The following is a 57,671-nucleotide window of genomic DNA, read 5'->3' as shown; positions in this document are numbered from 1 at the left end:
CTTGAGCAGTTCGCTCCTCTCTTTGGGGTTTGCTGTCAGGACGGTGCATTTCATACTTTTGGCGTTGACTCTATTGATGGGCTTGCTGCGTGTTCGAGTGTCCTTGCTACTAAGGTTTCTGGCTTCTCATCTCTATTTGATTCTGTCCTTCGCGTCTTGATTGAGCGGGGCGAGTTTTCTCGTGCCGCTGTCATAGCGCGCCTTGCAACGTCGGACGAAGCCGCCATTGCAGTCGTTGATCATGCCGAGGACTTTGTGGGCGTGGGCGAGGTGAGCCTTGTTCGGAAAACGCTGGGGGTTGCGCTCGCGCGCTCGCTCGTACCCGAAGAACGGCTGACTTGTCTCCAGACAGTCCTTGAGGCTTTGGGAGACTCTAGGTCGAGAAGCCCCGAGGACAGGGTGCTCCCACAATCCGCGGACTACGATTGTCCTGACGCAAGCAAAGATCTTGACCTTCTCCTTGTTGGATGTCGCTCGGTCCTTGCTGGCGAGGATGTCAAAGTTGACGTGTCGGACAAAGGGCAGGCACAGGGACTTGCAATTCATCTGCAAACGGTCCAACTTATGAGAGATGGCCAGATAAGCGCTGCTCAACGTCTGGCAAGTTCCCATGTACTCTCTAGTCCCGAGGGGACGCTTGCGTCCGTACTGCTTCGTCTTGACATGAGCCTGACCAGTGCACTTCTCGGTGATGACCAGTCCTTTGAAGATGATTCGGGTGCCCAGGTACAGGAGTTTCTTGCCCGCGAGGGATTCGCGGCGATTCGCGACGAAGCCAGCCTCCTTCTTGCAATAGATGCTATTCTGCATGGTTCCTATGATCTCGCGTCAATAGATGCGCTGGTGCGGGAGTCAGAGCGCGCGGGAAATGAGCTGGTGCGCGTTGCGGCGCTTCTGGCTGGTGCAGCCGCTGAATACATGGTGGGTGACATCCGAAGCGCGGGGCTGAGAAGCGCGATTGCCTCCAGTGCGGCGGGACGTGCGGGCTTCTATCACCTTGAGGCGGAAGCGGGAATCCAGTGCCAGGCCGCAACGAGCATGGGCGTGGGGGCTGGTTCGGCGACCCCAGGCTGGGAGGCCGCATGCGGAACCCAGGACCTTTCCATCCTCGTCGACCTGGTCCGAGCAGCTGTTGATGAGGAAAACGAACGCACGCAGGGTATCCAGCGGGCGCTTGCCAATGCTACGCTTCCCGTCGACGAGCTATGGCTCCTCAGGGTGCTGGTATCGGGGGAGGGAGCCTTTCAAGAGCGCGTGAGGAGGCTCATCCCTCATGCGTGGACGGGCGCGCTTGTTCCCATTGCCTCACCGCGACGGACGCGTTGTGTTGTCAGGCACACCGGAGGCTCTTTGGGGGACGAGGGAGGAAAAGATGACAAGAAGGTGGCATCTGGAGCTCGCCTGCGGCTGAGTCTTCTTGGCGGGTTTTCTCTGCAGGTGGACGGCGAAACCATCCCCGAATGGCGTCTGGATAGGCGCTGTGCGAAGGCAATGCTGGTGTTTGTCGCGCTTCACCCCCGATTCTTGGCGAGACGCTACGAGATTATCGATCAGGTTTGGCCTGACTGCGATTACAAGGCTGGCCTCGATAGGATCTACCAGGCGACAAGCGCCTTGCGAAAAGTGGTGACGGAGGTAACGCCAGATCTCGATCCCTTTCTCTCTTTCAGGGAGGATAAGTCCGTCTCGCTTGACCCCGAGCTCTTTGAGTGCGATTTCGAGGAGTTCACCGACGCTGCAAAGGAAGCGCTGGAAAGCGAGGGCGATGATGCCCACGCCTTGGAGGCGGCCTTGAGAGCGGAGAGGCTCTATGCGGGCGATCTCTATGTACCGGCGCGAGACTTTACGGGATACGTGGTGGCTCGACGCCAGGAGCTCAGAGAGCTCTACGCCGACGCCATGGTAGCAGGGGCGGAGGCGGCGCTGAGGCTCGAGCGGTATCGAGTGTCGGCGCGGCTCGCCGACTCCGCGACTGCCGTGGATGACCTACGCGAGGATGCCGTGGAGGTTCTTATCCGAGCGCTGAGGGCCAGCGGGCGTATGTTCGAAGCGGAGCAACGCTACAAGAAATATGCCGTGCACTTTGTCGACAGGACGCATATGCCACCCTCCAAGCGCCTTCGGAAGGCAATCGGCGAGGGAAGTCGTGGAGGGGGAGACGGACCGGTGTCCGCAAAACGATGCTGAGTCTAGGGTGAGAAGAGCCTGCGGCCTCTGGTTTCGGGACGATTAACGCCGAGAATACAGTGCGCATTTAGTGAGACCGCATCCTCGGCCACCACGGTGAGTTTGCTATGGGTAAAGTGAGAAATGCATGTGTCGGCGGGTAGCCGCCGCCCATCAACCAGTATGAAGGACTGCCCATGCCTAACTTTCTCTCCAAACTTCTTTCCGCTGGAGCCGATAAGGACCTCAAGGAGTACCGGCGCATAACCGCGCACGTCAATGATCTTGAGCCGCGCTTCAGTGCCATGGATGACGAGGAGCTACGTGGCCAGACAAAGCTCTTCCGGGAGCGCATCGAGAATGGCGAGACGCTCGATGACCTTCTGCCCGAGGCGTTTGCTGCGGTAAGGGAGGCGTCCCGACGCACGACGGGTATGCGTCACTTCGATGTGCAGATTATCGGTGGCATTGCCCTGCATCGGGGCACCATCGCCGAGATGAAGACGGGCGAGGGCAAGACTCTGGTGTCTACGCTCGCTGGCTACCTCAACGCCCTTGAGGGCAAGGGCGTGCACATCGTGACCGTCAACGACTATCTGGCCAAGCGCGACAGTGATTGGATGGGCCAAATCTACCGCTTCATGGGTCTCAATGTTGGCCTGCTCCAGAACGGTATGAGACTTAACCTCAAGAAGCCTGCGTATCAGGCGGATGTCACCTATGGCACGAACTCCGAGTTTGGCTTTGACTACCTGCGCGACAACATGGTCACCCGGCCTAGCCTGCGTGTTCAGCGCGGCCACCACTATGCCATTGTCGACGAGGTCGACTCCATCCTTATCGACGAGGCGCGCACGCCCCTTATCATCTCGGGTGCAGGGACCAAGTCTGCAAGCACCTACAAGGACTTTGCCCGTGCCGTCCGTGGCCTTACGCCGGACGTCGACTTTGAGATGGACGAGGCCAAGCACACCATTGCCGCGACAGATGAGGGCCTCAAGAAGATCGAGCGCAACCTGGGCATTGATGACATCTATGCTGACCCCTCCGGCCAGCTGGTGAATCATCTCCAGCAGGCCCTCAAGGCCCAGTACATGTTCCACCGCGACCAGCAGTATGTGGTTGTCGATGGCGAGGTCAAGATCGTCGACGAATTCACGGGCCGCATCATGGAGGGAAGGCGCTACTCCGAAGGTCTCCACCAGGCCATTGAGGCCAAGGAAGGCGTCCTCGTGCGCGAGGAGAACCAGACGCTCGCCACCATCACCCTTCAGAACTACTTCCTCATGTACGACAAGCTTGCGGGCATGACAGGTACCGCCATGACCGAGGATGCGGAGTTCCGTGAGGTCTATCACGTTCCCGTGCAGGTGATTCCGCCCAACAAGCCCGTTATTCGTGTTGACCACGAGGATCTTGTCTACAAGACTGTGGCGGCAAAGTTCGACGCCGTTGCCGATGACGTTGCGAAGCGCCATGCAAAGGGGCAGCCGTGCCTTGTAGGAACGGTTTCCATCGAGAACTCCGAGCGCCTCTCGCGTATCTTGGACAAGCGTGGCATCAGGCATAACGTCCTTAACGCCAAGTACCACGAGCGCGAGGCCCAGATCGTTGCGCAGGCGGGCCGCGAGGGAGCCGTGACCATCGCAACCAACATGGCCGGACGTGGTACGGATATCCTCCTTGGCGGTAACCCCAAAGCCATGGCGGAGGACATGCTTCGCGAGCAGGGATTCTATGCGCCTGTAAAGGAGGGCGAGGAGCCCGTCGTGCCTACCGATGAGCAGCGGGCTGCCGCGCTCGAGAAGGCAAAGGCAATCTGCGAGAAGGAACGTGAGCACGTGGTCGCTGCCGGCGGTCTGGCAGTTATTGGCACCGAGCGCCACGAGAGCCGCCGCATTGACAACCAGCTGCGCGGCCGTTCTGGCCGTCAGGGAGACCCCGGCGAGACCCAGTTCTACCTCTCGCTCGAAGATGACCTCATGAGGCTTTTCGGCGGAGACCGCATGGACCGAATCGCGGCGATGATGGACAAGTACGACATGCCCGATGACATGCCCATCAAGTCCAAACTGGTGACGCGTGCCGTCGAGAGCGCCCAGCGCAAGGTCGAGGAAGTCAACTTTGCGATGCGTAAGAGCGTCCTCGACTACGATGACGTCATGAACAAGCAGCGCCAGGTCATCTACGAGGAGCGCAACAAGATCTTGGACGGCAAGGACCTCATGAGCCACGTTGAGGAGGTCACCTACGACACTGTCCAGCGCAAGGTAAACGAATACTGCTCCGAGGAAGTCGATCCGGAGGAGTGGGACTTCGCCGGTCTCGACAAGTGGATTCGCGAGCTCACAGGCCGCACGGATGGTCCCACCTTTGATTCGGATTCCGACCAGGGCGACATCACCGATGCCGTCGACGCCTTCGTGAACACCTGCTACAAGGACAAGGAGCAGCGCCTTGGCGACCAGATTATGAGCGATCTCTCCGCTCAGGTCATGCTTCGCGTCATCGACACCCGTTGGATGACATACCTGCAGGAGATGGACTACCTCAAGACGGGCATTGGCCTGCGAGGCTATGGCCAGCGCGATCCTCTCGTCGAGTACAAGAGCGAGGCCTATGCGGCCTTCACCGAGCTTGTCAACACGATGTACGAGGACTTCCTTCGCACAATCCTGCGCATCGAGATTGCGGTGCGTCCGCCTGCGCCCGCAAAGTCCCAGGGGGACGAGGAGGCGCTCTCTGACGAGCTTCGCGGCGCCCAGTATTCCGGGCCCGCAGAGGTCGACGGAGACCATGGCTCTTCCGCGCGTCGTCCCGCCGCCAGCACGTCGCACCAACGGGGAGGCGCCGGCAATGCCAACGCCAACGCAGGTGCGGGAAAGCCGCGTACGTATCGCAAGGATGAGGATCCAGATCCTTACGTTGGCGTGGGAAGGAATGACCCCTGCCCCTGCGGTAGCGGCAAGAAGTTCAAAAACTGCCACGGTAGGAACAGGTAGCCATGGCGGATATCGATAGCTCGGCGCTCGACGCCTTATCCGCTCGGCTCGACGAGGTTGAGGACTACCTTCATGTCGACGAGCTGAGGGGAACCGTTGCTCAGCTCGAGCAGGAGAGCGCCGCCCCTGGCTTCTGGGATGACGCCAACGCCGCGCGTGAAATCATGTCGCGTCTCTCCGCTGCAAAATCCGACGTTGCTGGTATAGACGCTGCGCGCGCCAAGCTCGACGACGCTCGCGCTGCGCTCGAGCTTGGCGAGGAGACCTCGGACAACGACCTTCTCGCAGAGGCGTCCTCGATCGCCGCCTCCCTCGAGCATGACCTTACCGAGCTTGAGCTCTCCAGCTGGTTTACCGACGACCTCGACCACGGTGACGCCATCGTGACGGTGACGCCTGGCCAGGGCGGGCTTGAGGCGCAGGACTGGTGCGACATGCTCTTCCGCATGTACCTGCGCTACTGTGACAGACGCGGGTGGACCGTAGACGTGAACGATGCCCCACAGGCAGAGGTCATCGGCATTGACCATGCAACCTTCACCGTGCACGGTCACAACGCATACGGCATGCTCCGTGCCGAGCAGGGCGTGCATCGCCTGGTGCGCATCTCTCCAACGGACGAGAAGAAGCGCCGTCAGACGACGTTCGCCGGTGTCGAGGTGCTCCCGGTCCTTCCGGATGACATCGAGGTCGACATCGACCCCAAGGACCTTCGCATCGACGTCTATCACGCGACGGGTCACGGCGGCCAGGGCGTCAACACCACCGACTCTGCCGTGAGGATCACGCACATTCCCACGGGTACGGTGGTTACCTGCCAGAACGAGCGCAGCCAGCTCCAGAACAAGGCGTTCGCAATGAAGATTCTGCGCAGCCGTCTGTATGAGATGGAGCTCGAGAAGCGCTCCGCCGAACTGGATGAGCTTCGCGGTCCCAAGCACGAGATTGGCTTTGGCAACCAGATCAGGAGCTACGTTCTCTACCCCTACCAGCTCGTGAAAGACCTGCGCACGGGGGTTGAGACTGGCAACGTGGACTCGGTTCTCCAGGACGGCGACCTCGACAAGTTCATCATCGCCTATCACCGGTGGGTGCTTGCCGGGAGGCCGGAGCAGTGAGAAAGATAAGCGTGCGTGAGGTGGCGCTTGACGCCATTCTCATCTTTGGCGGATCTCTGCTCTTTGCCTTTGGGCTCGACTGCTTCGAGGTTCCCAACGGCCTTGCCGCAGGAGGCATCACCGGCCTGGCCACAGTGTTTCACGCCCTTGCGCTGCAAGCGGGGGTGAACCTCCCCGTGGGCATACAGTCCATCGTCATGAACGTCCTGCTCTTTGCCTACGTCGTGCGGTCCGGCAGCAAGCGCTACGCGGCCCTCACTGCAGCAGGCATCATCGTGTCCGGTGTCCTTACCGACGCCATTGCCCCCTTCGTCCCCATTCTGGGCGAGGGAGACCTGCTGCTCTGCGCCTTGTGGGGCGGCGTTATCACGGGCGTTGGGTTGGGGATGGTCTTCCGCACGGGGGGCAACACGGGCGGAACGGACATAATCGCTCAGCTCATTGCGAGAAAGACCGGCGCATCCGTCGGCAGCATGGCAATCGTTGTCGACGGCGCCATCGTCGCGCTCTCCGCCCCGGTCTTCTCAATCGAGAACGCGCTCTATGCCGCGATCGCAATGTACATCTGCGGCCGGGTGATCGACGCGGTGGTCGATGGCCCGCGCGTCCAGCGTGCAGCCTACATCATCTCCGAGAAGCACGAGAGAATCGCCCGCCAGATCATGGTCGAGCTCGACCGCGGCTGCACGGAGTTCGAGGCACGCGGCATGTGGAGCCGCGAACTCAGACCCGTCATCTTCTGCGTGCTCTCTCGTGGAGAGCTGGCGCACCTCAAGGAGATAGTTGCCGAGACTGATCCAGACGCGATCGTGGTCATCGCCGAGGTCCACGAGGCGTACGGCGAGGGCTTCAAGAGCATCGAGAAACGCTAGACGTCTCTCTGCTCCAGCTCTTCCTCGGACATCTGCATGGCGGCGGTCCCCAAATCGACGCGGATGACGTCCGAGACACCGTTCTCCTCGAGCAGCTCGACTTGCTCGTCCGTTGCACCGGAGTCCGTGATGAGCAGGTCCACCTCGTCGGTGGAACCAAACTGGAAGCTCGAGGTCTTGCCGATCTTCGACGAGTCAGCCACGATGACGTGCACGTGCGACCGCTCGAGCATCATTGCGTTGACGGCGGGCTCTGGGGCAGTCGCGGACGTGAGGCCATAGGTGGGCGAGAGGCCCGTGATGCCAAGGAAGCACTTGGTTGCGGTGATGCGCTTTACGCATTCGAGCGCGAACTCACCGGTCATCGACGCCTTTGGTGGACGAATCTCTCCTCCCGTGAGGATGATCGAAGCATTTGGGCGCTCGGTGAGAAGCAGCGCCTTCGCGTTGTTCGTGATGACGGTCACGTCCTGTGCCGTGATGTAGGAGATGATCGAGAGCGCGGTCGAACTCGCATTAATAAAGATGCAGTCCCCGTCATCAACGTGCTTTGCCGCCTCGCGGGCGATGGCCTTGTTGGCGCGAATCTGTCTAGACCCAGACGGACGTCCAAGCGGGTTGAGCAGGGTTGCCGTGCCATACTGCCGAGAGAGGACATGCTGCTCCTCCAGGTAGTCAAGATCACGCCTGATGGTCAACGTCGAAACGCCAAAGTGGTCAGCGAGTTCAGCAACACCTACCTGTCCCTTGCTCTCGAGGAGAGCGACGATGGCATCCCTGCGTGCGGCAATATATGCCTTGCTTCTCTTCACAGTGCCTCCGCCCTCAACAATGTCTCGCTGACGGAATCAATTATACGAAGTGGAAATAGCTATTCATAGTCAATCGTACATAAAGCTTGATACTCAAAAGCCTAATTGTTTTGTTTATAGAAACAAGATGAACAGTGTTCTATCGTTCGTAAAAATAAACTATAAACACATAAAAACATAAGCATATACATAGCTATAAGATGACGCATCATTCAATTAAATCTATAAAACTGCAGCTAGAAAGCATGCATGCACAATGATTCATTTGACCGTTGGGCGAAATTGGGGAAAATTTGCGCCGAGAATATGAAAAATTGGTTGCGAGGGTGTTCATTTAGTGTCACAGTTACGAACTGTTATTGAGAGGGTGGCCGTAAATGGCTGCTCACGAATATAGGAAGGGTAGGTGGTTACATGCTCAGCGATCTTCTCGACGAGAGCCTCGTACAGCTTAACGTCGAGGCGAGCGACTGGGAGGATGCCATCCGCAAGGCAACGGCTCCGCTGGTTGCCAACGGCAAGGTGACGGAGGGCTACGTCGACGACATCATCAAGGGCGTCCACGAGCTCGGTCCGTACATCGTGATCACGGAGCACGTGGCGCTCCCGCACGCCCGTCCCGAGAGCGGAGCTCTCGAGTCTGCCGTGGGCATCGTGACGCTCAAGGATCCTGTCGAGTTTGGCAGCGAGGACAACGATCCGGTGAAGTACCTGTTCCCGCTCAGCGCGAAGGACAACGACTCTCACCTGAGCGCGCTCCAGTCGCTGGTCGAGCTTCTCTCTGATCCGGACTTCTTCACCAAGCTCGATGCCTGCAAGGATGCAAAGGAAGTCGTGGACCTCGTCCACGTCAAGGAAAGGGGTATGTAATGGACCGCAAGTATCACGCTCTGGTGTGCTGCCGCGCTGGCATGGGCTCCTCGATGATGCTCAAGATCAAGTGCGATCAGGTCATCAAGGAGGACAACCTCCCCATCGAGACCGAGCACGGCAACCTTGACTCCATCATCGGCTTCCGTGGCGACCTCGTCATCACGATGATTGACCTTACCGAGGAGCTGTCTCAGGATCCTCGTGTTCCTTCTGCGGTTGGAATCAAGAACCTCGTCGACAAGAACGAGATTCGCGAGAAGCTTCACGCGTGGCTTGACGAGCACAAGGGCGAGGAGCCCCGCAGGTAAGCAAACACCTAGCTGGGTAGGGCTGCGCACGAAACGGGCGGGGGAATCCCGCAAGTGATTCATTGGAAGGATTTCATATGCTGAACGCATTCCTCATGCAGATGAGGGACACAGCGCTGATTATGGGCATCATTGCCCTCGTCGGCCTGCTCCTGCAGAAGAAGTCGGCGGTCGACACGTTTGCCGGCACCGTCAAGACCATTATCGGCTTCATGATCTTCAACATCGGCTCCAGCGCCATGTCCGCGCAGATCACCACCTTTGGCGCCATGTTCTCCACGGCTTTTAACGTGCAGGGCGTTGTGACGCAGGTCGAGGTCGCGACCTCTCTCGCGCTTGATACCTACGGCACTGAGGTCGCTCTGGTCATGGTCTTTGGCTTCATCATGAACCTCGTGTTCGCCAAGATTACCCCCTGGAAGGCAATCTTCCTGACCGGCCAGCACTTCCTGTACTTCGCCTGCGTGCTCGCCCTGGTCTTCATCGCCCTGGGCGCTCCCATTGCCGTGACCGTCATCGCCGGCGGCGTTGTCCTCGGCTTCTGCGGTGCGGCTCTGCCGTCGCTCTGCCAGCCCTTCGTTGAGAAGCTCACCGGCTCCAACGACTTCGCAATTGGTCACTTCAACTGCATCGGCTACGCCTTCTCTGGCTACTGCGGCAAGCTCTTCGCCAAGAAGAACGAGAAGGAGATCGAGAACAACGAGGTCAAGGAGGCCAACCTCCCCGAGTTCTTCAAGCTCTTCCGCGACTTTGTCTTCTCCGTGGCCCTGTTCATGATTGTGCTGTTCTACATCGTGACCATCGCCTGCTTCGTGACCGGCCACTTTGGCGACACCCTTGCCAACGGCAAGGCATTCACCTCCTACTTTGGCAACGACATCTGGTGGATCTGGCCGTTCCTCGCCGGCCTCCAGTTCGCAGCCGGTATGTCCGTCCTGATCTACGGCGTGCGCCAGTTCATCGCCGAGATCACCGCGGCCTTCGTGGGCATCTCCGAGAAGCTCATTCCCGACGCCCGTCCTGCCGTCGACTGCCCTGCCATCTTCCCGTTCGCGCCTGACGCCGTCATCATCGGCTTCATCGGCTCGTTCCTCGGTGGCCTCGTTGCCATGGCTCTCATGGTCGCCTTCCACAGCCCGACCATCATGATTCCCGCTGCCGGCATCTGCTTCTTCTCCGGTGGCACCTGCGGCGTCTGCGGCTATGCCTATGGCGGTTGGCGTGGCGCCCTGCTCGGCTCGTTCCTCGTTGGCATCTTCCTCTGCGCCGGTCCGCTGATCCTGTATCCTGCGTTCTCCTCGCTCGGAATCGCCGGCGCATCGTTCCCCAACGTCGACTACAACATCGTCGGCTCGATTATCTACGGTATCGGCAGCCTCTTCGCCTAATCCGGACGGGAACTAGCTTTGCATTACCTACTCAGCCCTAGCGTTTGATTCCAGGGGCGCCCGCGGCACGCCACGGGCGCCCCTGCGTCAATCCGGGTGGCAGGGTTGCGCCCAGCTGCAGGCAAGGCGCGATTTGGCAGGAAGGAAAACTGTTGGGAAAGAAGAACCAGAAGCATCACGAGACCGCCCCGGGCACCACGGGCGCGACTGCAGAGACCCCGCGGCCAGATGCCGTGGAGGCACCCAAGAAGGTCGGTGGACATGCCCAGGACTCCTCTGCTGACAAGGCGAGAAGGGCGAGCGACGCGGTGCTCGGCGACATCATTGGCATGGCGAAGCCTATTGCCATCCCCGACCTGCCCGAGGACGAGGTCGAGCTCTCGGTGGGGGAGGACAGGAAGCGCCTGCTTCTCCAGGGGCTTGCCCTCCTCGTCGCGGTGCTTGCCCTGCTCTTCCTCGTTTTCTGGTGCGGCGTTGTTGCCAACTATACGGGCAACGTCTGGCTGCTTCTCCTGCTCATTGCGGCGCTCACGGCAGCGTGGTTCGTGTCTAAGCGCATGGGCAGATTCCTCGGCAAGTTTTTCATGAAGACCGGGGTCATCGACTTTGGCCACACCTACGTCTACATCTACGAGAAGTCCGATCCCAAGGAAGCGACGGTCGTCACGTACAAGGACATCAAGTCCTACAAGATCGTGCGCCAGGGCAACTCGCTGAGATTTCTCCTCTGGGGAAGCTGGGTCAAGCATCCGTCCGGATATCTCTATGTGGGCATGACGCGTCCCTTCATGGCCGATACGCTCGACGCCCTCGAGGCAGACCTCAGTACGACCATGGCGCGCCACCACGTGAAGGAAAAGAAGTAGCGCCGGAATCAATCCGGTTCCTACATATGTGAAGGGAGAAACTATGGCTACTGATAAGGAGCAGGTTGAGGAGTTCCTCGGCATCGTGAAGACGTCGCTCGACGAGTACGTCGCCGGCATCGACTTCGATGCCCTGAGCGCTGCCAAGCAGCTCATCCTTGACGCCGAGAAGCACGGCGGTCGCGTGCACGTGACGGGCATCGGCAAGCCCGGCCACGTCTCCGGCTACGCCGCCTCGCTCTTCTCGTCCACCGGCACACCCACCTACGAGCTTCACGGCACCGAATGCGTTCACGGCAGCGCCGGCCAGGTGCTTCCCGGCGACGTCGTGATCGCCATCTCTAACTCCGGCGAGACCGGCGAGCTTAAGGCCACCGTCACCTGCCTCAAGAAGAACGGCGCCAAGATTATTGCCCTCACCGGCAACCCCCAGTCCTGGCTTGCCCAGCAGGGCGACGTGGCCCTCATCGCGGGGGTCAAGCAGGAGGGCGACTCCATGAACAAGCCTCCTCGCGCCTCCATTCTGGCCGAGGTAATCGAGCTGCAGTGCCTCTCCATCCTGCTGCAGAACGAGTTTGGCCTCACGCCCGAGAAGTACGTCACCTGGCACCCAGGCGGAGCCCTCGGCGCCTCCATCCGCGCCGGCAAGTAAGCAGCTCATCCGCAAGGAAAGGCAGTTCAAAGCATGTCAACGTTCTCCGGGGTCATCGTCCCCATGGTCACGCCGTTCAGGCGCGACGAAGGCCAGACCATCAACTACGAGGCGGGCGAGCAGCTCGTCGAGAGGATCATCGCCGGCGGCGCGAGCGGCATCTTCACCTTCGGCTCCAACGGCGAGTTCCACGTGTGCACGCCCGACGAGAAGATCGAGTTCTCGCGGTTCGTGATCGAGAGGGTCGCCGGCCGCGTGCCCGTCTACGTGGGCACCGGCTCCTGCTCGACGCGCGAGGCCGTCGAGATGTCCAAGCGCGCCGAGGACGCGGGCGCCTCCGCCGTCTCGGTCATCAACCCGTACTTCATGAGGGTCTCCGACGCCGAGGTGGAGGGCTACTACGAGGCCGTCGCCGAGAGCGTCAAGATCCCCGTGCTCATGTACAACATCCCCAAGTCCACGGGCACCAACCTCTCGCCCGAGGTCGTGGCGCGCGTCGCCGAAATCGACAACGTGAAGGGCGTGAAGGACTCCTCCGGCGACATGGGCAACCTCGCCGCCTACGTCGAGGCCGCGAGGGGCAAGGACGTCGACGTCCTCGTGGGCTCCGACGGCAAGATCTCCGCGGCCCACGCGCTCGGCGCCTCCGGCGCCATCGCCGGCACCGCGAACCTCATCACCGACGTGGTCGTGTCGCTCTGGCGCGCCCTCGAGGCCGGCGACGCCGAGGCCGCGGCCGCCTACCAGGCCGACGTCGAGCCCATCCGCGACGTCCTGCACATGGGCTCCACGCCCCAGACGCTCAAGCGCGCCCTCGAGCTCGCCGGCGTGCCCGTGGGGCCGGCAAGGAGGCCGGTCGCCGAGACCACGCCCGAGGTGGACGACAGGGTCCGCGCCATGCTCGACCACTACGGAATCGCGCACGAGTAGCGCGCGGGCACAGGGAGAAAGAGGGAGAAAGATGAAGATGCAGAAGGCGGAGGCAACCCGCAGGCTCGCCGAGGTGGGCGCGTTCGCCGTCGTGAGGGTCGAGACCGTCGAGCGCGGCCTCGAGATCGCCGACGGCCTCGTCAGGGGCGGCGTCCCGGCGATGGAGATCTCCTACACCAACGCCAACGCGGGCGACGTGATCGCCGCCGTCAAGGACAGGTACGGCGACGGGATCCTCGCGGGCGCCGGCACCGTGATGGAGGCCGCCACCGCGCGCCTCGCCATCATGTTCGGCGCCGAGTTCGTCGTCGCCAACATGGAGTCCGAGGAGGTCGCGCGCGTGTGCAACCTCTACCAGGTGCCCTACGCGCCGGGCTGCACCACGATGACCGAGGCCAACAGGGGGCTCGAGATGGGCGCCGCGTTCATCAAGTGCTTCCCGATCTCCAACACCTACGGCGTCCAGCTCGTGAAGCTCTTCAAGACGCCTACGCCCTGGATGCCCCTCATGGCCTCCGGCGGCATCAACCTCGACAACCTCGCGGACTGGGTGCGCGCCGGCGTGGACACCTGCGGCATGGGGAGCCTGCTCACCAAGGGCTCCGCGGACGACATCGCCAGGAACGCCGCCGAGGTGCGCCGCATCATCGACGAGACCCGCGCCGAGATGGGCGAGTAACGCCAGCCCACATCAAAGATGCAGGCATCTGGCCGTGCGGTTCTTCGCGAGTGTGGAGTCCGCACGGCCTTTCTCGTCAACACGTGCCATAGGGGTGCGACCCGAAGTCATCACCTAACCTGCATACCTCTGCGCGTTCACGGAACCAGACGTGCGGGTGGGCGGCGAGCGCACCACATCATGGAAGACTCTGCGTAGCATCAATAGTGCCGTACTGTGCGGCTCACATGGCAATTTGAGGGAGGATCGTCATGAAGTTCTTTATCGACACGGCAGACCTGGACGAGATCAAGCAGGCGGAGAGCTGGGGAGTTCTCGCTGGTGTCACCACCAACCCCTCGCTCTATGCAAAGACGGGCGGCAAGCTTGCAGACTTCGAAGACCACATGGTCAAGATCTGCCATCTCTGCGAGGGACTGCCCGTCTCGGCGGAGTCCCAGGCAAAGACCACCGAGGGCATGATTACCGACGGCGAGCGCCTTGCTTCTCTTGCGCCCAACATCGTGGTTAAGCTCCCCATTTGTGAGGAGAGCCTTCCTGCGACCCATACGCTTGCGAAGGAGGGGATCCGCGTCAACATGACGCTTGTCTTCTCGGCACCGCAGGCACTCCTCGCCGCATCCGCTGGCGCGCGCTACATCAGCCCCTTCGTCGGCCGCTTCGATGACATTGGCGACGACGGCGTCCAGCAGCTTGCAACCGTGGTGCAGTGCGTCAAGAATTACACCTACGGCTACTGGGACGAGGAGGACGGCCCCGAGATCATTACCGCATCTGTGCGCACGCCCAACCACGTGACGCAGGCGGCGCTGCTCGGCGCCGACATCGCCACCGTTCCGTTCTCGGCGCTCAAGAAGTGCCTGCGCCACCCGCTCACCGACCAGGGTCGCGAGCGCTTCGACGCGGATTGGGCTAAGGTCACAGGGGAGCAGGCCTAGCCACGACCGTCTCGAGAGGAGACACATGAGCATTACGAGAACCCCGCACGAGGTGCGGCTCATCGCCAACTCGATGCGCCACGACATCATCACGATGGTGTCGAAGGCAAAGTCGGGCCACCCCGGCGGGTCGCTGTCATGCACTGACATCCTTGCGACGCTGTTCTTCACCGGCGTCATGAACTACGACGAGAATGACCCCGAAAGTCCCGAGAGAGACCTTCTCATCCTCTCCAAGGGCCATGCCGCTCCGGCGCTCTATGCCGCCTTCCATCAGGTTGGCTGGGTGCGCGACGACGAGCTGGGGACGCTTCGGCAGCTTGGCTCGCGCCTGCAGGGACACCCGGACAAGCACACCCTCCCCGGCGTCGAGGTCTGCTCGGGATCGCTTGGCCAGGGACTTTCGGTCTCGGCTGGCGCAGCGCTGGGCTTTCTCCACGACGCTCCCAAGGGAACCCGTCCCCGCCACGTCTTCTGCGTGTGTGGTGACGGCGAGCTTCAGGAGGGCTCCAACTGGGAGGCGCTGATGTTTGCCCCCAACCACGGGCTCTCCAACCTCACCATGTTCCTCGACCTCAACAACCTGCAGATTGACGGCGACGTGCGCAAGGTCAACTCCCTGGGCGACGTTGACGCCAAGCTCGCGGCCTTTGGCTGGCACGTGATCCACACCGACGGCCATGACATCGAGCGCCTGCACGCTGCGGCCGAAGACGCGCTTGCCTTCTCGGCGGCTCCCACGGCCATCGTGTGCGACACCGTCAAGGGCAAGGGGGTCTCGTTCATGGAGAACGAGGCGGGCTGGCACGGCAAGGCTCCCAACGAGGAGGAGACGGCCCTTGCGCTGGCCGACCTTGACGCGGAGCGCAACCAGATCGAGAAGGAGGCCTAGCCATGGGCAAGAGGGCAACACGCGAGGCCTTTGGCGAGACACTCGTCGAGCTGGCCAACGAGGGCGTGAACGTCTGCGCGGTCGACGCCGACCTCGCGGGGTCCACAACCACCAACAAGCTGCAGAAGGCTTACCCCGACCGCTTTGTGGACGTTGGCATTGCCGAGCAGGACATGATCGGCGTAGCATCGGGCCTCGCCCTTACGGGTCGCATACCGTTCACGGCATCCTTTGCCGTGTTTGGCGTTGGCCGTTGCTACGATCAAATTAGGAACACCGTGTGCGACTCTAACCTCAACGTGAAGGTGTGCCCCACGCACGCCGGCATCACGGTGGGCGAGGACGGCGCGACGCACGAGATGCTCGAGGACATTGGCATGATGCGGGCGCTCCCCAACATGCGCGTCCTGGTGCCGGCGGACTATCGCGCCGCCAAGGCCGCCATCCGCATTGCCGCCACCACCCCCGGTCCCGTCTACGTGCGCATGGGTCGTCACAAGGTGCCCGAGGTCTATGACGAATCGTTCGTCGGCGGCCTGCCGTACGCGGGCGTGCTGCGCGAGGGAACAGACGTCACCATCCTCGCCTGTGGCGTCGAGGTCGCCCAGTCGCTCGCTGCGGCTGACATCCTTGCACAGGCTGGCATTTCCGCCGAGGTCATCGACGTCTTCTCGGTAAAGCCGCTGGCAGAGGACGTGATTCTCGCCTCCGCCGAGAAGACCGGCCGCGTCGTGACGGTCGAGGAGCATATGGTATATACCGGCATGGGCTCCGCGGTGGCCGCGCTTCTCGCCGAGAAGCATCCCACGCCCATGCGCCTTGTGGGCATGAGGAGCTTTGGCACCTCTGCCCCTGGCGACGTGCTTCTCGAGTACTTTGGCCTTGACGGCGCAGGCATTGCCCGCCAGGTCGAGGAGTTTGTCCGCGCCTAGCCGCGGGATGAGCAGCGTTTCTACGGGTGCGCGCGACGGTGCAGCTGCCGTCGCGCGCACCTGCCTATTACGGGGAGCGCCATCAGGGCTGTGGCCTTCTTGTGGCTTCCATCTGCGTGTTCTCTGTTAGCGCAAAGCTGCTCACGTGCGCACGTACCGTCGCTTGGTATCATGAGCGATGTACCTGTATCTGTATCTGCATCTGCTATGCAAGAAGAAGGAGCTTTCGTGGCCAACCACTTTCGCAGCACAAAGCGACAGGGGCCGGACGGGGATGGCATGAAGCTTGTGCCTCCCAGCGAGCATATCGTGAGCAACGTCCCGGACATCGAGCCCGTCGAGAACGCCGACGAGCCGCAAACGCCTGCCGCAACCGAAAACGCACCAGAGGCGGTCCACGTCGTCACGGCATCCGATCCCGCAGACTCAACCAGCGAGCAGCAGCATCCCTACACCAGCGTTTTTGCCTCCCTTGCGGGCGATGACGCGCCTGCGGCGCCTCGTACTGGCACCCCCACCATTTCGTTCAAGAACGTGAGCCTCGTCTACCCTGCCCAGCCAAACAAGCCGGCCCTCGAGGGCGTGAGCCTGGACATCTACCCTGGCGAGTTCGTCTTTGTCGTGGGTCACTCTGGCTCGGGCAAGTCGTCGCTTTTGCGCCTCATTACGTGCGAGCGTCGTGCGACCTCCGGCCAGGTGCTCGTCGCCGGCCAGGACCTCACCAAGCTCAAGAACAAGAAGGTCCCGTACCTCCGTCGCCAGATTGGCACCGTCTACCAGGACTTCAAGCTCCTGCCCGACAAGACGGTCTATGAGAACGTCGCCTTTGCGCTTGAGTGCATCGGCAAGCCTCGCGCCGTCATCAACGTGCAGGTCCCCGAGGTGCTTCGCCTCGTTGGCCTTGCAGAGAAGCAGGACAACTACCCCGACCAGCTCTCCGGTGGCGAGCAGCAGCGCGTCTCCGTGGCGAGGGCCATGGTCAACCGCCCGCCGCTGCTCATCTGCGACGAGCCCACGGGCAACCTCGACCCGGCAATCTCGCTGGGCATCATGAAGCTGCTCGACCGCATTAACCGCGAGGGCACGACCGTGGTCATGGCAACCCACGACCGCGAGATGGTCGACTCCATGCGCAAGCGCGTCATCGCGCTGGAGGCCGGCCACGTTGTCCGCGACCAGGAGAGGGGAGGCTACGGCTACTATGGTGCCCTCTAACTTCACCTACTCGCTGCGCGAGGCAGGCCATCACTTCCGCAGGAACTGGTCGACGGTGCTTGGCGCAATTGTGACCATTTTCCTTTCGCTTTTTATCATCGGCGCATTTGTCCTTGCGTCTAACGTGCTTGGCAACATGGTTGGCAGCGTCGAGGACAAGGTGACCATCCAGGCCTTCCTCGCCGATGACGCCGACCAGGCCACCGTCGATCAACTCCAGTCCGAGATCAAGGGCTGGGACAACGTCGAGTCTGTCACGTATCACAGCAAGGACGAGAACCTCGAGCAGTACCGCACCTCGATGTCGCAGAGAAACGCCTCCGACGCCGTGGCTGCGCTTGACGGCCAGAACCCCATTCCGGCTTCGCTCGTGATCAAGCTCACCGACCCCCAGCAGGTCGAGGGCACAGCCGAGAAGCTCATCGCCGACGAGACCTTCAAGTCCGTCTGCGACACGCCCGAGAATCCGTCGAGCGATGTCCAGTACGGCCGCGATACCGTTGAGAAGCTCTTCTCGGTCACCAATATCGTGCGCGTTGCCGCCATCGTCCTTGTGGTGCTCCTGATCTTCGTGGCGTTCGTGTTCATCAACAACACCATTCGCCTCGCCATCACCGCGCGCCGCAGGGAGATTGCCATCATGCGCCTGGTGGGCGCGTCGAATGGCTTCATACGCGGGCCGTTCATCATGGAGGGCACGTTGGAGTCGCTCATCGGCGCGGGGCTTGCCATTGTCGCGCTTGCGGCCGGAATGAGCTACGTGATGCCCAGGCTCGAGAACAGCCTTAAGTTCCTCTCGTTCTACGTGTCGCCTCAGGCGCTCTGGGCCACGTATGGCGGTCTCCTGGTTCTGGGCGTCCTTATCGGCCTCTTCAGCTCTGCCATCGCCATGAGGCGCTACCTCAAGGTCTAGGCCGAGCACACAAGATTTGCTGGTAGAAGGGGCGGTGCGGCTTGTTCGCGCCGCCCCGTTTTCTCAAGGAGGACACATGGGCAGAAGGCGTCCGGGCGCTCGTCGCGGTGGTGGGCATCGGCGTGGGGGCGGGAAGGCGGCCATGCGCCGTTCGCCCACACTTGCGGGGACGCTACATGTGACGAGGCCCGGCATGGCCACGGTCGAGACGCCCGAGGGCAGCTTTCGCGTCGCCCGCCGCGGCCTGCGCGAGGCCATGAATGGCGACGAGGTGACGGTCTCGGTCTTCCCCGCCCGCGGTGGCGAGAAGGTCGCGCTGGTGCAGGGGGTAATCACCCGCGCACAGTCGACCTTCCTCGGCCGCTTTGAGCAGGCGGGCCCGCTTGGTGCCGTTGTTCCGCTCGACGCACGACTTGGCCGCGACTTCTTTGTGGTCCCCGAGGACGACTCGCCTGCACGTCTCGGCGTGGGCGAGGGCGATGTGGTGGTTGCCCGCATCGCCGAGTATCCCACCCGCAACAGTGCCGCCGTGGTTACCATCGAGCGTCGCGTTGGCTCCTCGGACGAGCTTGACCTCAACATCGAGTCCGTCATCGCCTCCTATGGGCTGGCCACGGAGTTTCCGCCTGCGGCGCTCGCGCAGGCGGAGCACATCCAGGCGGGCGTCGAAGAAGCGCTCAAGCAAGACCGTGCCCGTCGCGACCTGCGCTCCCTTCGCTGCATGACCATCGATCCCACCGACGCGCGCGACTTCGATGACGCGGTCTTTGCCCGACGTCTGCCGGGTGGCGGCTTCGAGCTGTGGGTCCACATTGCAGACGTCACGCACTACGTGGGCTGGGATAGCCCCATCGATAACGAGGCAAAGCGCCGCACCTGCTCGGCCTATCTGGCCGATCGCGTGCTGCCCATGCTCCCCGAGCGCCTTTGCAACGACGTGTGCTCCTTAAGGCCGCACGAGGACCGCCTGGCCATGAGCGTGCGCATGGAGCTTGACGCTGCGGGTAACCTCACCTCGGCCGAGGCCATGACCTCGGCAATTCGCTCGACTGCCCGCCTTGACTACGACACCGTTGACGCGCTGCTTCTCGGGTGCGTGGGGGCCGACGCGCTGCAGGACGATCCCGTGGAGGCGCACGAGCTGGAGGAGGCTCTGCGCACGCTCGACCAGATCCGAGGGCTCCGCGAGCACATACGCGAGGAGCGCGGCTCGATTGACTTTGACACCGTGGAGCCCAAGGTAACGCTCGACGAGAAGGGCCATCCTACGGGCGTGACCGTGCGTACGCGTACCCGCGCGACGGGCCTGGTGGAGGAGGCGATGCTTCTCGCCAACGAGTCCGTGGCGCGCATGCTCGCGGATCGCGAGGTTCCCTGCGCCTACCGTGTGCACGAGCGTCCGTCGCCGGATGACCTACGCGCCACGGTACGCCCCCTCATGGAACTGGGACTCATCGAGGACAATGCCCAGCGAGAGGCCCTGGTCGCCGGCGAGCCGGAGGCAATCAACGCCGTTCTTGATGCTGCCCGCGGTACCTCCGGTGAGTTTCTGGCCAGCGCGCTCTTGCTTCGCGCGCAGAAGCGGGCAGTGTATCTGCCCACAAACCAGGGACACTATGCGCTGGGTGCGCATGCGTACTGCCACTTCACCTCACCCATCAGGCGCTATCCGGACGAGCTGGTGCACCGTGCGCTCAAGGCGCTTCTCGCTGGCATGCTTGGCAGCAGGGAGCAGGAGCAGATTGCGGGACAGCTGCCGCAGCTCTGCGCCACGTGCTCGCAGATGGAGCGCGCCGCGGACGGCGCCGCCCGGGCGAGCCAGCACATCAAGATGGCCGAGCTCTACGCGGACCGCATAGGCGAGGCCTTCTCCGGTGTGGTGTGCGGCTGCGAGCGCTTTGGGCTCTTCGTCATGCTCGATGACACGTGTGCCGAGGGACTGCTGCCCGTACGCGCCCTTGGCGGCGAGTGGCTCGAGTACGACGAGGACCGCATGACCCTCACCGGCGAGGAGTCCGGCCGTGTGTGGGAGTTGGGTACGCGCGTGCGTGTAGTGGTGACCCAGACCGACATTCCTCGTGGAAGGATAGACTTCGCACTCGCGGACCCGCGTGACGCCGCGCGATAATGGGAAGACTAACGAGCAGTGCATACCGCGCATATCGCGCGTGAGTTTGGCCCCAAGAGGCCAGGGGAGAGGGACATGGACCAGGAGCAGAGCCAGAGCACGCTGACAGACAGCCTCGAGCAGGCAGAAGGGCTCATCCTGCAGGGGCAGGACGATGCGGCGCGGGAGCTTCTCGCCCGCCTTGCCGAAGACGCCGAGGAGTACGTCGACCGCAACTGTGCGGCCACCGAGAGCGATCAGTGGTTCAGTTTCCCCACGCTCTTCGACCGCCTGTGCTACCGCCGCGTCGAGCGCGACCCGCGTACCCTGCATGACGTGGGCGAACCGCTTGACCGGCTGTATGCAGACCTCGCCCTTGCGTGCGTTCGTACCGGCGACTACAACGCGGGCGTCGAGGCGCTCAAGCAGGCCGTGCGCTGGAACCCCATGAACTGTGGCTATCGCCTTGACCTGGCAGATCTCTACCGCACCAACGGCGACATGCAGGAGTACCTGGCGCTCACCTACAGCTGCTTCGAGCGCGCGAGTGAGGCGCGCCATCTTGCGCGCGCATTCCTCAACTTTGTCGGCTACTTCGAAGCGCAGGACAAGCCGCGCACCGCAGCTGCCGCGCTCCGTGCGGCTAGGCGTCTTGAGGTGAAGGACTCGGCGCTCGAGGCTGCGCTCGACCAGGCCGCCGGTACCGAGCGCGACCCGGATAGCGTGACGGACAAGGAGACCGCAGACCTTCTCGCCGAGGAGGGGCTGCCCGATGGCGCAAACGCCGAGGTCGCTATCTGCCTGCTCATGTGCGCTCAGGACGCCGCTGCCGCCGGGGAGCGCGACGTGGCTACCAATCTCACGCTGCGCGCCCGCGACCTGGTGGGCGAGCCTGCGGCAATGACGCTATTGCAGCTCATCCGGGACACCGATGCCGAGATGGCTCAGGAGGCCGCGGCGAGCGATTCCGCCGACAAGAGCTCCACTGGCGACCCAAGCGATCCGCAGGCCAACGGAGGTGCGGGCGATGCCCAAGCCAACTAAGCGCGAGAAGAAGACCATTGCGCGCAACCGCGCGGCCCGTCACGAGTACTTCGTGGACGAGACCTTCGAGGCCGGCGTTGAGCTCACCGGTACCGAGGTCAAGAGCCTGCGCGAGCGTGCGTCGCAGATCACCGACGCCTTCTGCCTTGTCCGCGGAGGAGAGGTGTGGCTGCACGGCGTGCACATCCACCCCTACTCAAACGGCGGCGTGTGGAACGTGGACCCCGACAGGAAGCGGCGGCTCCTGCTCCACCGTCACCAGATCGACTATCTTGACGGCAAGCTCCGAACCAAGGGCATGGCGCTCATCCCGCTGGAGCTCTACTTCGACGAGCACAACCGTGTGAAGCTCTGCATTGGCCTGTGCCGCGGCAAGAAGCTCTACGACAAGCGTGATGACATGGCCCGCCGTGATACCGACCGCGAAATTCAGCGCGCACTCAAGGAGAGAAGCCGCTAGGCTGCGTTGCTGGGCGATAAGATGGGAACGTCTGGTCTGCAAGGTCGAGGAGAGGAGACCCATGGACGCAAAGGCGCTGTTTAGTTTCTCGTACGGGCTCTATGTGGTGTCGGCCAACGACGGCGAGAACGTTGGCGCGTGCCTCATCAACACCGCGCTGCAGGTGACGAGCAGCCCGCTACAGGTGGCCATCACACTCAACAAGGAGAACCACACCACCAAGGTCGTGGAGGCGGCGGAGCACTTCACCCTCACGGTGGTCTCCAAGACCGCTGACATGCCGTTCATTGGGCGCTTTGGCTTCAAGAGCTCGGCGGACATCGACAAGTTCGAGGGCATTCCCACAAAGACGTCGCTGCTCTTCGACCCCTACACCACCGAGCACGCCTGCGCGATGGTCTGCTGCGCCGTGGTGAAGACCGTCGACCTGGGCACCCACGTGATGTTTGTCGGTGAGGTCTCCGACGCCGAGCGCGTCTCCGACGAGGAGCCCATGACCTACGCCTACTACCACAGCGTCCTTAAGGGTAAGACGCCGCCCAAGGCGTCCTCCTACATCGAGGGCGAGGACCCAACAAAACCCGTGGTGCCCGTCTCGGCACCCAAGCACCACTTCCGCTGCAACATCTGCGGTTACGTTTACGAGACCACCGACGAGGAGCTTCCGGCAGACTTCCGCTGCCCCATCTGCGGTGTTGGGTCCGAGAACTTCACCAAGATTGACTAGCGTTCCACCCGTGGCGCGCCACGGTTGATGTAAGCTCGTAAGTAGCATTTGTTGGCAAGGTACGCGTGCACCCAAGAGAGAGGAACAACCATGGCTGACGAGAAGAAGACCTACACCTTCCGCTGCACCGTCTGCGGTTACGAGGTCACCGTTGACACCCCCGAGCTCCCCGAGGACTACGTCTGCCCCGTGTGCGGCGTGGGTCCCGACATGTTCGAGCTCGTCGAGGAGTAGCACCCTCTCATTTCTGGGATGCTTTTCTCGCGTTGACGGGGCGGGCTGGCGCAGCGCATGCGGCCAGCTCGCCCCTTTCGTGTGGATGGCGTTCTCTTGTGGGTTCTGTCGTTGCGGTATCGCGGGGCTACAATGTCGGGGCCGTGGCGGCTTGGGGCCGACGCTGCGGCGGGCGACCGGTGGGGCGCGTGATTTGGCGGATGCCCCGCAAGACTAGGAGGCCCTGGTAGATGAAGCGTGCGCGGCAGACGTCCGAGTCCATCGAGCTGGCGGCGATTCTCGCATTCTCGGGCGGGCTCATGGACGCGTATTCGTACCTCGCGCGCGGGAAAGTGTTTGCCAACGCCCAGACAGGCAACATCCTGCTTTTTGGCGTGAACCTTGCCGACGGCGACGTCAACCGAGCCCTTCACTATGCCGTGCCCGTGATGGCGTTCGCGGTGGGCATTGCACTTGCGCACTCCATCAAGATTTTCTCGAAGGAACGTCGCCTGCACTGGCGCCAGACTGCGCTTCTCGTCGAGGCAGCTCTTCTCCTTGTGGTGGCGTTTATCCCCGATGACCTCCACCTCATTGCCAACAGCCTTACCTCCCTGGGCTGTGGAATCCAGGTCCAGGCATTTAGGAAGCTCCACGGAAACGGCTTTGCCACCACCATGTGCATTGGCAACTTGCGTAGCGGTACTCAGAAGCTCGTAGATTACGTGCACGATAAGGACCGGGCATACCTCGAGGGATGCCTGCTCTACTACGGGGTGATCCTCTGCTTTGCCGTTGGCGCCATTGCGGGGAGCCGCGTCATTGGGGTGCTTGGCCTGCACGCAATCCTCGTGAGTCCCGTGCTGCTCCTCGTGGCGTTTGTTGTGATGTTCCAGGATCGCGAAAAGCGCGCTCGCGAGCGCACCGTCGCGGCCGAGGCCGAGAGTTCCCAGCAGCGTTAGCGTTGGGCACCTGGCCTCCTCTGACGAGTCACCGCCACTAGTTATTGCGCGTTTTGGAGAGCGTATTTTCCATCAACTGGGAAAACAACCTAAGAGAAAGAAAAATCGTGCAATAATTTGGCCAGGGCGAAGGCCGGTGGAGCCCCGCGTCGGATGGTGAGACAAAGGCCCGCGTCGGATCGTCCACGTTTTGGGTAGACTATGGCATGCGGCCCGGTGCCGCAGCTCTTTGACAACGCGTATGGTGGCAGCGTCCCCATTCCATCTCTGGGGGTGACTGGTTTCGACAGGGTGCATCTGAGATGGGCAGCAGGCCGTGGTCTCCTCGCCACGTAAAACAGGGGAACCGTCAAATTGAATTGACGACAACTCTTCTTTTGAGCCTCAGCTGGCTCTCGCTGCTTAGTCTTAACTAACCAGCGCGTCAAACCGGGGGTTTCTCCCGCTCCCGGGGCGGCGTCATTCTAGGGAGACGCTCGCGCGGGTGTAGTCGGTATGCCGCGCGCTAAGACCAAACCGGCTGGGAGGCCAAGCGCGGGCTACCGGGTGCGCGGCCTCCAAGACTCAACCGGCAGCTGAGCCTGGAGACACCTGTCAGGGACGTGCTTTGGACCGGAGTTCGATTCTCCGCACCTCCACCAAAAGCGTAGGCGCCGAGCCCCACAATAGGGCTCGGCGCTTTTTGTATAGTTGGGTAGCCGCGACGTGCGCGGCAACGTGACGGTACGTATTCGGAGGCGGTCTATGGGCAGCAGCGACAAGCCCGCCCTCGTGCTCGAGGGCGGCGGTTACAGGGGCATCTTCACGGCCGGCGTTCTCGACGTCCTTCTCGAGAACGGCATCTACACCAGCTCCTTCAAGAGCGTGTGGGGCGTCTCGGCTGGCGCGCTCAACGCCGTGAGCTATCGCTCGCACCAAATTGGCCGCACCATGCGCATCATGCTTGCCTTTCGCGACGACCCCCGCATGATGTCGCTCCTCTCGCTCGTGCGTACGGGAAACCTTGCCGGAACCGACTTCATGTACGACGAGGTCCAGAACCACATTGACCCCTGTGACCTGGACGTTTTCGACAAGGACCTCACCCCCATGTACTTTGTGGCGTCCGATGTGCTGTTTGGCGCGCCGACCTATCTGCATGTGGAAGGCGAGAAGCTCGACGCCACAAAGGCCCGAGCGTCGGCGTCTTTGCCGGGCGTTTCGACGATGGTCGAGATAGAGGGGCATCGCTACCTCGACGGCGGCACTACGGACTCCATCCCCTTCGCGGTCGCGATGGGCCTTGACGGCGCGCCCGAGGTTCCAGGCGCTGAGCCCGCAGACCGCGCGCTCGTGGTGCTCACGCAGGACCGCACCTACATCAAGGACGGCGCGACCGAGCGTGCCATCCTAAGAACCCACCGCTATGACGCCTATCCCTACTACGAGAAGGCCCTGGCCACACGTGCCGACCGCTATAACGCGCAGCGAGAAGAGCTTGCGAGTCTAGAGGCCGAGGGTCGCGCCCTGGTGCTGAGGCCCCCCGAGCCCGTGACCATTCGCACCTCCGAGCATAACGGCGAGCCGCTCCTGCGCCTCTACCTGCAGGGGCGCCAGGAGGCTACGAGCCACCTCGACGAGATTCGCGCGTTCCTGTAGGGGCGCTCGTTCTGCGCTATCATTGAATTCAATGAAGACATTGACGGGAGGTTGCAGTGGCCTTGACCATGACTACTAAACTCACAAAAGGTGGCCAGACAACCATCCCGAAAGAGATTCGCGCCGCCTTGGGTATTGGCGATGAGGCACGCGTGTGGTGGCGGCTCGACGGCGATCACGCAACGCTCTCGTCTGAGCCGCCTGTGCCGAATGTGGTTTCTTCTCAGGAGGAGTTTTGGGATGGGGTCGAGCTTGCTATGTCTGACGTGGCGAGCGGGAGGACGCGCGACGCCCGTGAACTGTCTCAAGAGCTAAGAGAACGACATGAGCTCCAATAACTACAAAGTGGTGGTTGCGAATGCCTTTGCCGATGACATTGAGGAGGCGGTGACCTACTACGAGACGCAGTCAGGCAAAAAGAGTGCCGCTCGTTTTCTTGAGAAGTACGATTCTTTTCTGGAGCTGGTGTCCAGGCTGCCTGGGCACGGCCCCCTCATCGGCGATTCGGGCCTGCGATGGCGTCAGCTAGGTGTGTTTATCGTCGTGTACAAAGTCGACGAAGCCAATAACTTGGTGACCCTTCTTCGCCTCTACTACCTCTCGACAAACTGGCGTTATCGTATTTTGGGCAGTTCGGAGTAAGAGAGGTCTTTGGGATCGGATAGCCCAGGGGTTTCACTAATTGCGATGATGGCCTGGTCTGTACGCAGGTGCCCATCCAGTATGGGGCTTATGTTACAGTCTCTAGCTTTGTGTTGCCCTTCTCGCTTGTCAGAATTGTGTGGAAAAAAAGCTCGCAAAACGGGGCGCTTGCGGCTGTATACTTTTAAGGCTTTTCCACCCAGAGCCCCGTAACCTCTGTTTCGAAAAAGCACGGCGGCCTGTCCAGAGGCAGCCATCCAAGATGTGTGTAGGAGGAGTCAAGTGAAGAAGTCGACTCAGTTCGCCAAGACGGGCGAAGTCGAGCGCAAGTGGGTGCTCATCGACGCCGACGGCATGACGCTCGGTCGCCTCGCGACCCAGGCGGCCATGATTCTCCGTGGCAAGAACAAGCCCCAGTACACCCCCAATGCGGACACCGGTGACTTTGTGATTGTCATCAACGCCGACAAGGTTGTCCTTACCGGCAACAAGGCAAACACCAAGTCCTACTGGCGCTACTCCGGCTACCTCGGCGGACTCAAGGCCGAGTCCTTCAAGGAGGCCATGGCCAAGCACCCCGAGCGCGTGATCGAGCACGCCGTCAAGGGCATGCTCCCCAAGACCACCCTTGGTCGCAAGCAGGGCATGAAGCTCAAGGTCTACGCTGGCCCCGAGCACCCGCACGCCGCTCAGAACCCCGTCAAGATCGATGTGGAGGCTTAACCGATGGCTGAGAACACCGTTGTTTATACCGGCACCGGCCGTCGTAAGGAGGCTGTCGCTCGCGTCCGCCTCGTTCCCGGCACTGGCAAGATCGTCGTCAACGGCCGCGACGCTGCGCAGTACTTTGGCCGTCAGCAGCTCGTTGACAACGCCGCTGCACCCCTCCGTCTGACCGAGACCGCCGAGTCCTTCGACGTCCTTGCGCGTTGCGATGGCGGCGGCATCAATGGCCAGTCCGGCGCTCTGCGCCTTGGCATCGCCCGCGCGCTGCTCCAGGCCGGCGAGTACCGCGAGGAGCTCAAGAAGGCTGGCTTCCTCACCCGCGACTCCCGTGCCGTCGAGCGCAAGAAGTACGGCCTCAAGAAGGCCCGCAAGCGCCCGCAGTTCTCGAAGCGCTAGGCTTTCTCGCTACGTTGCCCCTTATCGGGACTCGCACATGTTGCGGGTCCCGATTTTTTTGTACGAGGTGTCCATTCCTCAAAGGAATGAGGGGCCGCCGCTGAAGTGGGAGCCCGCCACAGTGCCCCCACAGGCAACTGGTAGAATTGCGATTACTGTGGATAACCGTTATCCCGAAACAAGGAGCGAGAAATGAAGTACTTCGGAACCGACGGCTTTAGGGGTAGGGCCAACGAGGGCCTCAACGTTGATCACGCGTACAAGATCGGCCGCTTCGTGGGCTGGTACTACGGTGCGCGCCGCGGCGCCAAGGCGCGCGTGCTCATTGGCAAGGACACCCGTCGCTCGAGCTACATGTTTGAGTCTGCGCTGGTCGCCGGCCTGGTTGCGAGTGGCGCCGACGCCTACATGCTGCACGTCATCCCCACGCCGGGCGTCTCGTACGAGGTTCTCGACGGCGGCTTTGACTGCGGTGTCATGATCACCGCGAGCCACAACCCCTTCACGGACAACGGCATCAAGCTCGTGAACCGCGAGGGTTACAAGATGGACGAGGACGTCCTCGAGCAGGTCGAGGACTATATCGACGATAAGCTCGAGGTTCCTCTCGCCACCGGCGACGCCATTGGCTGCACCGTTGACTACATGCAGGGGCGCAACCGCTACATCGCGCACCTCATTTCCTCGTGCGGCTTCTCCATGCAGGGCGTCAAGGTGGGCCTGGACTGCGCAAACGGTGCTGCCTCCAGCGTTGCGCGCCCGGTCTTCGACGCTATGGGCGCCGAGACCCACGTCATCAACAATGCCCCCAACGGCTTCAACATCAACGTCGACTGCGGCTCCACCCACATCCAGCGCCTGCAGGACTTCGTCGTTCGCAACGGGCTCGACGTTGGCTTCGCGTACGATGGCGACGCCGACCGCTGCCTTGCCGTTGACGAGCGCGGCCGTCTGGTCGACGGCGACCTGATCCTCTACGTGTGCGGCACCTACATGGCAAAGCACGGTCGTCTCGCCAAGAACACCGTGGTGCCTACCGTTATGAGCAACTTCGGCTTCTTCAAGGCGCTCGACGCCGCCGGCCTTTCCTACGAGAAGACCGCGGTGGGCGACAAGAACGTGTGGGCCTGCATGATGGAGCACGGCTACACCCTGGGTGGCGAGCAGTCCGGTCACATCATCTTTGGCGACCTCGAGAAGACCGGCGACGGCATCATGACGAGCCTGCGCATCATGGAGGTTCTGCGTGCCGAGCGCGAGAAGCTCTCCGAGCTCACGCGTCCCGTCACGCTCTACCCGCAGCAGCTCGTGAACGTGCGTGTTGCCGACAAGGACGCGACCATGGCGGCGCCCGAGGTCAAGGAAGCCGTGGCCGAGGCGGAGAAGTTCCTCGAGGGCAACGGCCGCGTGCTGGTGCGTGCCTCGGGCACCGAGCCCCTGGTTCGCGTGCTTGCGGAGGCCCCGGAGGAGCGGCTGTGCCAGGAGGCAAACGCCATCGTCCTCAAGGCGCTCGAGCCGTTCAAGGAGTAGCGGTTCTCACTCAACCACGCCGTCGCGCACTGGCATGACGGCGTGGTTTCTCTTCGCCGATACCAGTTGGGCCGCGGGACTCCACCCGTGGCTGATAGACTCTATGCAACGTGCGCCGTGCCGGCGCAAATACGAAGCTAACCAAAATGTGCGTACAAGGGGGCAATCATGTGCGGAATCGTGGGATACACCGGCAAGAAGCAGGCCGCCCAGTTCCTTCTGGACGGGCTGGCGACGCTCGAGTACCGCGGCTACGACTCGGCTGGCGTCGAGGTGCTCTCGCCTGACGGCGAGCTCCACGGCGTGAAGTGCGCCGGACGCGTCTCGGTCCTTGCTGACCGCTGCAAGACCGCAAACCTTACGGGCACCACGGGCATCGCGCACACGCGCTGGGCCACGCACGGCGCCCCCACCGACAAGAACGCCCACCCGCACCTTGACTGCACGGGTCGCATCGCCATTGTCCACAACGGCATCATCGAGAACTACCGCGAGCTCCGCAGCTACCTGGCGCGCAATGGCCATACCTTTGCGTCCGACACCGACTCCGAGGTCGTGGCGCACCTCGTGGAGGACGCCTGGTCCGGTCCCTGCAAGGGCGACCTCGTCGCAGCCGTGAGCAACGCCGTGAGCCGCCTTGAGGGCTCCTGGGCGCTCGCCGTGGTATGCGCCGATGCCCCTGGCCAGCTTGTGGTTGCGCGCAATGGCTCGCCGCTCGTGGTTGCCTCCACGCCCGATGGCGCCTACGCCGCCTCCGACGTCACGCCGCTCGCAAGCGTGACCTCTCACGTCATCCAGCTCGAGAACGGCCAGGTTGCGCTCCTCGAGCAGTCCGGCAAGGTCACCGTCTACGACGCCGAGGGCACCACGGTCGAGCACCCCAGCACCTTCGACATCGACTGGGACGCTTCGGCCGCAACGCTGGGCGGCTACGCCGACTTCATGGAGAAGGAGATCGCCGAGCAGCCCGAGGCCATCGAGCGCTTGCTCAAGGGTCGCCTGGGCGAGAAGGGCATCCTTCTCGACGAGCTTCGCATGAGCGAGGAGGACCTTGCGGCCGTGGACCGCATCTTCATCATCGCCTGCGGCACCTCCTACCACGTGGGGCTCATTGCGCGAACCCTCATCCAGACCTGGGCGCATGTCCCGGTTGTGTGCGAGTACGCCTCCGAGTTCAACTACGAGCAGGACGTCCTTATCACCGAGCACACGCTCTGCATGATCATCACGCAGTCCGGCGAGACGGCCGACACCCTCACCGCGGCGCGCCGTATGAAGGGCCTGGGCTGCAAGGTCTTCGCCGTGACCAACGTGCTGGGATCCTCTGCCGCGCGTGAGTCCGACGGCGTCCTCTACGTGCAGGCCGGCCCGGAGGTCTGCGTGTGCTCGACCAAGGCCTACACGGCCCAGATGGTGGCGTGCGCGCTCTTTGCGCTGCGCCTCGCACAGGCCAACGGCCATATGGACGCCACCGAGGTGGGCGGCCACTATGCGGACCTCGCCACGCTGCCCGATCTTATCCGCACGGTTCTCTCCCGTGCCTGGCAGGACAAGCAGGCGGCGGCCGTCTTCCGCCGCGCCCACTCCGCGCTCTTCCTCGGCCGTGGCGTCAACTCCACCACCGCCTACGAGGGCGCCCTCAAGCTCAAGGAGATTAGCTACCTGCACGCCGAGGCCTACCCGGCCGGCGAGATGAAGCACGGCCCCATTGCCCTGCTCGAGCCTGGCTTCCCGGTGGTGGCGATCGTCCCCGAGGATCGCGTGCACGACAAGACCGTGTCAAACATCCAGGAGGTCATCGCCCGCGGTGCAACCTGCGTGGCCGTTGCCACCGACGGCGACGAGTCCGTTGCCTCGCTCTGCGAGCATGTGCTGTGGATTCCGCCCGTGGAGGACGAGCTTCTCGTCCCCATCGTTGCCGTCGTGCACCTGCAGGTGCTTGCGCGCTACGTTGCCCGCTCGCGCGGCTGCGACGTGGACAAGCCCAGGAACCTCGCAAAGTCTGTCACGGTGGAGTAGCACATGGCCTTGGCTGGCATTGGCGTCGACATGCTCGAGATCGCCCGCATGGAGCGTGCCATGCGTCGGAGGTCGTCGTTCCTGCGTCGTGTGTTCACCGACGAGGAGCGCGCCTACTGCGACGCCTGCGCCCGGCCTGCCGAGCACTACGCCGCCCGGTTTGCGGCGCGCGAAGCCGTGGTCAAGGCGCTGGGCACGGGTTTCTCGAACGGCGTGGGCTTCTCTGACGTCTCGGTGACCATGGACGCACAGGGGAGGCCCCGTGCGCTGCTCACCGGTCGTGCCGCCCAGATTGCCCGCGAGGGCGGTGTGCGTGAGGTGGCGCTCTCGCTCTCCCACACGCGAGAGGTGGCCGTTGCCAACGCCGTGGCCGTGACGGACGAGGTGCGTCCCCAGCCAGACGACAAGCCCGACCCAGAGCGCGAGCTTGCGGCCTCGTTTCGAGAAGCGCGTTCTGTGTTGGACGAGCTCGAGCGTGCGCAAGATGGGATAATGGCTGACGTGCCGGCAGAAAGTTCCGTCGCCGACACGCAGATGACACAAGAGGAAGGCGATGCCGGGGGAGCCACGGATGCATCTGTGCCGGTAGAGCCAGCCAAGGAGTAGAACGATATGCAGCCCGTACTCAACGTCGAAGATGTCAAACGCGTCGAGGTCGTGCTCACCCGCGCGGGCGTGAGCATCTCCGAGCTCATGCACCGCGCCGGATGTGCCGCCGCCCAGGAGGCCCTTGCCCTGGGCGACGTTCAGAATGCCGTGGTTCTCGCCGGCATGGGCAACAACGGGGGAGACGGCTGGGTTGCCGCCGAGGCCCTGCTCGCCCGCGGCGTGAACGTCAAGGTGGTCACGCCTGTCGAGCCCGACCAGCTCTCTGGGGACCTGGCGCGCCAGGTTGCGCAGCGCGCCGTGCGTGCGGGGGTCTCGACGCTGGTGGGGCCGTCTCGCGACGAGCTCGAGGGGCTTCTCTCGGCCTCCGACGTGGCGCTCGACTGCATGTTGGGCACGGGCTTCCACGGAGACGTCCGCGCGCCGTTCGACATCTGGATCGACTGCGTGAACAGCTCGGGTGTGCGCGTGGTTGCCGTGGACGTGCCCAGCGGCCTTTCGGCGCAGACGGGGCATGCTCCCGGCGCCTGCGTGGTTGCGGACCTCACGGTTACCATGCTGTGCCTGAAGCCTGGCCTTCTCGCCGACGACGGTCGCGACGTGTGCGGCTCCATTGTGGTGGCGCCGCTTGCCGAGCAGACCGAGCAGATCGTGGTCGAGGCAGATCCGGTGGCCTGGCGGGCCGACCTCGAGGACTACCTTGACGTGATGGTGCCGCCCACCACGGCGGTCGACAAGTTCTCCCGTGGCTCGGTAATGGTTGTGGGCGGGTCCTCTCGCTATGTTGGCGCCCCCATCCTGGCCGCTCGCGCCGCCGCTCGTGCGGGCGCTGGCTATGTCACGCTTGCCGTGCCGGCATGCATCGTGCCGCAGGTGCAGGCCCATGTGCTCGAGATTCCCGTGGTGGGGCTTCCCTGCGACGAGGACGGCACCATCTCTAAGGATGCCGCGCCCCTGCTCACAAAGCTGGCCGAGAAGCGCTCGGCAGTTCTCGCCGGTCCTGGCATGCGTGTATCCGGCGGCACCGTGGCCGTTGTCTCGGCACTTCTCGCCACCTCGGTCCCGCTAGTTCTCGATGCAGACGCGCTCAACTGCATTGCTCGTCTCACCTCGGGCAAACTGCAGGATTTCCCGGAGATCCTGCGCAGGAATTCGCCGCTCGTGCTTACCCCGCATCGCCGCGAGCTTGGTCGTCTGGTGGGCAGGGAGGACAACCCGCCCGCCTCTTTGGTGGACCAGCTCGAGGACGCGCGCAAGATCGCGTGGTCTGACGGCGGCTCTGAGCTGGTTGTGGTCACCAAGGGTACCGCAACCGGCTGCGTGGGCGTTGAGCAGGCAATTCTCCCCAAGCCCGGCCCTGCGGCACTTGCCACGGCGGGCTCGGGTGACGTTCTGGGCGGCATCATAGCCTCCAAGCTCGCGCAGACCTACGGGCGCGTGGACAACCTGCCCCTGCTCTGCGCCCTCTCCTGCGAGCTCCACGGCTATGCGGCCACGCTTGCCATGGAGCGCATGGGGTCGAGGGGTGTCATGGCCTCGGACATCATCGACGAGCTGGGCATTGCAGATGACGCTCTGGGGGAGCGCGTGAGCTTCCCCGATGCCGACAACGGCGACGAGAACAACTAGGGAGCGAAGGCATGGCAGTTCAGAGCCCTGCGGACAGGTGGTCATGGGTCGAGATTGACCTCTCTGCCCTCAAGCGGAATACGCGCAAGTTCAAGGCGCTTCTCGCACCTGGCGTGAAGATGATGTGCGTCGTGAAGTCAGACGCCTACGGCCATGGCGCCGAGCGCTGCGTACGTGCCATGCACTCCGCCGGAGCGGACCAGTTTGCCGTAGCCACCGTGGAAGAGGGCGTGAGACTTCGCAAGGCGGGCATCGAGTGGCCCATCCTTCTGCTCTCCGAGCCGCCCATGGAGTGCGTGCAGACGCTCGTGGACTACGACATCATGCCCTCTGTCTACACGTCCGAGTTCGCCCTCGCGCTGGGCGAGTGCGCGGCGGCATCCGGCAAGGTGGCCCGCTACCACCTGGCCGTCGATACCGGCATGACGCGCATTGGCGTGCGCCGCGAGGACGTGCTCGAGCTCAGGCGCACCATCGACTTTCACCGTGGGCTTGAGTGCGCGGGCATGTTCACGCACTTCGCGACTGCCGACGCCATCGACGACTGGGACTTTGCGCTGCAGCTCAACCGATTCAACGAGGCCGTCCAGATCGTGCGCGAGGCGGGTCTGGAGACCGGCCTTGTCCACTGTGACAACACGCCGGGCACGGTCTTGCATCCCGAGTGCCAGTACGACATGTGCCGCGTGGGCATTGGGCTCTACGGCCTGCAGCCGGCCGAGACCACGGCCCCGCGCATTCAGCTCGAGCCGGTCATGAGCGTGCGCGGCCGCGTTACCCGAGCCATCTACCCGAGCGTGGGCGACGGCGTGGGCTACGGCCTCACGTGGCGCGTTCCCAAGCAGAACATGCAGGTTGCCACCGTGCCCATCGGCTATGCCGACGGCCTTGCCCGCACGCTCTCAAACAGCATGGACGTTATCGTGAATGGCGCGCGCTGCCGTCAGGTGGGCCGCATCTGCATGGACCAGTTTATGTTTGCGGTGGACGTGAATAACGCCCGCGCGTACCGTCCCGCCAAGCCTGTCGAGATGGGCGATGTGGTCACCGTCATTGGCCGCGACGGCGACGAGGAGATTAGCGCCGACGAGATGGCCAAGCTTCGCGACACCATCAACTACGAGGTTGTGTGCGACTTTGGCATGCGTCTCGAGAAGGTCTATGTCTAGGCGTCGGCGTGAGCGCGCCAGCCTCTTGGAGGGCGATGAAGAGATGTCGGTGATGCACATCCCCGGCCACGAGCACCAGGGACCACAGGAGGTCACGCTCGAGGAGATTCGCTCCGTCATGGGCAACTGCCAGCTCTGTCCCCTTGGACAGACCCGCACCAACCTTGTGTTTGGCGTGGGAAACCCCAACGCGCGCGTGATGTTCGTGGGCGAGGGCCCAGGTCGCAACGAGGACCTGCAGGGCGAGCCCTTCGTGGGGGCCGCAGGCCACAAGCTTGATTCGCTCCTCTCGGTGGCTGGTCTCACCCGTGACCAGATCTACATTGCCAACGTGGTGAAGTGCCGTCCGCCCGGAAACCGCAACCCCAAGCCAGAGGAGATTGCTGCCTGCTCGCCCTTCCTGCGCGAGCAGATTCGCTCCGTGTGGCCGGACGTCCTTGTCTGCCTGGGGAACTTTGCTTCTCAGTTTGTGCTGCGCACCGAGGCGGGCGTCACGTCGCTGCGGGGAAAGCTCTACCAGACCGGGCACTTTGTGGTGTGCCCCACGTTTCACCCGGCGGCCTGCATCTACCACTCGGACTGGCAGCCGCTTCTCGAGAGCGACCTTGCAATGGTGGGCCAGTGGCTGCGGGACAACCCGCCCGGGCCGGGGAAGGAGTAGTCGTGGCACGAGAGGCGTCGTTTAAGACCGCGTCACAGGAGGAGACAATCGCCCTTGGGCGCGTGCTGGGCGGTGTTCTCCACGAGGGCGACGTGCTGGTGCTCACGGGAGACCTGGGTGCAGGAAAGACCCAGCTCACCAAAGGTATCGCAGCTGGCATGGGCGTGACGGCGGACGTCACAAGCCCCACCTTCACCATCGAGATGGTCTACCACGGGCGCGAGATGGACCTCGACCACTTTGACCTCTATCGGCTTGACCGTGCCGAGCAACTCGAGGACACGGGCCTCTTTGACGTGCTTGGCGCCGATGGCGTCTGCGTGATCGAGTGGGGCGAGCAGTTTGCCGATGAGATTGGCGACGCACGTGTGGACGTGTTCGTCACGCGGCTGGATGCCGAGGCGGCTCCGGGGGAGGAGCCCCCGCGCGAGGTGCGTTTTGTTGCGCACGACGCCCGCGGCGAGGAGCTGGTCGACGCATTGGTGGCGGCCGCGGCGTAGACGGGGCTGCTTCTCCGCAGAGGCACTGTTCCGCCGTTTTTGTACACATAACGGCGTTCAGGCAGTCGATTTCGTCGAATTCCTTCTCAACAGCTCCCGGCGAGAATCGCGTGTGCTCTGGGAGTGGCGCGGCGCCCGCCGACGCCCGCCTCCATCGCCCGCGCTACACTATCCCTCGTGATAATGCCACGTTGCAGGAGCCAGATGAGAATGACGAGCGAAACCAAGACGAGCGATACCAACACCAACGGCCTTGCCCTTGCCATCGATACGTCCACCGACATGCTTGCGTGTGCGGTGGTGTCCTGGGAGCCCGGCTCGACCCCGCGCGTCCTTGCCGCGCGCGACCACATGTGCCGTCGCCAGGCCAACGTCGAGCTTGTCTCAACGGCCCTTGCGGCCCTGGAGGACTGCGGCCACACTATGGCTGAGCTCGACCGCGTTCTTGTTGGTCGCGGTCCCGGCAGCTTCACGGGCGTGCGCATTGGCATCGCTACGGCCAAGGGCCTCTCGTGCGGCCTCTCCAAGCCGCTCCACGGCGTCTCCGTTCTTGACGCGACGGCGTGGGGCGCGTGGCAGGCGGGCGTGCGCGGGCTTCTCGCCGTGGCCGACGACGCGATGCGCGGGGAGGTCTACCCCGGCATCTACCAGCTGGATGACGCTGGCGCCCACCGCACCTTTGCCACCGAGACCGTCTGCAAGGCCGACGAGTGCGTGGCTGCATGGTCGGCGCGCGGGGATGCGTCCCAGCTCGTCCTTACGGGCAACGGGCTCAAGAAGTATCGTGCGCGCTTCGAGGTTGCCGGTTTCGCAAACATCTTGGACGAGGCCCTGTGGTATCCCACGGGCGAGGGCCTGGCGCTTGCCGCTGCCGCGCAGCCCCTCGACTCCGGCGACCCGGCGCTGGTGCTCCCTATCTACACGCGCCTCTCGGACGCCGAGGAGAACGAGCGCAAGCGCCTTGGGCTCAAGGCGCCCGCAAGCGTGGCGGTCACGGGCGTGGACGACGCGCTGGCCGACAGGCATCTGCAGCTGCGACCCATGTCAGTGAATGACCTGCCCGCCGTCGCTGCGCTCGAGGCCACGGCATTCTCGGGTTCCTCCCATACGCCTTGGACCGAGAAGCTCTTCTACGAGGAGCTCTCGCAGCCGGGTCGCAGCTGGTGGGTGGCGCACGACCTGGGCCGCATCACTGGCTTTGCCGGCGGCATGATGGCTGGAGACGACTTTGAGATCTGCGACGTTGCCGTGGAGGAGGGGCACCGCCGCCAGGGAGTGGCCTCTCGCCTGGTGGCGCGGCTGTGCTACGACGCGCACGTCCTCAACGCAAAGACCGCTTCGCTCGAGGTGGACGAGAAGAACGAGCCGGCGAGGGCTACCTACGACCACCTGGGCTTCGTTGAGGTCGGTCGCCGTCCGGGCTACTACGCGCCGGGCCACGATGCCCTCATTCTGCGTGCAGAACTGCCGCTCGCGGGTGATGTGGAAGCGCTGGGCAAGCGCCCCGAGCCGCACGCCTCTATCCGTCCGTGGCCCATCCTCGCCGGCCCGCGCGATGCCGCATGCAAGGAGGCGCTGGCCGCCGCCGGCGACCTGGTCCTCTCGATTGAGTCCTCATGCGACGAGACCGCGATCGCGGTGGTGGACTCCCACGGTACCGTGTGCTCGAGCGTGGTTGCCACCTCGATTGACTTCCATGCCCGCTTTGGCGGCGTCGTGCCCGAGATTGCCAGCCGCAAGCACGTCGAGGCAATCGTGGGCGTCTACGAGGAGGCCATGGCCCAGGCGGGCGCGCACTTTGGCTGCGACACCCTCACCGCGGCGGACCTCTCTGCCGTTGGCGTAACCGCTGGTCCCGGCCTTGTGGGAGCGCTCGTGGTGGGCGTCGCGTTTGCCAAGGGCCTCTGCGCTGCCACCGGCCTGCCGCTCATCGCCGTGCACCACCTTGAGGGGCACCTTCTCGCCAACCTCTTCGAGACGCCGGACCTGAAGCCGCCCTTTGTGGCGAGCCTTGTCTCTGGAGGCAACACCATGCTGGTGTACGTGCGTGGATGGGGCGACTACCAGATTCTGGGCACCACCATCGACGACGCCGTGGGCGAGGCCTTCGACAAGGTAGCCAAGGCGCTTGGCCTGGGGTACCCCGGTGGCCCGGTCATCAGTAGGCTTGCCGCAAAGGGCAACCCGCGCGCGATCCATTTCCCGCGCGCCATGATGCACAGTGGCGACTATCAGTTCTCGCTCTCCGGCCTTAAGACGGCCGTAATCACCTACATCGAGGGTGAGAACCGCGCCGGCCGGCCCATCGACCTGCCCGACCTCGCGGCCTCCTTCGAGGCGGCCGTCATCGACGTGCAGGTGGCAAAGGCCGTGACGGCAGTCGAGCAGACGGGCGTCTCGGACTTCTGCGTCGGTGGTGGCGTCGCGGCAAATCCGCAGCTACGTGAGGCGTACCACGAGGCCTTTGGCAAGCGCGGCGTGCGCGTGACCGTTCCGCCCATGCGCGCGTGCGGCGACAATGCGGCCATGATCAGCGTTGCAGCACTGAGAAGCTATCGCGCGCGCAACTTCGCGCCGCTCACGCTCGACGCGGATCCCAACGCTCCTCTCGGCACCTGGTCCACGACCGACGCGCCCGTCCCGCCCAGCTGGTGAGACAAAGGGACAGTCCCTTTGTCTCATGCGTCCCGCAAGCGGCATCAAACATCAAATTATTCGCTTTTCTCGCAGCGTTACGCATTGTTACCTCACTGTGACTATCGGAGCACGTCGCGGCCAGAAGAGTATCGTTGCCGTGTGCGCGTAACTTTCTCGCATCGGGTCGCGTGGGCGCGTCTCGCTTGCAAGGGGGAGGGGAATGGGTCCCCTCCGGTTGCGTCGCGCGAAAGGGGAACAGCGGGGATTGTCCAGGGAGGACCACCATGAAGAAGTATCCCATCCAGCACGTGTCTGGCACATTTTCTCGTCGAGACTTTCTCAGGGCCTCGGGCATCACGGCCCTCACCGTTGGAGGGATGACCGTCCTCACGGCCTGCGGTCCTGCCGCCCAGTCGAGCGATGCCTCCGCTAGCTCCTCGTCATCCACCACCTCCACCAGCAGTGACTCCTCGTCGTCCGACTCGCTCAAGCTCGGCGACGGAAAGACCCTGCGCGTGGGCATGGAGGCCGCCTACGCCCCCTACAACTGGCAGGAGTCCTCGGCGAGCGACACCACCATCCCTATCGAGAACGTCGATGGCGCCTATGCCGACGGCTATGACGTGCAGGTGGCCAAGAAGATTGCCGACGCCCTGGGCATGGAGCCCGTCGCGGTGAAGATGGAGTTTGGCAGCCTGGTTGACTCGCTGGTCAACGGCCAGATCGACATCATCTGCGCCGGCATGTCCGTCACGGACGAGCGCGCCCAGTCCGCGGACTTCTCCGACTCCTACATCGACGACGAGGTCATCATGGTCGTCAAGCAGGGCTCGCCGTATGCCAACGCCACCAAGCTCTCGGACTTCTCCGGCGCCTCGGTCCTGGGCCAGAAGGACACCTTCTACGACGACCTCATCGACCAGATCCCCAACGTCAACCACCTCACGCCGGTCGCCACGGTGCCACTGGTGGTCGACGGCCTCATGAACGGCACCTGCGACGCCATCACCTTCTCGTCCCTCTCGCTGCCGCGCCTGCTCAAGGACTACCCAACCCTCAAGAAGGTTGACCTTGCCGACGGTGAGGGCTTCACGGACGCCTCCAACCCCGACAACGCCGCCATCGCCAAGGGCCAGGACGCGGTTCTCGCCAAGATCAACGAGGTCATCGACGGCATCTCGGCGGACGAGCGCCAGAGCATGTGGGATGACTGCATGGATCGTCAGCCCGCCTAGCGGACGCCCCACACAGCAGGGAGAAGCAAGAACATGTCAGATGCACCATCAATTTCGGCGTCGACCCGGCGCGCTCGCTTTGCCGCGTGGCTGCACAGAGACCATCGCTACGTCCTTCTCGGCACCTCTGCCGTCGCGTTTGTGGGGATGTGGCTCTCCAGCCAGCCGCGCCCGGCACTGAGCTTTCTTGCGCACGCGTTCACGGCCGAGCTCGTGATGTACTACGTGCTGGCCGCGTGGCTGGTGCTCTCGGCGGTGGCGCTTGTCTTCAAGCTCACGCACTGGAATACGTATGCCCAGGTAGCGCCCTTCGTTAAGCCCGGCGTGCGCCGGACGCTGCGCCTGGGCTCCTACGTCATCTGGGCGCTGGCCATCGTGCTCTTTGTCGACCGCGCGGTCATGGGCTTTGCGAGCGCGTGGGCGGCCGCCTCGGCGTCTGCCGGGATGCCGCAGAACGACATGCTCACGCAGATACTGTACATGTTCCAGCAGGGCTACGCCACGTACCTGCAGGGCATTCTCACGACCATAGAGCTGGCCGTCTTTGGCACGGCGATCGCCTTCGTGCTGGCAATGCTTTTGGTCTTCGTGCGCATCCAGCACATCGACCGCCCCGACAACGACTTTGTCCGCTTCTGGAAGAAGGTCGGCGTGGGCTTTGCCAAGGTCTACAGCACCGTGGTGCGCGGCACCCCTATGCTGGTCCAGGGCGTCATCATCTACTACGCGGGGTTTGGCCTGTTCAGCGGGTCGGGCATGTCCGTGTCCGAAATCAACGCCGTATGGTCGCGCTTCATTGCCGGCCTGGTGGTCATCTCGCTCAACTCCACCGCCTACATGATGGAGGTCCTGCGCGGCGGCATCGAGTCGGTCGACAAGGGCCAGATGGAGGCCGCGCGCTCGCTTGGCCTCTCGCAGTGGCAGGCCATGGTCAAGGTCGTCTTCCCGCAGGGCATCCGCTACGCCATCCCCGGCCTCTCCAACGAGCTGGTCATCAACATCAAGGACTCTTCGGTCCTCTCGGTAATTGGTGTGTTTGACCTGGCGTTTGCTGCTTCCACCATCGCTGGTATCTACTACAAGCAGCTCAACGCGTATCTCGTCATCGCGGTCTTCTACCTCATCATGACGGCAACGGCGTCGTGGCTGCTGGGCAAACTTGCCAAGCGACTTGACGCAAAGACCGAGCCCGTGCTGGGCGTGTCCAACCAGATGAAGGCAGGAGGCGAGAAGTAGCATGGCCACAGACGAGAAGAACCTCGGCACCGGCGCCGCTACGGATGCCGCCAACCCCGGTGAGGCCGTCGTTCGCGTTGAGGGGCTGCAGAAGTCCTTTGGCGCCAACGTGGTCCTGCGCGGCATCGACCTCACCGTGATGCCCGGCCAGGTGGTGACCATCATCGGTGCCTCCGGCTCGGGCAAGTCGACGCTCTTGCGCTGCATCAACCTGCTTGAGACGCCGGACGCCGGTCACGTGTGGTTCCACGGCAAGGACCTTGCCGCTGAGCACGTTGACATCAATGCCCTGCGCGAGAAGATCGGCATGGTGTTCCAGGGCTTTAACCTGTTCAACAACATGAACGTGCTGGACAACTGTACGCTGGCCCCAGTGACCCTCAAGAAGATGACCAAGGAGCAGGCCGAGAAGGTCGCGCTGGCAAACCTCGACTCCGTGGGTCTCGCGGACTTTGCCGGAGCCGACGTCAACACGCTCTCGGGCGGGCAGAAGCAGCGCGTGGCAATTGCCCGCGCGCTCTGCATGAAGCCTGACCTCATGCTCTTCGACGAGCCTACCTCGGCCCTTGACCCCGAGATTTCTGGCGAGGTCCTCGAGGTAATGCGCCGCCTTGCCTCGCAGGGCATGACCATGGTCGTGGTGACGCACGAGATGGCGTTCGCGCGCAGCGTCTCCGACGAGGTTGTCTTCATGGACAAGGGCGTGATTGCCGAGAAGGGCAGCCCCGAGAAGATGTTCACCAATCCCGAGAAGCCCCGCACGCGCGAGTTCCTCGCGCGCTACCTGTGAGACAAAGGGACAGTCCCTTTGTCTCATTGCCACCTTCCCGGAACCTTGCAGATTGCTGTCAACAATTGTTTTGCGCTCGCCGAATAGGCTCGTGGTGGCTTAATCCAAGGGATATACCCGTCAGCACCAGCAATTCACGGTGACGGGGGCAGATATGGCGAGGGCGGCTCGTGCGCGGTCGGAGTCGGGGTTTTATCACGTGATCCTTAGGGGGAACGGACGACAAATCCTGTTCGAATGCGACGCCGACCGCCTGGGGTTTCTCGAACTACTGAGAGACTCCTTTCGCGAAGGTGACATCACGCTTTTGGCATGGTGTCTTATGGACAACCACGTGCACTTGCTGGTGGAGGACACTCGCGAAGCGCTGAGCTGCACAATGCAGAAGGTCGCTACAACCTATGCGCTGCAGTACAACACGAGGTCGGGCCATATCGGCCACGTATTCCAGCAGCGGTTTCATAGCTTTCCCATAGAGGACGACTCGTATCTGCTTGAAGCGATGCGCTACATCCATAACAACTCGAGTAAGGCCGGGGTTGCCTCTGCCGCCTCGTATCGGTGGAGCAGCTACCACGAGTATCTTGGGGAGTCGCTCTGGGGCCAGAGGTTTGCTGACACTCGATTGCTATTGGAAATGCTAGGCGGCGTGGACGAGTTCGTCCGCTTCTCTCTCGACGAGACCGTAGACGACAGCTATCAGCCAAATCTACGGCCACGTATTCCTGATGACGCAGCGGCGGGGGTTCTCGCCGAAGTTCTGGCCGACTTACCGCCGAGCCGCTTGAAGTCAGTCGAGCGTGACAGGCGTGATGCGGTACTCTTAGAGCTCAAGAGAGCCGGTTTGTCCATTCGCCAAATCGAACGGCTCACCGGCATCGGGAGGAACATAGTCGCGCGGGCAGGCCGTTAGCAATGAGACAAAGGGACTGTCCCTTTGTCTCACGGGGAGGAAAGATGCAGGACGGATTCGTGAAGGTCGCGGCAAGGACGCCCGAGGTCCGCGTTGCCGACGTGGCGTACAACATGGACTCCTGTCTGCGGCAGATTGACGCCGCTATCGAGGAAGGCGCGCGCGTCATTGTGCTGCCGGAGCTCTGCGTGACGGCATATACCTGCGAAGACCTGTTCTGGCAGGACGCGCTTCTCGACGAAGCTGAGAAGGCCGTGGGCGTCATAGCCCAGAGGACTTCCCACATCGACGCCCTCGTGCTTCTCGGCGCACCGGTCCGGGCGAACGCCAAGCTCTACAACTGCGCCATTGCCCTCGCACACGGGAGCGTGCTGGGCATTGTGCCCAAACGCGCCATCCCCACCTACAACGAGTTCTACGAGTCGCGCCACTTCTCGGTTGGCCCCGAGGACTGCGTGCCCGTGGACTTTGCTGGCTTCTCGGACGTACCCTTTGGCACGCGCCAGCTCTTTGCCTGCACCGAGTTGCCGCAGCTGGTGGTGGCGGCCGAGATTTGCGAGGACCTGTGGATTCCCAACCCACCTTCGACCGAGCATGCGCTGGCGGGGGCCACGCTCATCTGCAACCTTTCGGCCTCCAACGCCATCGTGGGCAAGGCGGACTACCGCCGCAGCCTTGTCACCGGGCAGTCCGCGCGCCTCATCTGCGGATACGTGTATGCGTCCGCCGGCAACGGCGAGTCAACGCAGGATCTGGTCTTCGGCGGTCACGACATGATTGCCGAGAATGGCCGCATGCTTGCGGAGGCGGAGCCCTTTGGAACCGGAGCCGCTACCAGCGAGGTGGACGTGGCCTTTCTCTGCGAGGAGCGCCGTCGCATGTCCACCTTTGTTACCGCGCCGGCGCCCGAGGCGCTTGGCTACACGGTCACGCATTTCTCGCTCACGCCCAGCGCCACCACGCTCACGCGCTTCGTCGATCCCCACCCGTTTGTTCCCTCCGATGCGAATCGCCGTGCCGAGAGGTGCGAGGACGTCCTGAGCATCCAGGCCCGCGGCCTTGCCAAACGCCTTGCGCACACGCACTCGAGCCATGTGGTGATTGGCGTTTCTGGCGGGCTTGACTCCACGTTGGCGCTTCTGGTGTGCGCCCGCGCGTTTGACCTGCTTGACCTGGACCGTATTGGCATCATTGCCGTGACCATGCCGGGGTTTGGCACCACCGGGCGCACGCACGGCAACGCGACGGCGCTGGCCGACGCCCTCGGCTGCGATCTGCGCGAGGTCAACATCTCGGACGCCGTGCGCCAGCACTTCTCGGACATCGGCCACAACGAATCCGTCCACGATGTCACGTACGAGAACAGCCAGGCCCGCGAGCGCACGCAGGTGCTTATGGATATCGCCAACCAGGAGGGCGGCCTGGTGGTGGGCACCGGTGACCTCTCCGAGCTGGCGCTTGGCTGGGCAACGTACAACGGCGATCACATGTCGATGTATGCCGTCAACGCGAGCGTGCCCAAGACCCTCGTGCGGCACCTTGTGCGCTATGTGGCCGACACCTGCGGAAACGACGATGAGGCCGAGGTCCTCTACGACGTTCTGGACACGCCCGTCTCGCCTGAGCTATTGCCTGCCGAGAAGGACGGAACTATCGCCCAGCGCACCGAGGACCTTGTTGGCCCCTACGAGCTGCACGACTTCTTCCTGTACGAGGTCCTGCGCCGCGGTACGCCGCCGCGCAAGGCATACCGGCTGGCGCGCTACGCACTTGGCGACACGTACGACGACGCAACGATTCTCAAGTGGGAGAAGACCTTCTACCGGCGCTACTTCGCCCAGCAGTTCAAGCGCAGCTGCTTGCCGGACGGGCCAAAGGTCGGCTCGGCGGCCGTCTCGCCCAGGGGAGACCTGCGCATGCCGTCTGATGCTTGCGCCACGCTTTGGCTGTACGAGCTCGAGGAGCTCTAAGAGCGAACAAAGCAGGGGCCCGCATCGCCGCGGGCCCCTGCTTGTACCATGCTGCATTGCTGGCGTGGACGTTTCCGTTTTCGCCCCTGTGCCGCCGCGCTACTCGAACTCGATTGCTCCGGTCTTTGCGTCCATGGACTTCACGATGGCGAGCGACTGCACGTCAAAGCCCTTCTCGCGCAGGCGCTTCCCGCCGGGCTGGAAGCCCTTCTCGACGGCGATGCCAATGCCCTCGACAATTGCGCCGGCCTGCTCGCAGATCTCGATGAGGCCATCAAGCGCGCATCCGTTGGCCAGGAAGTCGTCGATGATAAGGACATGCTCGCCCTTGTTGAGGAAGCGCTTGGCCACGATGACCGTGTTGTCGTTGCCGTGGGTGTAGCTGTGCACGCGGGCCACGTACTGCTCGCCATCGAGGTTGATCGACTGCGACTTGCGCGCGAAGACCACGGGTGCGTTGTTGAAGCGCGTGGCAGCCACGCAGGCAATGCCGATGCCCGAAGCCTCGATGGTCAGAATCTTGTCGACGGGCCTGCCGGCGAAGCGCCGAGCCCACTCGTCACCCATGTCCGCGTACAGCGCGACATCGCACTGGTGATTGAGAAAGCTGTCCACCTTGAGCACGTTGCCCTCGCGGACGATGCCCTCCTGCTTGATTCTCTCCTCGAGCTCGCGCATGCAATCCCCGTTTCCTCGGCGCCTGACGTGCATCCCATTGTACGCATTGCGAGCAAGCTTAATGCTGCGAGCTGCGGCGATTTATTGCAGGCCCGAGGGGTGGGAATTGACGAGAAGCGCGCCGACGGCGCTTCCCGCAGCAGGTGCGTACGAAGTCGCGGCTGCGGCGATACCCCGGCGCCGCAAGGCGCGTTCTCGCAGCAACGAGGATCGGCGACTCCCCGCCACCGCGATTGCTCCGCCGCCCTAGCTCCTCTCAAGTTAGAAAATCTAAGTCCCTCTCGTAAGATTTTTCTCATCTCGACGGTATAACCCCAATCGGATGGGTACATAGTTGAACGTTGGATTGGACGGCACGGCCACAGAGCTCGCCGTCACAGGTTCAAGCGCCGTTCGGCGCCCTAAAAGGAGGTTCTTGGTTATGACTCTTAAGCCGCTGGGAGACCGCGTCCTTGTCAAGCCCGCACCTAAGGAGGAGAAGACCTCTTCTGGTCTGTACATCTCTTCTGGTGCTCAGGAGAAGCCGCAGCGTGGCAAGGTCATTGCTGTGGGCGAGGGCAAGCGCGATCAGGACGGCAACCGCATCCCCGTTGACGTCAAGGCCGGCGACGAGGTGTTCTACGGCAAGTTCGGTGGCAACGAGGTCAAGGTCGACGGCGAGGACTTCCTGCTCCTCCGTGCCGACGACATCTACGCCATTATCGAGGAGTAGCTCGCTCGAGCCGCTCGCTAGCTGGTAAACAACCCACCAAGGGTTCATCTGGAAGGAAAGCACAATATGGCTAAGGACATTGTTTTTGGCACCGACGCCCGCGCCAAGCTCGCCAAGGGCGTGAACACCCTGGCTGACGCCGTTACCACCACGCTCGGCCCCAAGGGTCGCTACGTTGCCCTGCAGCGCTCCTACGGCGCCCCCACCATCACGAACGATGGTGTCTCCGTTGCCAAGGAGATTGAGCTCAAGGACCCCATCGAGAACATGGGCGCCCAGCTGGTGAAGGAGGTCGCCACCAAGACCAACGACACCGTGGGTGACGGTACCACCACTGCCACGCTGCTTGCGCAGGTCATCGTTAACGAGGGTCTCCGCAACGTCGCCGCTGGTGCCAACCCCATCGCCATCCGTCGCGGCATTGACAAGGCCGTCGACGCTGTTGTGGACGAGATGAAGAACTCCGCAATGGAGATTTCGACCAAGCAGCAGATTGCCTCCGTGGGCACCATCTCTGCCGGCGATCCCGAGATTGGCGAGAAGATCTCTGACGCCATGGAGGTTGTGGGCAAGGACGGCGTGATTACCGTCGACGAGTCCCAGACCTTCGGCATCGACATCGATACCGTCGAGGGCATGCAGTTCGACAAGGGCTACATCTCCCCGTACTTCGCCACCAACAACGACAACATGACGGCGGAGCTGGATAACCCCTACATCCTGATGACCGATCAGAAGATCTCCAACATTCAGGACATCCTGCCTATTCTCGAGGCCGTCTCCAAGCAGGGCGCGCCGCTGCTCATCATCGCCGAGGATGTGGACGGCGAGGCGCTAGCCACGCTCATCCTCAACAAGCTTCGCGGCACGCTGAACATCGCCGCCGTGAAGGCCCCCGGCTACGGCGACCGTCGTAAGCGCATGCTCGAGGACATCGCAATCCTCACCGGTGGCCAGGTTGCCATGAAGGAGCTTGGCGTCCAGCTCACCGACGTCACCGCCGAGATGCTCGGCCGCGCCAAGTCCGTCAAGATCACCAAGGACAACACCACCATCGTTGGTGGCGCCGGCTCCAAGGGCGCTATCGAGGAGCGCGTCTCTCAGATCAAGAACGAGATCGAGAACACCACCTCCGACTTCGACAAGGAGAAGCTCCAGGAGCGTCTGGCCAAGCTCTCCGGCGGCGTCGCGGTCATCAAGGTTGGCGCAGCTACCGAGGTCGAGCTCAAGGAGATCAAGCACCGCATCGAGGACGCCCTGCAGGCCACCCGTGCGGCCGTCGAGGAGGGCATCGTCGCCGGCGGCGGCGTGGCGTTCCTGGCTGCGGCTCCTGCGCTTGATTCCGTCAAGACCTCCGATCCTGACGAGAAGATCGGCGTCGACATCATCCGCAAGGCGCTCGAGGCCCCTGTGAAGACAATCGCGAGCAATGCTGGCTACGAGGGCTCCGTTGTGGTCGAGAAGATCAAGAGCCTGCCCAAGGGCCAGGGCCTCGACTCCGCGACTGGCAACTACGGCGACATGATTGAGATGGGCGTCCTCGACCCCGTCAAGGTCACGCGCACCACGCTCCAGAACGCCGCTTCCGTGGCATCCCTCATCCTTATCACCGAGGCCACCGTCTCCGATGAGCCCAAGGACACCACCATCGAGGAGGCTATCTCCAAGGCAGCCGCTGCGGGCGGCCAGGGTGGCGGCATGTACTAAGGGCTAGGCAGCCCAACGCACCGCTCCTCGGTCACGTGACTCGACCGAGTGAACCTCAGGGCCCCGAGTGCCATCCGGCACCCGGGGCCCTTTCGCGCGGGATTGAGTTCCCCGGCAATGGAATCCCATTGCCGGGGAACTCAATCCCGCGGGGTACAATGATACGGTTGCGTGCGCGGGCGCACGCGCCGCGGGGGCCGCACGTGGCCACCTTGGCAAGAAGAGGGGAGAGGCGATGGCGCAGAAGCGCGACATTCTCGACGACATCATCGACATCCAGGACAACTGGCAGGCGGTTCAGAACCCGTTGGCGGGCATCGCGGACTCGCTTGCCCAAGATCCCAGCCAGCGCAAGGTCTTCGATCCGGCTGACTACAAGGAGAAGCCCTGGTGCAACTCAAGCCGCTGCCTGCGCACCGCCTCAGAGCGCGATGACGCGTGCTCCGTCTGCCTGGACGTGTGCCCCACAAACTCGATCGACATCCACAACAAATCCGTGACCATCACGGACAGCTGCCGCAAGTGCGGCCTCTGCCAGGCCGCCTGCCCAACCGAGGTCTTCAACACGCGCCGTCACATGGCCAAGCAGCTCTACGACAATATTGCCCGTGCGGCCTCGGCGTACGAGCAGTGCTACGTCACGTGTACCCGAGCCCTCAAGCGGCTTCCCAAGTCCAACGAGATCCTCCTTCCCTGCGTGGGCATGATCTCGCGCGACCTGTGGTTCTCCATTCTCGTCGACTACACCAACGTCTCCGTCTATCTGCCGCTTGGCATCTGCGACCGCTGCCGCACCACGACCGGCGAGGACTTCTACACCGAGGCTATTGGTACGGCGGAGGAGTGGGCACAGTCCGCGGTGGGCCTTGAGGTCGACAAGAACAACCTCACGCACGAGTTCACGCGAGAGTACCGCCGCAGCCAGTTTGTGAGCTCGGCCATCCATGCAACCGAGAACCTTGTGACGCGCTCCAGCCCCAGGCTCGCCGGTGCCCAGGCAGTGGCCAAGAAAATCACCGACCACGCCAATCGTCTCAACGAGCTGCAGCGCCAGCTCGAGAACGCCGTGGGGGCGAAGACCAACCAGAACCGTCAGCGCATTCTTACGCAGAACCGCAAGCTCATGATGGGTGGACTCCAGCATGACCCCGAGCTCGCGGCAGACATCGCCCTCGACGTGCCCGTTGTCGACCCTGACCTCTGCACGTCCTGCGGTGACTGCGCCAAGGCCTGCGTCACGCACGCCATTGAGCTTGACGACAGTGGCCACGTCCACACCTTGGCAGCGTACTGCGTGAACTGCTCGGCCTGCGTGCGTGTCTGTCCTGAGGGGGCACTCTCCATGCACCCGCAAGACGCAAGCGATCTGGTGGTTCCCGACAAAAACGCAGAGGAAATCGCGCGCCAGAAGGCCAAGGCCAAGGAGGAGGCCCAGCGCCTTATGGAACAGGGCAAGAAGCAGCTTAGCAAGGCCGCGGATACCCTTGAGAAGCTAGACGAGAACAACAAGAAGTAGGGGCTGCGCGCAGGAGCCGCAGACAAAGAAGGAGAGACACCGTGTCACTTTCCATAGGCATCGTGGGACTTCCCAACGTGGGCAAGTCGACCCTGTTCACCGCACTCACCCGCAAGGGTGGTCTTGCCGCGAACTATCCGTTTGCGACCATCGACCCCAACGTGGGCGTGGTGGACGTTCCCGACGAGCGCCTCAACAAGCTTGCCGAGATGGTGCATCCTGCGAAGATCGTCCCCGCGACGGTTGAGTTCGTCGACATTGCAGGCCTGGTCAAGGGTGCCAACGAGGGCGAGGGCCTGGGCAACCAGTTCCTGGCGAACATCCGCAACTGCGACGCAATCTGTGAGGTGGTCCGTTTCTTCAAGGACCCCAACGTCATGCGCGAGACCGGCCGTACCGGTGCGTTTGTCGATCCGGCGGCCGATGCTGACACCATCCAGACCGAGCTTGTCCTCGCTGACCTGGGCTCGCTCGAGCGTTCCATCCCCAAGCTGGAGAAGGAGGCCAAGCGCGACAAGGAAATGGCTCCGCGCCTCGAGGTTGCCAAGCGCCTGCAGGCGTGGCTCAACGAGGGGCACCGCGCGGCCGAGATGGACATGAGCGACGACGAGCGAGCAGCCGCCCACGACCTCTTCCTTCTCACTATGAAGCCCATCCTCTACGTGGCCAACTGCGACGAGGACCAGCTGGGCGAGAAGCCCCAGATCAACGGCCAGGACGCCATTCCCATCTGCGCGGAGGTCGAGGCGGAGCTGGCCGACCTCGATCCCGAGGAGGCGGCCGAGTACCTGGCATCCATGGGCCTCGAGCACTCTGGCCTCGAGACGCTTGCGCGAGCGGCCTATCACCTGCTGGGCCTCCAGAGCTTCTTCACCGCGGGTCCCAAGGAGGTCCGCGCTTGGACCGTGCGCATTGGCGCCAAGGCTCCCGAGGCTGCTGGCGTCATTCACTCGGACTTCGAGAAGGGCTTCATCAAGGCTGAGACCATCAGCTACGAGGACTACGTTACCCTGGGCGGCGAAGCCGGTGCGCGCGATGCCGGCAGGCTGCGCATGGAAGGCAAGGACTACGTCGTGCAGGACGGCGACGTGATGGTCTTCCGCTTTAACGTGTAGCGCTTGCACTGCTGAACTGAGGAGATGCCGAGAAGAACGGGCCCCCGACGTTGTCGTCGGGGGCCCGTTGCTTGTGTGGGCGAGAGAAGCTGTGGGCTACTTGCTCTTGTAGTCCGTCCCCAGCACGACGATTACGTCGTAGTTGTCGGAGTAGGTTCCGGGGTTCTCCGTGGGGGTTACGGATAGACCGAGCTTCTCGGCGACGCCCTTTGCCTCGCCCAGGGCAGACGAGCTCGCGGACGTGTTGTACACGATGGTCGTGGTCGTGTGCTCTGTGGAGTCGGCGTTTCCAGCGATGGCTGAGTAGCCGGTCTGGGTGAGGACATTGGCCGCGTTGGAAGCGACGCCCTGGGTTGAGGTGCCATTAAGCACAAGGACCGTGCCAGAGTAGACGGGCTCGGAGCGCGTGCTCGAGGCGTCCGTGGAGCTCGAGTCTGTCGTGCTTGTGCCCACAGAGCCGGCGACGCCGGAGGTGAAGTCCTGCGAGGAGTCCGAGTAGGGTGTCTCGCCTGCTTCGGTGCGCTCCATCATGGTCTTCCAGGCGTCCTCGTCCACCACCTCGTACCAGAGATTGTCGATGTACTGGGAGGTCGTGGGCACCGAGCCGGAGTAGATGTCGTTCTCGGTGTCGAGGTCCTTGAACTGGTTGGCCAGCGAGAGGATGTCTGTTGCGGAGAGATCGGTTGTCACGCTGTCGGCCAGTTGGGAGATGAGGCTGGGCCACGTGGTGGGGTCGCTCTCGAGGACCTTGCGGATGATGGCTGCGATGACCATGCGCTGGTTGGCAGAGCGGTAGTAGTCGCCGCCGCCGTAGGCATCGTACGCATGGCGGCTGCGGCAAAGGCCGAGGGCCTCCTCGCCGTTGAGGGTCTGCGTGCCCGCAGGAAGGTCGATGCCGGCGTAGTCCATGTCAGAGACGGCCACGGGGAGTGTGACCTCCACGCCGCCGAGTGTGTCGACGATGGAGGTGAACTGCTCAAAGTTGAGCTCGGCGTAGTGCGAGATGTTTACGCCCGCGAGCTTCGAGACAACCTGCACCATGTAGGCGGCGCCGCCAAACGAGTACGCAGCATTGATCTTCTGCTTCCCGTGCTCGTCCATATCAACCATGGTGTCGCGGGGGATTGAGATGAGCGTGACCTTCTTGTTGGGTGGGTCAACGCGCACGAGGATGATTGAGTCCGTGCGGTAGTTCGACTGGTCTGCCCCCCATTCCTCCGTGCGCTCCTCGTCCTGGTCAACACCGAGGAGCAGCATGTAGAAGGGGTCGTCCGTCTCGGTGGGGGCAACAAGCTGGTTGAGGAGGTTCGAGTCTATGCCCTTGGAAAGCTTGCTGTTGATGCTGTTGATGTACCAGGCAAAGGCTGCGCCAGCAACGGCCAAAACGGCGACAAGCGAGATCACCACGACCTTGAGAACGCGGTGGCTGCGCTTTGCCTGCTTGCGCTTGGAGACGTAGTAGCCGACCCCGTCGGCTCGGGATGCTGCGTGGTCCATCTCGTCCAGCTCGCCGCCGCGTAGGTGGCTGGCATGGGCCTCTCCCGCTGCGTAGTTGGCATGGGCATGAGGAGTGGTCCCGACCGTGCGCCCCTGTACGAGCGGTGTGCTGTGGAGCTGGCGCGCGTTGGAGCCCGCGGAGTTGTGGTCGCTACCTGCACCGTAGCGCTCTGCGGAGAGACGGTCCTGCTCCTCAGATGACATGCGACGGTGGTGCCTTCTTCTCTCGGCCAAGGGGCCCCCTAACCGTGTCCGGCCGGACATCGTGCGGTTCTTGTTCAGTGTCGGTGCTTCTCGGCGCACCGCTATAACCTATTCATCATACGTGACGTGCGTGGATGCTCCATGAAGGATGCTGGACGGCGCTGACGGACATACGGTGTCCTCAATCCTTGGGAGTCCTTGAGGGGCCCAATCGGTAGTATCCTCTACAGCGCATACGAATTTACTGCCCGGCAACAGCCGGAGATGGGAGACACGCATGTCCGAGGCAAGGCCCAAGCAGTTCGTGGCGGTCTTCGACTTTGGTGCCCAGTACGGGCAGCTCATTGCCCGTAGGGTTCGTGACCTGCATGTCTACTCGGAGATTGTCCCCTGTGACATCTCGGCGGACGAGCTTGCCAAGATGGCTCCTTCCGCCATCATCCTCTCCGGTGGCCCCGCCTCGGTCTATGCGGAGGGCGCGCCAGACATGGATGCTCGTGTCTTCGAGCTGGGCATCCCCATCTTGGGCTTTTGCTATGGCGAGCAGATCATGGCCGTCAAGCTCGGCGGCGAGGTCGCTCACACCGACAAGGGCGAGTATGGCCCGGCGACGCTCACGCGGCTTGGTTCCTCGGTTCTTCTCGACGGCACGCCAGAGGGCGGCCAGACGGTGTGGATGAGCCACCGCGACTCCGTGAGCCGTGCCCCCGAGGGCTTCATGGTTACCGGTCGCACGGACACCTGCCCCGTGGCAGTTATGGAGTGCCCCCGTCGCCGGCTCTTCGCCACGCAGTTCCACCCCGAGGTGCGTCACACCGAGTACGGCACGCGTATGCTCGAGAACTTCCTCTTTGGCGTGTGTCACCTCGAGAAGAACTGGACCATGGAGGGCATCATCGACCAGAAGGTCGAGGAGATACGCGAGCAGGTTGGCTCGCGCAAGGTAATCCTCGCCCTCTCTGGTGGCGTGGACTCCTCCGTGGTCGCGGCGTTGGTGCACCGCGCCATCGGCGACCAGCTCACCTGCGTATTCGTGAACCATGGGATGCTCCGCAAGGGCGAGCCCGAGATGGTCGAGGAGGTCTTCCGCGAGCAGTTCCACATGCCGCTCGTGCATGTGTATGCCGAGGAGCGTTACGCCAAGATGCTCGCCGGCGTTACCGATCCCGAGAAGAAGCGCCGGCTCATTGGCACCGAGTTCTGGAAGGTCTTCTTCGACGAGGCCCAGAAGATCGGGGACGTGGAGATGCTCGCGCAGGGCACCATCTACCCGGACATCATTGAATCCGGTGCACGAAAGACCGGTGGCAAGGCGGCAACCATCAAGAGCCACCACAACCTGATTCCGTTCCCTGAGGGCGTGCACTTTGACCTTATCGAGCCTCTCGACCACTTCTTCAAGGACGAGGTGCGCGAGCTGGGCATTGCGCTTGGGCTGCCCGCCAAGATGGTGTGGCGTCAGCCGTTCCCGGGCCCTGGCCTCGCCATCCGTATCATTGGTGAGGTGACGCCCGAGAAGCTCGCCATCCTGAAGGATGCCGACGCCATCGTGCGAGAGGAGCTTGACGCCTACAACCAGCGGCTCTTTGAGGAGACGGGTGATCGCAACTCCGAGCACGCCTGCTGGCAGTACTTTGCCGTGCTTCCGGACATCCGTTCCGTTGGCGTCATGGGCGACGAGCGTACGTACCGCCGTCCCATCATCGTGCGTGCGGTGGAGTCTACCGACGCCATGACCGCCGACTGGGCCAAGCTTCCCTACGACGTGATTGGCCGCATATCCAGCCGCATCGTGGACGAGGTCGACGGCGTGAACCGCGTGGTGTACGACGTCACGCCCAAACCACCTGCTACGATTGAGTGGGAATAGGGTTATTAACCACAAAGTCATCTATTAAGGGGGTACTTTTTTAGATTATCTAAAAAAGTACCCCCTTAAATAGCTAAAATGGACTCACTTGAAGGGAGTCCATCATGCAGGTGTACCGTCGCGAGAAGTACCTCAGCCGTATCCGCAGCTTCTACCACGACGAGGGAATGATTAAGGTCATCACCGGGGTGAGGCGTTGCGGAAAGTCCTGCATGATGCTCTCCATAGCCGACGAGCTTCGCGAGTTGGGCGTTCCTGATGAGAATATCGTTTTTCTCGACCTAGACCTACGCGCCAACCGCAAGATCAAGACCCCCGATGCGCTCGAGGGGCTTATCGACAGAACGGCGCCTCCCGGCGCTCAGGGGACCAAGTACCTCTTCATCGACGAGATTCAGAACGTAAGAGGCTTCGAGGAACTCATCAACGGCTACCGGACCGACGGCGGCTGGTCCATATTCATCACGGGCTCGAACTCGTACCCGCTCTCCGGCGAGCTCGCTACCAAGCTCACCGGGCGCTACCTCGAGTTCGAGGTGTTCACGCTGGACTTTGCAGAGTATCTGGGCATGAAGCGCTACCTTGGCAAGGAGGTATCCTCAAATCTTGCGCGGGAGTTCACCGAGTACATCAGGCTCGGCGGCTTCCCCAAGGCGGTCGAGTACGACGACGAGCGGGACAAGCGCGCATATGTGCAGGGCGTCGTGCAGGAGATCTTCGAGAAGGACGTCAAGCGCTCCAACAAGATAAGGAACGTCTCGGTCTTCAACGTGGTGCGCGACTATCTCATCAACAACTTCGGTGCGACCACCAGCCTCAAGAATCTGCTGGAGCACTTCAATAAGGTCGAGAAGGTACACATCAAGCGCGAGACCCTCAATCGCTATATCCAGATTCTGGTGGATGCCAAGATCATCTACCGCTGTCAGCGCTTCGATATGAAGTCGCGCAAGTCGCTTATGCGCGATGAGAAGTACTACCTTGCCGACCTCGGCTTCTACTTCGCCTTGAACACCGACGCACGCATCAACTACGGACCAGCGCTCGAGAACGTCACCTATCAGTACCTAAGGAGTCTTGGCTACATGATGAGCGTCGGGCGCATAGGCAACCTCGAATGCGACTTCGTTGCACGCAGGGCGTTCGGAGAGTACTTCTACATTCAGGTTGCGATGACCATCGCCGACCATGCGACCGAGGATCGCGAGTACAGGCCTTTCGAGAAGATCACCGATTCGTACCCGCGCTACCTGTTCACCCTTGACCCGCTGCTTCAGCAGCGCGAGGGCGTGCGGCACCTGAACCTGATGGAGTTCATCGCGAGCGGAGGAGACCTGGTAAGTAGCAATTAATCTCAAACCAAATCATTTCAGAACGTATATGAGCGTTCGAAAGTCGGCTGTGTTCACTATTGCTGCGAATTAAAGTCGGAGGAAAGTTCTCACGGTTACACGTCAAGAGATGTTGAATATCTTTAAGTAGGCAAATAGGCATTATCCAGCAAGCGGCCGCTATGACAGCGAAGTCCGCAAATCTCCAATCGCCACCGGGCGAGATGAGAGAGCGCATGCTTGCCTGGTTCAAGAGCCAGGGTCCTAAGGGGTATGGCAGTTTTACGTGCGAGAACGAGAACAGCGATGCCGAGCGAACCTACAGCTTGCTCCAGAATGTCGCATCGCTTTTGTGGATTGCCGAAGCCGTTGGCATCGACGCCGATACTGTCGAGCATGCCTACTACGAAGCCGCAAAGGTGGCAGTCATGAGTCATGCTAAACTCCTCTGCCGAATGCAGTTCGGCAGAGGAGTTTCTTAAGCCTCGGGAAGCCTTTCAAGGCTGTCGAGCCAGGACTCCTGCTATTTGCTGCCAGGATAGTTGCGCTTGCCCGTTATGACGTCGAGCGTGTATCGTTGCCGCCGATGGGGACGTGGAGCATGAGCAGAAGCGCCACGAGTCCCAAAGGCTTGCTGGAGTCCGCTCACTTTGCACGGGGGCGACATCGAAGGGTCGTCGCACAGGTTTCGGCCAAATACGTAACAGCTGGCATTGTGTGGACAGCGTCAGAGATGCGTCATTAGGGCGTTCTTCGTCTGGTTGCAAATCCGCTTTGCATCCAGGTCAGAGCCACGCTACAATGCTCGTCGACAATTCATCAGCGGGGCCTTTGGCAAGCGCCGCTTCGAGTTAGGTCAGGTTAGATGAAGAACTAGCGATGCCCATTTCGGGCGCCCCATACGACCATTCTGCTAATCGGGTCGCGCTTCAGGGTGCCGCATCGCTTCAGTATCTTCTCGTTTCAAGTTCATGCATCGCGTGCCTGACCCTTTGCGCGACCTCCCCTCGAAGGAGCTCGCCATGCAACTGAATCTCAATCACATCAGCTATACCTACCCTGGTACGGTATCGGCCGCCATCGATGACGTCAGCGTCACGTTCCCGTCGGGATGGACGGGCATCATCGGCGATAACGGATGCGGGAAGAGCACGCTTGCCCGTATCGCCGCGCACTCCATCGCGCCAGATTCCGGAACGGTGAGCCCGAAGCTGTTCTCGGCGTACTGCCAGCAGGACTCGACCCAGGAACCGGACAATCTCTTCGACCTCGCATCGGACTGGGGCAAGGAAGCGCAACGAGCAAGGGCTTTGCTTCGCGTCGAAGGCGACTGGTTCTGGCGCTATGGCACTCTATCTGGCGGTCAGCAGAAGCGACTCCAGATCGCATGCGCGCTCTATGCGCGACCGGAAGTCCTCATCATGGACGAGCCGACAAACGACCTCGACGTCGTGACACGCAACATCGTGAGGGAAGCCCTCGCTTCCTTCGGCGGCATCGGAATTCTCATCTCGCATGACAGGGCTCTGCTGGATAGCCTTGTGAGCCAGAGCCTGATGTGCGAGGGGGCGCGTTGGACCATGCGACCTGGAGGGTACTCGAAGGCGAGTGGCCAAGCGGCCATCGAGCGCTCTGCTGCAATCAGGGACCGCGAGAAGGCCGTCCGCGAAGCGAAGCGCTTGAAGGCGGAAGCGCAGCGCAGAAGCGAGGAGGCGGCGCGTCAGAAGGGCAAGCGCAGCAAGCGCAACCTGGACAAGCACGACAGTGACGCACGGGAGAGGATTGGACGCGCCATAGTCTCAGGAAAGGACGGCGTGGCTGGCAAGCTCTCGTCCAATATGAGTGAACGGCTGGCAAAGGCCGAGGGAGAGCTCTCAAAGAGAGTTGTCTCGAAGCGATACGACCATACTATCGGCGCGTTCGGCATTGCCGCGCGTTCGAGCTGCGTGGTGCATCTAGAGGCGACGCGACTGTCCGCTGGTGATTTCTCGATAGACGTGCCAGAGCTCTGGATCTTGCCAACGGATCACGTGGTGCTGACTGGCGCGAACGGAACGGGAAAGAGCCTGGTGGTACGAAGCGTCATTGAGTCTGTTCCCGATACCGTCAAAGTGGCGTACGTTCCCCAGGACGTCGGACCGGAAGAACGCGGGCGGGCCCTGAGACGACTACGGGGTCAGGACCAAGAGACGAAGGGCCGCGTCCTCTCCATCGTGGCGCGGCTGAATTCCGACCCCGATAAACTGCTCGATGGAGACGATTTGAGTCCTGGCGAGCTCCGCAAACTCATGCTTGCGCAGCAGCTTGTTACGAATCCCAACCTCCTCGTGCTCGATGAACCGACGAATCATCTCGATATAGGCTCCATCGAAGGGGACCCCGGACGTTCCTCTGGACCGCCGCTACGCCGCGTAACCCAGCGCCGCACGGTGCTCCCTTATCGTCCTCCATCCTAGCGCCTTCTTCGGCTTCCCGCCCCTGTACCACTCGATGTAGGAGCCCAGCCTCTCGCTGAACTCCGCGAACGTCACGCCCCGCCAGTCGGTCCCGTGGAAGAAGTCGCTCTTGAGAGTGCCGAAGAACCCCTCGCACCTCGCGTTGTCCGGGCTCCTGGCCTTGCGCGACATCGAGCGCGTCACGTGGCCGGCGGCGCACGCCGCCGCCCACTCGTCCGT

The 57,671-nt window shown here is 62.7% G+C and carries 52 protein-coding genes, 1 other RNA gene and 1 pseudogene (1 of these 54 running past the window's edge); 50 read left to right on the top strand and 4 right to left on the bottom strand.

Annotation, left to right across the window (positions count from 1 at the left end):
- From BMX94_RS09915 to BMX94_RS09900, 5 genes and pseudogenes are all read left to right on the top strand, one after another.
- Positions 1-2,187, top strand: the 3' portion of a protein-coding gene (locus tag BMX94_RS09915) for an AfsR/SARP family transcriptional regulator (protein ID WP_177171413.1). 639 nt of this gene lie to the left of the window's left edge; only the last 2,187 of its 2,826 coding nucleotides appear in the window; its start codon lies off the left edge, out of view; it ends in the stop codon at positions 2,185-2,187.
- Between the two features lie 176 nt (positions 2,188-2,363).
- Positions 2,364-4,854, top strand: a pseudogene (gene secA / locus BMX94_RS09910) (preprotein translocase subunit SecA); the annotation flags it as partial.
- Positions 4,855-4,859: 5 nt separating this feature from the next.
- A complete protein-coding gene (locus BMX94_RS10920) occupies positions 4,860-5,168 on the top strand; it encodes an SEC-C metal-binding domain-containing protein (RefSeq protein ID WP_502685919.1) in 309 nt (102 codons plus the stop codon).
- A 2-nt stretch (positions 5,169-5,170) separates the two neighbouring features.
- Positions 5,171-6,286, top strand: a complete 1,116-nt coding sequence (gene prfB / locus BMX94_RS09905) for a peptide chain release factor 2 (protein WP_091006083.1) — start codon at positions 5,171-5,173, stop codon at positions 6,284-6,286.
- Positions 6,283-7,158, top strand: coding sequence for a YitT family protein (locus tag BMX94_RS09900; RefSeq protein ID WP_091006080.1), 876 nt, complete (start codon positions 6,283-6,285; stop codon positions 7,156-7,158). The genes prfB and BMX94_RS09900 overlap by 4 nt, the downstream gene beginning before the upstream one ends.
- Here the strand turns inward: BMX94_RS09900 and BMX94_RS09895 are convergent.
- A complete protein-coding gene (locus BMX94_RS09895) occupies positions 7,155-7,970 on the bottom strand; it encodes a DeoR/GlpR family DNA-binding transcription regulator (protein WP_091006077.1) in 816 nt (271 codons plus the stop codon). The genes BMX94_RS09900 and BMX94_RS09895 overlap by 4 nt on opposite strands.
- A gap of 414 nt (positions 7,971-8,384) precedes the next feature.
- Between BMX94_RS09895 and BMX94_RS09890 the strand changes: the two genes are divergently transcribed.
- From BMX94_RS09890 to BMX94_RS09710, 37 genes are all read left to right on the top strand, one after another.
- Positions 8,385-8,840: a PTS sugar transporter subunit IIA gene (locus BMX94_RS09890; protein WP_091006074.1), complete on the top strand. Its 456-nt coding sequence runs from the start codon at positions 8,385-8,387 to the stop codon at positions 8,838-8,840.
- Positions 8,840-9,151, top strand: a complete 312-nt coding sequence (locus tag BMX94_RS09885) for a PTS sugar transporter subunit IIB (RefSeq protein WP_091006070.1) — start codon at positions 8,840-8,842, stop codon at positions 9,149-9,151. The genes BMX94_RS09890 and BMX94_RS09885 overlap by 1 nt, the downstream gene beginning before the upstream one ends.
- 77 nt (positions 9,152-9,228) lie before the next feature.
- Complete coding sequence (ulaA, locus tag BMX94_RS09880; protein ID WP_091006067.1) at positions 9,229-10,539, top strand: PTS ascorbate transporter subunit IIC; 1,311 nt, start codon at positions 9,229-9,231, stop codon at positions 10,537-10,539.
- Between the two features lie 152 nt (positions 10,540-10,691).
- Positions 10,692-11,405, top strand: a complete 714-nt coding sequence (locus BMX94_RS09875; protein ID WP_091006064.1) for a hypothetical protein — start codon at positions 10,692-10,694, stop codon at positions 11,403-11,405.
- 43 nt (positions 11,406-11,448) lie between these two features.
- Positions 11,449-12,057, top strand: a complete 609-nt coding sequence (locus tag BMX94_RS09870; protein WP_091006061.1) for an SIS domain-containing protein — start codon at positions 11,449-11,451, stop codon at positions 12,055-12,057.
- Between the two features lie 33 nt (positions 12,058-12,090).
- Positions 12,091-12,987, top strand: a complete 897-nt coding sequence (locus tag BMX94_RS09865) for a dihydrodipicolinate synthase family protein (protein ID WP_091006058.1) — start codon at positions 12,091-12,093, stop codon at positions 12,985-12,987.
- A 31-nt stretch (positions 12,988-13,018) separates the two neighbouring features.
- Positions 13,019-13,666, top strand: coding sequence for a beta/alpha barrel domain-containing protein (locus tag BMX94_RS09860; RefSeq protein WP_091006056.1), 648 nt, complete (start codon positions 13,019-13,021; stop codon positions 13,664-13,666).
- Positions 13,667-13,917: 251 nt separating this feature from the next.
- A complete protein-coding gene (locus BMX94_RS09855; protein ID WP_091006053.1) occupies positions 13,918-14,604 on the top strand; it encodes a transaldolase family protein in 687 nt (228 codons plus the stop codon).
- A gap of 25 nt (positions 14,605-14,629) precedes the next feature.
- Positions 14,630-15,496, top strand: a complete 867-nt coding sequence (locus BMX94_RS09850) for a transketolase (RefSeq protein ID WP_091006050.1) — start codon at positions 14,630-14,632, stop codon at positions 15,494-15,496.
- Positions 15,497-15,498: 2 nt separating this feature from the next.
- Positions 15,499-16,428 carry a transketolase family protein gene (locus BMX94_RS09845; RefSeq protein ID WP_091006047.1) on the top strand — a complete coding sequence of 310 codons (930 nt, stop codon included), beginning with the start codon at positions 15,499-15,501 and terminating at the stop codon, positions 16,426-16,428.
- Positions 16,429-16,656: 228 nt separating this feature from the next.
- The gene (gene ftsE / locus BMX94_RS09840) at positions 16,657-17,643 is read left to right on the top strand and encodes a cell division ATP-binding protein FtsE (protein WP_286160087.1); all 987 of its coding nucleotides are present in this window, start codon (positions 16,657-16,659) and stop codon (positions 17,641-17,643) included.
- Complete coding sequence (gene ftsX, locus BMX94_RS09835) at positions 17,630-18,556, top strand: permease-like cell division protein FtsX (RefSeq protein WP_091006040.1); 927 nt, start codon at positions 17,630-17,632, stop codon at positions 18,554-18,556. The genes ftsE and ftsX overlap by 14 nt, the downstream gene beginning before the upstream one ends.
- 76 nt (positions 18,557-18,632) lie before the next feature.
- On the top strand, positions 18,633-20,684 hold the full coding sequence (gene rnr / locus BMX94_RS09830; RefSeq protein WP_091006038.1) for a ribonuclease R: 2,052 nt from the start codon (positions 18,633-18,635) through the stop codon (positions 20,682-20,684).
- 75 nt (positions 20,685-20,759) lie between these two features.
- Entirely contained in the window at positions 20,760-21,707 is a 948-nt protein-coding gene (locus tag BMX94_RS09825) for a hypothetical protein (protein ID WP_091006035.1), read from the top strand.
- Complete coding sequence (gene smpB / locus BMX94_RS09820) at positions 21,691-22,167, top strand: SsrA-binding protein SmpB (protein ID WP_091006031.1); 477 nt, start codon at positions 21,691-21,693, stop codon at positions 22,165-22,167. The genes BMX94_RS09825 and smpB overlap by 17 nt, the downstream gene beginning before the upstream one ends.
- Positions 22,168-22,228: 61 nt before the next feature.
- Complete coding sequence (locus tag BMX94_RS09815; protein WP_091006028.1) at positions 22,229-22,894, top strand: flavin reductase; 666 nt, start codon at positions 22,229-22,231, stop codon at positions 22,892-22,894.
- Between the two features lie 90 nt (positions 22,895-22,984).
- Positions 22,985-23,128, top strand: a complete 144-nt coding sequence (locus tag BMX94_RS09810; RefSeq protein ID WP_032111290.1) for a rubredoxin-like domain-containing protein — start codon at positions 22,985-22,987, stop codon at positions 23,126-23,128.
- 230 nt (positions 23,129-23,358) lie between these two features.
- The gene (locus BMX94_RS09805; protein WP_091006025.1) at positions 23,359-24,069 is read left to right on the top strand and encodes a YoaK family protein; all 711 of its coding nucleotides are present in this window, start codon (positions 23,359-23,361) and stop codon (positions 24,067-24,069) included.
- Positions 24,070-24,338: 269 nt separating this feature from the next.
- Positions 24,339-24,710: a transfer-messenger RNA gene (gene ssrA / locus BMX94_RS09800) on the top strand.
- A 103-nt stretch (positions 24,711-24,813) separates the two neighbouring features.
- Positions 24,814-25,707 (top strand): patatin-like phospholipase family protein, encoded by an 894-nt coding sequence (locus BMX94_RS09795; RefSeq protein ID WP_091006023.1) that lies wholly within the window; start codon positions 24,814-24,816, stop codon positions 25,705-25,707.
- 56 nt (positions 25,708-25,763) lie between these two features.
- Positions 25,764-26,045, top strand: a complete 282-nt coding sequence (locus tag BMX94_RS09790) for an AbrB/MazE/SpoVT family DNA-binding domain-containing protein (RefSeq protein WP_091006022.1) — start codon at positions 25,764-25,766, stop codon at positions 26,043-26,045.
- The gene (locus tag BMX94_RS09785) at positions 26,032-26,349 is read left to right on the top strand and encodes a type II toxin-antitoxin system RelE/ParE family toxin (RefSeq protein WP_091006020.1); all 318 of its coding nucleotides are present in this window, start codon (positions 26,032-26,034) and stop codon (positions 26,347-26,349) included. The genes BMX94_RS09790 and BMX94_RS09785 overlap by 14 nt, the downstream gene beginning before the upstream one ends.
- 282 nt (positions 26,350-26,631) lie before the next feature.
- Positions 26,632-27,072, top strand: coding sequence for a 50S ribosomal protein L13 (gene rplM, locus BMX94_RS09780; RefSeq protein WP_091006019.1), 441 nt, complete (start codon positions 26,632-26,634; stop codon positions 27,070-27,072).
- 3 nt (positions 27,073-27,075) lie between these two features.
- Positions 27,076-27,471, top strand: coding sequence for a 30S ribosomal protein S9 (rpsI, locus tag BMX94_RS09775; protein WP_091006017.1), 396 nt, complete (start codon positions 27,076-27,078; stop codon positions 27,469-27,471).
- 192 nt (positions 27,472-27,663) lie between these two features.
- Positions 27,664-29,001 (top strand): phosphoglucosamine mutase, encoded by a 1,338-nt coding sequence (gene glmM / locus BMX94_RS09770; RefSeq protein WP_091006015.1) that lies wholly within the window; start codon positions 27,664-27,666, stop codon positions 28,999-29,001.
- Positions 29,002-29,169: 168 nt separating this feature from the next.
- Positions 29,170-31,020 carry a glutamine--fructose-6-phosphate transaminase (isomerizing) gene (glmS, locus tag BMX94_RS09765; RefSeq protein WP_091006014.1) on the top strand — a complete coding sequence of 617 codons (1,851 nt, stop codon included), beginning with the start codon at positions 29,170-29,172 and terminating at the stop codon, positions 31,018-31,020.
- Between the two features lie 3 nt (positions 31,021-31,023).
- A complete protein-coding gene (acpS, locus tag BMX94_RS09760; protein WP_091006013.1) occupies positions 31,024-31,626 on the top strand; it encodes a holo-ACP synthase in 603 nt (200 codons plus the stop codon).
- A 6-nt stretch (positions 31,627-31,632) separates the two neighbouring features.
- Entirely contained in the window at positions 31,633-33,255 is a 1,623-nt protein-coding gene (locus BMX94_RS09755) for an NAD(P)H-hydrate dehydratase (protein ID WP_091006012.1), read from the top strand.
- Positions 33,256-33,266: 11 nt separating this feature from the next.
- Positions 33,267-34,424, top strand: a complete 1,158-nt coding sequence (gene alr, locus BMX94_RS09750) for an alanine racemase (protein WP_091006002.1) — start codon at positions 33,267-33,269, stop codon at positions 34,422-34,424.
- A gap of 43 nt (positions 34,425-34,467) precedes the next feature.
- Complete coding sequence (locus tag BMX94_RS09745) at positions 34,468-35,085, top strand: uracil-DNA glycosylase (protein ID WP_091006097.1); 618 nt, start codon at positions 34,468-34,470, stop codon at positions 35,083-35,085.
- 2 nt (positions 35,086-35,087) lie between these two features.
- Positions 35,088-35,585: a tRNA (adenosine(37)-N6)-threonylcarbamoyltransferase complex ATPase subunit type 1 TsaE gene (gene tsaE / locus BMX94_RS09740; RefSeq protein ID WP_091006000.1), complete on the top strand. Its 498-nt coding sequence runs from the start codon at positions 35,088-35,090 to the stop codon at positions 35,583-35,585.
- A gap of 210 nt (positions 35,586-35,795) precedes the next feature.
- Positions 35,796-38,240 carry a tRNA (adenosine(37)-N6)-threonylcarbamoyltransferase complex transferase subunit TsaD gene (gene tsaD / locus BMX94_RS09735; RefSeq protein WP_177171412.1) on the top strand — a complete coding sequence of 815 codons (2,445 nt, stop codon included), beginning with the start codon at positions 35,796-35,798 and terminating at the stop codon, positions 38,238-38,240.
- Between the two features lie 266 nt (positions 38,241-38,506).
- Positions 38,507-39,457 carry a transporter substrate-binding domain-containing protein gene (locus tag BMX94_RS09730; protein ID WP_286160086.1) on the top strand — a complete coding sequence of 317 codons (951 nt, stop codon included), beginning with the start codon at positions 38,507-38,509 and terminating at the stop codon, positions 39,455-39,457.
- Positions 39,458-39,490: 33 nt separating this feature from the next.
- Positions 39,491-40,693, top strand: a complete 1,203-nt coding sequence (locus BMX94_RS09725) for an amino acid ABC transporter permease (protein WP_091005996.1) — start codon at positions 39,491-39,493, stop codon at positions 40,691-40,693.
- A 1-nt stretch (position 40,694) separates the two neighbouring features.
- The gene (locus tag BMX94_RS09720) at positions 40,695-41,483 is read left to right on the top strand and encodes an amino acid ABC transporter ATP-binding protein (RefSeq protein WP_091005995.1); all 789 of its coding nucleotides are present in this window, start codon (positions 40,695-40,697) and stop codon (positions 41,481-41,483) included.
- Between the two features lie 154 nt (positions 41,484-41,637).
- The gene (locus BMX94_RS09715; RefSeq protein WP_091005993.1) at positions 41,638-42,396 is read left to right on the top strand and encodes a transposase; all 759 of its coding nucleotides are present in this window, start codon (positions 41,638-41,640) and stop codon (positions 42,394-42,396) included.
- Between the two features lie 44 nt (positions 42,397-42,440).
- Positions 42,441-44,366, top strand: coding sequence for an NAD(+) synthase (locus BMX94_RS09710; protein WP_091005991.1), 1,926 nt, complete (start codon positions 42,441-42,443; stop codon positions 44,364-44,366).
- A gap of 99 nt (positions 44,367-44,465) precedes the next feature.
- Here the strand turns inward: BMX94_RS09710 and BMX94_RS09705 are convergent, their stop codons facing one another.
- Positions 44,466-45,044 (bottom strand): xanthine phosphoribosyltransferase, encoded by a 579-nt coding sequence (locus tag BMX94_RS09705; protein ID WP_091005989.1) that lies wholly within the window; start codon positions 45,042-45,044, stop codon positions 44,466-44,468.
- 421 nt (positions 45,045-45,465) lie between these two features.
- Here BMX94_RS09705 and groES point away from each other — a divergent pair, with 421 nt between their 5' ends.
- The 4 genes from groES (at position 45,466) to ychF (ending at position 50,094) form a co-directional block, all read left to right on the top strand.
- Positions 45,466-45,756, top strand: coding sequence for a co-chaperone GroES (gene groES / locus BMX94_RS09700; RefSeq protein WP_091005987.1), 291 nt, complete (start codon positions 45,466-45,468; stop codon positions 45,754-45,756).
- Positions 45,757-45,822: 66 nt separating this feature from the next.
- On the top strand, positions 45,823-47,463 hold the full coding sequence (gene groL / locus BMX94_RS09695; RefSeq protein ID WP_091005985.1) for a chaperonin GroEL: 1,641 nt from the start codon (positions 45,823-45,825) through the stop codon (positions 47,461-47,463).
- A gap of 235 nt (positions 47,464-47,698) precedes the next feature.
- Positions 47,699-48,979, top strand: a complete 1,281-nt coding sequence (locus BMX94_RS09690; RefSeq protein ID WP_091005984.1) for a 4Fe-4S binding protein — start codon at positions 47,699-47,701, stop codon at positions 48,977-48,979.
- Positions 48,980-49,020: 41 nt separating this feature from the next.
- On the top strand, positions 49,021-50,094 hold the full coding sequence (gene ychF / locus BMX94_RS09685; RefSeq protein WP_091005982.1) for a redox-regulated ATPase YchF: 1,074 nt from the start codon (positions 49,021-49,023) through the stop codon (positions 50,092-50,094).
- Between the two features lie 96 nt (positions 50,095-50,190).
- Here the strand turns inward: ychF and BMX94_RS09680 are convergent, their stop codons facing one another.
- Positions 50,191-51,795: an LCP family protein gene (locus tag BMX94_RS09680; RefSeq protein ID WP_286160085.1), complete on the bottom strand. Its 1,605-nt coding sequence runs from the start codon at positions 51,793-51,795 to the stop codon at positions 50,191-50,193.
- Positions 51,796-52,072: 277 nt separating this feature from the next.
- Between BMX94_RS09680 and guaA the strand changes: the two genes are divergently transcribed.
- The 4 genes from guaA to BMX94_RS09660 all read left to right on the top strand — a co-directional run bounded on the left by guaA (position 52,073) and on the right by BMX94_RS09660 (position 57,452).
- Positions 52,073-53,665, top strand: coding sequence for a glutamine-hydrolyzing GMP synthase (gene guaA, locus BMX94_RS09675; RefSeq protein WP_091005980.1), 1,593 nt, complete (start codon positions 52,073-52,075; stop codon positions 53,663-53,665).
- A 104-nt stretch (positions 53,666-53,769) separates the two neighbouring features.
- A complete protein-coding gene (locus BMX94_RS09670; protein ID WP_091005978.1) occupies positions 53,770-55,017 on the top strand; it encodes an ATP-binding protein in 1,248 nt (415 codons plus the stop codon).
- Between the two features lie 161 nt (positions 55,018-55,178).
- Complete coding sequence (locus tag BMX94_RS09665) at positions 55,179-55,478, top strand: hypothetical protein (protein ID WP_218138484.1); 300 nt, start codon at positions 55,179-55,181, stop codon at positions 55,476-55,478.
- Positions 55,479-56,018: 540 nt separating this feature from the next.
- Positions 56,019-57,452 (top strand): ATP-binding cassette domain-containing protein, encoded by a 1,434-nt coding sequence (locus BMX94_RS09660; protein WP_177171411.1) that lies wholly within the window; start codon positions 56,019-56,021, stop codon positions 57,450-57,452.
- Here the strand turns inward: BMX94_RS09660 and BMX94_RS10915 are convergent.
- The coding region (locus BMX94_RS10915) for an IS3 family transposase (protein WP_143052313.1) at positions 57,399-57,671 on the bottom strand (273 nt) is incomplete at its 5' end. The genes BMX94_RS09660 and BMX94_RS10915 overlap by 54 nt on opposite strands.

Source organism: Olsenella sp. KH3B4, assembly GCA_900111695.1.
Taxonomy (GTDB): Bacteria; Actinomycetota; Coriobacteriia; order Coriobacteriales; family Atopobiaceae; genus Tractidigestivibacter.
This window is presented reverse-complemented; position numbering and strand designations above follow the sequence as displayed.

What these genes read in the sequence shown, in the direction of transcription:
- tsaD (WP_177171412.1), top strand. Translation starts at nt 35,796, where the DNA reads ATGACGAGCGAAACCAAGACGAGCGATACCAACACCAACGGCCTTGCC.
- BMX94_RS09680 (WP_286160085.1), bottom strand. Translation starts at nt 51,795, where the DNA reads ATGTCATCTGAGGAGCAGGACCGTCTCTCCGCAGAGCGCTACGGTGCA.
- BMX94_RS09795 (WP_091006023.1), top strand. Translation starts at nt 24,814, where the DNA reads ATGGGCAGCAGCGACAAGCCCGCCCTCGTGCTCGAGGGCGGCGGTTAC.
- BMX94_RS09715 (WP_091005993.1), top strand. Translation starts at nt 41,638, where the DNA reads ATGGCGAGGGCGGCTCGTGCGCGGTCGGAGTCGGGGTTTTATCACGTG.
- smpB (WP_091006031.1), top strand. Translation starts at nt 21,691, where the DNA reads ATGCCCAAGCCAACTAAGCGCGAGAAGAAGACCATTGCGCGCAACCGC.
- BMX94_RS09845 (WP_091006047.1), top strand. Translation starts at nt 15,499, where the DNA reads ATGGGCAAGAGGGCAACACGCGAGGCCTTTGGCGAGACACTCGTCGAG.
- BMX94_RS09865 (WP_091006058.1), top strand. Translation starts at nt 12,091, where the DNA reads ATGTCAACGTTCTCCGGGGTCATCGTCCCCATGGTCACGCCGTTCAGG.
- BMX94_RS09755 (WP_091006012.1), top strand. Translation starts at nt 31,633, where the DNA reads ATGCAGCCCGTACTCAACGTCGAAGATGTCAAACGCGTCGAGGTCGTG.
- BMX94_RS09705 (WP_091005989.1), bottom strand. Translation starts at nt 45,044, where the DNA reads ATGCGCGAGCTCGAGGAGAGAATCAAGCAGGAGGGCATCGTCCGCGAG.
- BMX94_RS09890 (WP_091006074.1), top strand. Translation starts at nt 8,385, where the DNA reads ATGCTCAGCGATCTTCTCGACGAGAGCCTCGTACAGCTTAACGTCGAG.
- BMX94_RS09810 (WP_032111290.1), top strand. Translation starts at nt 22,985, where the DNA reads ATGGCTGACGAGAAGAAGACCTACACCTTCCGCTGCACCGTCTGCGGT.
- BMX94_RS09815 (WP_091006028.1), top strand. Translation starts at nt 22,229, where the DNA reads ATGGACGCAAAGGCGCTGTTTAGTTTCTCGTACGGGCTCTATGTGGTG.
- rpsI (WP_091006017.1), top strand. Translation starts at nt 27,076, where the DNA reads ATGGCTGAGAACACCGTTGTTTATACCGGCACCGGCCGTCGTAAGGAG.
- BMX94_RS09690 (WP_091005984.1), top strand. Translation starts at nt 47,699, where the DNA reads ATGGCGCAGAAGCGCGACATTCTCGACGACATCATCGACATCCAGGAC.
- BMX94_RS09885 (WP_091006070.1), top strand. Translation starts at nt 8,840, where the DNA reads ATGGACCGCAAGTATCACGCTCTGGTGTGCTGCCGCGCTGGCATGGGC.
- rnr (WP_091006038.1), top strand. Translation starts at nt 18,633, where the DNA reads ATGGGCAGAAGGCGTCCGGGCGCTCGTCGCGGTGGTGGGCATCGGCGT.
- glmS (WP_091006014.1), top strand. Translation starts at nt 29,170, where the DNA reads ATGTGCGGAATCGTGGGATACACCGGCAAGAAGCAGGCCGCCCAGTTC.
- BMX94_RS09850 (WP_091006050.1), top strand. Translation starts at nt 14,630, where the DNA reads ATGAGCATTACGAGAACCCCGCACGAGGTGCGGCTCATCGCCAACTCG.
- alr (WP_091006002.1), top strand. Translation starts at nt 33,267, where the DNA reads ATGGCAGTTCAGAGCCCTGCGGACAGGTGGTCATGGGTCGAGATTGAC.
- BMX94_RS09860 (WP_091006056.1), top strand. Translation starts at nt 13,019, where the DNA reads ATGAAGATGCAGAAGGCGGAGGCAACCCGCAGGCTCGCCGAGGTGGGC.
- acpS (WP_091006013.1), top strand. Translation starts at nt 31,024, where the DNA reads ATGGCCTTGGCTGGCATTGGCGTCGACATGCTCGAGATCGCCCGCATG.
- glmM (WP_091006015.1), top strand. Translation starts at nt 27,664, where the DNA reads ATGAAGTACTTCGGAACCGACGGCTTTAGGGGTAGGGCCAACGAGGGC.
- prfB (WP_091006083.1), top strand. Translation starts at nt 5,171, where the DNA reads ATGGCGGATATCGATAGCTCGGCGCTCGACGCCTTATCCGCTCGGCTC.
- BMX94_RS09870 (WP_091006061.1), top strand. Translation starts at nt 11,449, where the DNA reads ATGGCTACTGATAAGGAGCAGGTTGAGGAGTTCCTCGGCATCGTGAAG.
- groL (WP_091005985.1), top strand. Translation starts at nt 45,823, where the DNA reads ATGGCTAAGGACATTGTTTTTGGCACCGACGCCCGCGCCAAGCTCGCC.
- BMX94_RS09855 (WP_091006053.1), top strand. Translation starts at nt 13,918, where the DNA reads ATGAAGTTCTTTATCGACACGGCAGACCTGGACGAGATCAAGCAGGCG.
- BMX94_RS09785 (WP_091006020.1), top strand. Translation starts at nt 26,032, where the DNA reads ATGAGCTCCAATAACTACAAAGTGGTGGTTGCGAATGCCTTTGCCGAT.
- BMX94_RS09665 (WP_218138484.1), top strand. Translation starts at nt 55,179, where the DNA reads ATGACAGCGAAGTCCGCAAATCTCCAATCGCCACCGGGCGAGATGAGA.
- BMX94_RS09745 (WP_091006097.1), top strand. Translation starts at nt 34,468, where the DNA reads ATGTCGGTGATGCACATCCCCGGCCACGAGCACCAGGGACCACAGGAG.
- BMX94_RS09710 (WP_091005991.1), top strand. Translation starts at nt 42,441, where the DNA reads ATGCAGGACGGATTCGTGAAGGTCGCGGCAAGGACGCCCGAGGTCCGC.
- BMX94_RS09660 (WP_177171411.1), top strand. Translation starts at nt 56,019, where the DNA reads ATGCAACTGAATCTCAATCACATCAGCTATACCTACCCTGGTACGGTA.
- BMX94_RS09825 (WP_091006035.1), top strand. Translation starts at nt 20,760, where the DNA reads ATGGACCAGGAGCAGAGCCAGAGCACGCTGACAGACAGCCTCGAGCAG.
- ulaA (WP_091006067.1), top strand. Translation starts at nt 9,229, where the DNA reads ATGCTGAACGCATTCCTCATGCAGATGAGGGACACAGCGCTGATTATG.
- BMX94_RS09725 (WP_091005996.1), top strand. Translation starts at nt 39,491, where the DNA reads ATGTCAGATGCACCATCAATTTCGGCGTCGACCCGGCGCGCTCGCTTT.
- ftsX (WP_091006040.1), top strand. Translation starts at nt 17,630, where the DNA reads ATGGTGCCCTCTAACTTCACCTACTCGCTGCGCGAGGCAGGCCATCAC.
- BMX94_RS09805 (WP_091006025.1), top strand. Translation starts at nt 23,359, where the DNA reads ATGAAGCGTGCGCGGCAGACGTCCGAGTCCATCGAGCTGGCGGCGATT.
- BMX94_RS09670 (WP_091005978.1), top strand. Translation starts at nt 53,770, where the DNA reads ATGCAGGTGTACCGTCGCGAGAAGTACCTCAGCCGTATCCGCAGCTTC.
- BMX94_RS09720 (WP_091005995.1), top strand. Translation starts at nt 40,695, where the DNA reads ATGGCCACAGACGAGAAGAACCTCGGCACCGGCGCCGCTACGGATGCC.
- BMX94_RS09730 (WP_286160086.1), top strand. Translation starts at nt 38,507, where the DNA reads ATGAAGAAGTATCCCATCCAGCACGTGTCTGGCACATTTTCTCGTCGA.
- groES (WP_091005987.1), top strand. Translation starts at nt 45,466, where the DNA reads ATGACTCTTAAGCCGCTGGGAGACCGCGTCCTTGTCAAGCCCGCACCT.
- guaA (WP_091005980.1), top strand. Translation starts at nt 52,073, where the DNA reads ATGTCCGAGGCAAGGCCCAAGCAGTTCGTGGCGGTCTTCGACTTTGGT.